The organism is Micromonospora sp. CPCC 205558 (assembly GCF_036902955.1).
In the GTDB taxonomy this organism is placed as follows: domain Bacteria; phylum Actinomycetota; class Actinomycetes; order Mycobacteriales; family Micromonosporaceae; genus Micromonospora.
This window is the reverse complement of sequence record NZ_JBAKHR010000017.1, coordinates 115,344-173,014: the sequence shown is the minus strand read 5'-3', so window position 1 is coordinate 173,014 and position 57,671 is coordinate 115,344. Positions and strand designations below refer to the sequence as shown.

General features: G+C 70.6%; 48 protein-coding genes (1 of these 48 only partly in view). 17 read left to right on the top strand and 31 right to left on the bottom strand.

Annotation, left to right across the window (positions count from 1 at the left end):
- Positions 1-867 carry the 5' portion of an ABC transporter ATP-binding protein gene (locus tag V6U86_RS20465; protein ID WP_334505468.1) on the bottom strand. The gene continues 900 nt to the left of window position 1, outside the view, so the window shows 867 of its 1,767 coding nt (coding positions 1-867); it begins with the start codon at positions 865-867; its stop codon lies off the left edge, out of view.
- Positions 868-997: 130 nt separating this feature from the next.
- Between V6U86_RS20465 and V6U86_RS20460 the strand changes: the two genes are divergently transcribed.
- The gene (locus V6U86_RS20460) at positions 998-2,698 is read left to right on the top strand and encodes a bifunctional 3'-5' exonuclease/DNA polymerase (protein WP_442934977.1); all 1,701 of its coding nucleotides are present in this window, start codon (positions 998-1,000) and stop codon (positions 2,696-2,698) included.
- 171 nt (positions 2,699-2,869) lie between these two features.
- A complete protein-coding gene (locus V6U86_RS20455; RefSeq protein ID WP_334505466.1) occupies positions 2,870-3,463 on the top strand; it encodes a nucleotidyltransferase family protein in 594 nt (197 codons plus the stop codon).
- Between the two features lie 20 nt (positions 3,464-3,483).
- On the opposite strand, the gene V6U86_RS20450 is transcribed toward V6U86_RS20455, so the two are convergent.
- The 15 genes from V6U86_RS20450 to V6U86_RS20380 all read right to left on the bottom strand — a co-directional run bounded on the left by V6U86_RS20450 (position 3,484) and on the right by V6U86_RS20380 (position 22,466).
- Complete coding sequence (locus V6U86_RS20450) at positions 3,484-4,131, bottom strand: DJ-1/PfpI family protein (RefSeq protein ID WP_334505453.1); 648 nt, start codon at positions 4,129-4,131, stop codon at positions 3,484-3,486.
- Positions 4,132-4,161: 30 nt separating this feature from the next.
- Positions 4,162-5,118, bottom strand: coding sequence for a GlxA family transcriptional regulator (locus V6U86_RS20445; RefSeq protein WP_334505452.1), 957 nt, complete (start codon positions 5,116-5,118; stop codon positions 4,162-4,164).
- Positions 5,119-5,193: 75 nt separating this feature from the next.
- Entirely contained in the window at positions 5,194-5,322 is a 129-nt protein-coding gene (locus V6U86_RS20440) for a hypothetical protein (RefSeq protein ID WP_334505451.1), read from the bottom strand.
- A gap of 70 nt (positions 5,323-5,392) precedes the next feature.
- On the bottom strand, positions 5,393-6,802 hold the full coding sequence (locus tag V6U86_RS20435) for a GH1 family beta-glucosidase (RefSeq protein ID WP_334505450.1): 1,410 nt from the start codon (positions 6,800-6,802) through the stop codon (positions 5,393-5,395).
- Positions 6,799-9,030, bottom strand: coding sequence for an alpha-xylosidase (yicI, locus tag V6U86_RS20430; protein WP_334505449.1), 2,232 nt, complete (start codon positions 9,028-9,030; stop codon positions 6,799-6,801). The genes V6U86_RS20435 and yicI overlap by 4 nt, the downstream gene beginning before the upstream one ends.
- Positions 9,027-9,914 (bottom strand): carbohydrate ABC transporter permease, encoded by an 888-nt coding sequence (locus V6U86_RS20425; RefSeq protein ID WP_334505448.1) that lies wholly within the window; start codon positions 9,912-9,914, stop codon positions 9,027-9,029. The genes yicI and V6U86_RS20425 overlap by 4 nt, the downstream gene beginning before the upstream one ends.
- Before the next feature lies 1 nt (position 9,915).
- Positions 9,916-10,884, bottom strand: a complete 969-nt coding sequence (locus V6U86_RS20420; RefSeq protein WP_334505447.1) for a carbohydrate ABC transporter permease — start codon at positions 10,882-10,884, stop codon at positions 9,916-9,918.
- 67 nt (positions 10,885-10,951) lie between these two features.
- Positions 10,952-12,256, bottom strand: coding sequence for an ABC transporter substrate-binding protein (locus V6U86_RS20415; protein ID WP_334505446.1), 1,305 nt, complete (start codon positions 12,254-12,256; stop codon positions 10,952-10,954).
- An 84-nt stretch (positions 12,257-12,340) separates the two neighbouring features.
- The gene (locus V6U86_RS20410) at positions 12,341-13,390 is read right to left on the bottom strand and encodes a LacI family DNA-binding transcriptional regulator (protein ID WP_334505465.1); all 1,050 of its coding nucleotides are present in this window, start codon (positions 13,388-13,390) and stop codon (positions 12,341-12,343) included.
- A gap of 320 nt (positions 13,391-13,710) precedes the next feature.
- Positions 13,711-14,619 (bottom strand): amidohydrolase family protein, encoded by a 909-nt coding sequence (locus V6U86_RS20405; protein ID WP_334505445.1) that lies wholly within the window; start codon positions 14,617-14,619, stop codon positions 13,711-13,713.
- Positions 14,616-15,425, bottom strand: coding sequence for a metal-dependent hydrolase (locus tag V6U86_RS20400; RefSeq protein ID WP_334505444.1), 810 nt, complete (start codon positions 15,423-15,425; stop codon positions 14,616-14,618). The genes V6U86_RS20405 and V6U86_RS20400 overlap by 4 nt, the downstream gene beginning before the upstream one ends.
- Before the next feature lie 102 nt (positions 15,426-15,527).
- Positions 15,528-17,159 (bottom strand): serine/threonine-protein kinase, encoded by a 1,632-nt coding sequence (locus V6U86_RS20395; RefSeq protein WP_334505443.1) that lies wholly within the window; start codon positions 17,157-17,159, stop codon positions 15,528-15,530.
- Between the two features lie 119 nt (positions 17,160-17,278).
- Entirely contained in the window at positions 17,279-18,967 is a 1,689-nt protein-coding gene (locus V6U86_RS20390; protein ID WP_334505442.1) for a serine/threonine-protein kinase, read from the bottom strand.
- Positions 18,968-19,050: 83 nt separating this feature from the next.
- On the bottom strand, positions 19,051-20,385 hold the full coding sequence (locus V6U86_RS20385) for a glycosyltransferase family 4 protein (RefSeq protein ID WP_334505441.1): 1,335 nt from the start codon (positions 20,383-20,385) through the stop codon (positions 19,051-19,053).
- A 137-nt stretch (positions 20,386-20,522) separates the two neighbouring features.
- Positions 20,523-22,466, bottom strand: coding sequence for an amylo-alpha-1,6-glucosidase (locus V6U86_RS20380; RefSeq protein ID WP_334505440.1), 1,944 nt, complete (start codon positions 22,464-22,466; stop codon positions 20,523-20,525).
- A gap of 42 nt (positions 22,467-22,508) precedes the next feature.
- Here V6U86_RS20380 and V6U86_RS20375 point away from each other — a divergent pair, with 42 nt between their 5' ends.
- Positions 22,509-25,217: an MGH1-like glycoside hydrolase domain-containing protein gene (locus V6U86_RS20375; protein ID WP_334505439.1), complete on the top strand. Its 2,709-nt coding sequence runs from the start codon at positions 22,509-22,511 to the stop codon at positions 25,215-25,217.
- A gap of 74 nt (positions 25,218-25,291) precedes the next feature.
- Here the strand turns inward: V6U86_RS20375 and V6U86_RS20370 are convergent, their stop codons facing one another.
- Complete coding sequence (locus V6U86_RS20370; RefSeq protein WP_334505438.1) at positions 25,292-26,182, bottom strand: hypothetical protein; 891 nt, start codon at positions 26,180-26,182, stop codon at positions 25,292-25,294.
- A 192-nt stretch (positions 26,183-26,374) separates the two neighbouring features.
- Between V6U86_RS20370 and V6U86_RS20365 the strand changes: the two genes are divergently transcribed.
- Positions 26,375-27,208 (top strand): TIGR02452 family protein, encoded by an 834-nt coding sequence (locus V6U86_RS20365; RefSeq protein ID WP_334505437.1) that lies wholly within the window; start codon positions 26,375-26,377, stop codon positions 27,206-27,208.
- 4 nt (positions 27,209-27,212) lie between these two features.
- Here the strand turns inward: V6U86_RS20365 and V6U86_RS20360 are convergent, their stop codons facing one another.
- From V6U86_RS20360 to V6U86_RS20335, 6 genes are all read right to left on the bottom strand, one after another.
- Positions 27,213-27,611: a hypothetical protein gene (locus V6U86_RS20360; RefSeq protein ID WP_334505436.1), complete on the bottom strand. Its 399-nt coding sequence runs from the start codon at positions 27,609-27,611 to the stop codon at positions 27,213-27,215.
- A gap of 93 nt (positions 27,612-27,704) precedes the next feature.
- Positions 27,705-33,893 (bottom strand): S8 family serine peptidase, encoded by a 6,189-nt coding sequence (locus V6U86_RS20355; protein ID WP_334505435.1) that lies wholly within the window; start codon positions 33,891-33,893, stop codon positions 27,705-27,707.
- Between the two features lie 14 nt (positions 33,894-33,907).
- The gene (locus V6U86_RS20350; RefSeq protein ID WP_334505434.1) at positions 33,908-34,075 is read right to left on the bottom strand and encodes a hypothetical protein; all 168 of its coding nucleotides are present in this window, start codon (positions 34,073-34,075) and stop codon (positions 33,908-33,910) included.
- Between the two features lie 80 nt (positions 34,076-34,155).
- Positions 34,156-37,110, bottom strand: a complete 2,955-nt coding sequence (locus tag V6U86_RS20345) for a helix-turn-helix transcriptional regulator (protein ID WP_334505433.1) — start codon at positions 37,108-37,110, stop codon at positions 34,156-34,158.
- 119 nt (positions 37,111-37,229) lie between these two features.
- Positions 37,230-37,478 carry a hypothetical protein gene (locus V6U86_RS20340; RefSeq protein ID WP_334505432.1) on the bottom strand — a complete coding sequence of 83 codons (249 nt, stop codon included), beginning with the start codon at positions 37,476-37,478 and terminating at the stop codon, positions 37,230-37,232.
- 193 nt (positions 37,479-37,671) lie between these two features.
- The gene (locus V6U86_RS20335) at positions 37,672-38,055 is read right to left on the bottom strand and encodes a DoxX family protein (RefSeq protein ID WP_334505431.1); all 384 of its coding nucleotides are present in this window, start codon (positions 38,053-38,055) and stop codon (positions 37,672-37,674) included.
- Positions 38,056-38,240: 185 nt separating this feature from the next.
- Between V6U86_RS20335 and V6U86_RS20330 the strand changes: the two genes are divergently transcribed.
- The gene (locus V6U86_RS20330) at positions 38,241-39,134 is read left to right on the top strand and encodes an RNA polymerase sigma-70 factor (protein WP_334505430.1); all 894 of its coding nucleotides are present in this window, start codon (positions 38,241-38,243) and stop codon (positions 39,132-39,134) included.
- A 39-nt stretch (positions 39,135-39,173) separates the two neighbouring features.
- On the opposite strand, the gene V6U86_RS20325 is transcribed toward V6U86_RS20330, so the two are convergent.
- The gene (locus V6U86_RS20325; RefSeq protein WP_334505429.1) at positions 39,174-40,376 is read right to left on the bottom strand and encodes a low temperature requirement protein A; all 1,203 of its coding nucleotides are present in this window, start codon (positions 40,374-40,376) and stop codon (positions 39,174-39,176) included.
- Positions 40,377-40,554: 178 nt separating this feature from the next.
- On the opposite strand from V6U86_RS20325, the gene V6U86_RS20320 reads away from it, so the two are divergent.
- The 3 genes from V6U86_RS20320 to V6U86_RS20310 all read left to right on the top strand — a co-directional run bounded on the left by V6U86_RS20320 (position 40,555) and on the right by V6U86_RS20310 (position 43,187).
- Positions 40,555-41,133 carry a TetR/AcrR family transcriptional regulator gene (locus V6U86_RS20320; protein ID WP_334505428.1) on the top strand — a complete coding sequence of 193 codons (579 nt, stop codon included), beginning with the start codon at positions 40,555-40,557 and terminating at the stop codon, positions 41,131-41,133.
- 151 nt (positions 41,134-41,284) lie between these two features.
- Positions 41,285-41,995: an HAD family hydrolase gene (locus V6U86_RS20315; protein ID WP_334505427.1), complete on the top strand. Its 711-nt coding sequence runs from the start codon at positions 41,285-41,287 to the stop codon at positions 41,993-41,995.
- A 406-nt stretch (positions 41,996-42,401) separates the two neighbouring features.
- Positions 42,402-43,187: a L,D-transpeptidase family protein gene (locus V6U86_RS20310; RefSeq protein WP_334505426.1), complete on the top strand. Its 786-nt coding sequence runs from the start codon at positions 42,402-42,404 to the stop codon at positions 43,185-43,187.
- A gap of 13 nt (positions 43,188-43,200) precedes the next feature.
- On the opposite strand, the gene V6U86_RS20305 is transcribed toward V6U86_RS20310, so the two are convergent.
- From V6U86_RS20305 to V6U86_RS20285, 5 genes are all read right to left on the bottom strand, one after another.
- Complete coding sequence (locus tag V6U86_RS20305) at positions 43,201-43,476, bottom strand: hypothetical protein (protein ID WP_030491206.1); 276 nt, start codon at positions 43,474-43,476, stop codon at positions 43,201-43,203.
- A 47-nt stretch (positions 43,477-43,523) separates the two neighbouring features.
- Entirely contained in the window at positions 43,524-43,955 is a 432-nt protein-coding gene (locus V6U86_RS20300) for a hypothetical protein (RefSeq protein WP_334505425.1), read from the bottom strand.
- A 185-nt stretch (positions 43,956-44,140) separates the two neighbouring features.
- Complete coding sequence (locus V6U86_RS20295; RefSeq protein ID WP_334505424.1) at positions 44,141-44,845, bottom strand: VOC family protein; 705 nt, start codon at positions 44,843-44,845, stop codon at positions 44,141-44,143.
- A gap of 323 nt (positions 44,846-45,168) precedes the next feature.
- Positions 45,169-45,357: a DUF397 domain-containing protein gene (locus V6U86_RS20290; RefSeq protein ID WP_334505423.1), complete on the bottom strand. Its 189-nt coding sequence runs from the start codon at positions 45,355-45,357 to the stop codon at positions 45,169-45,171.
- A complete protein-coding gene (locus V6U86_RS20285) occupies positions 45,345-46,145 on the bottom strand; it encodes a helix-turn-helix domain-containing protein (RefSeq protein ID WP_334505422.1) in 801 nt (266 codons plus the stop codon). The genes V6U86_RS20290 and V6U86_RS20285 overlap by 13 nt, the downstream gene beginning before the upstream one ends.
- A gap of 264 nt (positions 46,146-46,409) precedes the next feature.
- On the opposite strand from V6U86_RS20285, the gene V6U86_RS20280 reads away from it, so the two are divergent.
- Positions 46,410-46,667 (top strand): flavin reductase, encoded by a 258-nt coding sequence (locus V6U86_RS20280; RefSeq protein ID WP_334505464.1) that lies wholly within the window; start codon positions 46,410-46,412, stop codon positions 46,665-46,667.
- A gap of 133 nt (positions 46,668-46,800) precedes the next feature.
- Here the strand turns inward: V6U86_RS20280 and V6U86_RS20275 are convergent, their stop codons facing one another.
- On the bottom strand, positions 46,801-47,790 hold the full coding sequence (locus tag V6U86_RS20275) for a DUF1963 domain-containing protein (protein ID WP_334505421.1): 990 nt from the start codon (positions 47,788-47,790) through the stop codon (positions 46,801-46,803).
- Positions 47,791-48,047: 257 nt separating this feature from the next.
- Between V6U86_RS20275 and V6U86_RS20270 the strand changes: the two genes are divergently transcribed.
- From V6U86_RS20270 to malQ, 5 genes are all read left to right on the top strand, one after another.
- The gene (locus tag V6U86_RS20270; protein ID WP_334505420.1) at positions 48,048-49,334 is read left to right on the top strand and encodes an ABC transporter substrate-binding protein; all 1,287 of its coding nucleotides are present in this window, start codon (positions 48,048-48,050) and stop codon (positions 49,332-49,334) included.
- Between the two features lie 55 nt (positions 49,335-49,389).
- Positions 49,390-50,364 carry a carbohydrate ABC transporter permease gene (locus V6U86_RS20265; protein WP_442934976.1) on the top strand — a complete coding sequence of 325 codons (975 nt, stop codon included), beginning with the start codon at positions 49,390-49,392 and terminating at the stop codon, positions 50,362-50,364.
- A 1-nt stretch (position 50,365) separates the two neighbouring features.
- A complete protein-coding gene (locus tag V6U86_RS20260) occupies positions 50,366-51,202 on the top strand; it encodes a carbohydrate ABC transporter permease (protein ID WP_334505419.1) in 837 nt (278 codons plus the stop codon).
- A gap of 10 nt (positions 51,203-51,212) precedes the next feature.
- Positions 51,213-52,421: an ABC transporter ATP-binding protein gene (locus tag V6U86_RS20255; protein ID WP_334505418.1), complete on the top strand. Its 1,209-nt coding sequence runs from the start codon at positions 51,213-51,215 to the stop codon at positions 52,419-52,421.
- A 310-nt stretch (positions 52,422-52,731) separates the two neighbouring features.
- Entirely contained in the window at positions 52,732-54,753 is a 2,022-nt protein-coding gene (malQ, locus tag V6U86_RS20250; RefSeq protein WP_334505417.1) for a 4-alpha-glucanotransferase, read from the top strand.
- Here malQ and V6U86_RS20245 read toward each other — a convergent pair.
- Complete coding sequence (locus V6U86_RS20245) at positions 54,705-55,814, bottom strand: winged helix DNA-binding domain-containing protein (RefSeq protein ID WP_334505416.1); 1,110 nt, start codon at positions 55,812-55,814, stop codon at positions 54,705-54,707. The two genes, malQ and V6U86_RS20245, sit on opposite strands and share 49 nt — an antisense overlap.
- A gap of 137 nt (positions 55,815-55,951) precedes the next feature.
- On the opposite strand from V6U86_RS20245, the gene V6U86_RS20240 reads away from it, so the two are divergent.
- From V6U86_RS20240 to V6U86_RS20230, 3 genes are all read left to right on the top strand, one after another.
- Positions 55,952-56,344, top strand: coding sequence for a hypothetical protein (locus V6U86_RS20240; protein WP_334505415.1), 393 nt, complete (start codon positions 55,952-55,954; stop codon positions 56,342-56,344).
- A 66-nt stretch (positions 56,345-56,410) separates the two neighbouring features.
- On the top strand, positions 56,411-57,169 hold the full coding sequence (locus tag V6U86_RS20235; protein WP_334505414.1) for a HipA family kinase: 759 nt from the start codon (positions 56,411-56,413) through the stop codon (positions 57,167-57,169).
- Positions 57,166-57,534 (top strand): DUF3037 domain-containing protein, encoded by a 369-nt coding sequence (locus V6U86_RS20230; RefSeq protein ID WP_285797258.1) that lies wholly within the window; start codon positions 57,166-57,168, stop codon positions 57,532-57,534. The genes V6U86_RS20235 and V6U86_RS20230 overlap by 4 nt, the downstream gene beginning before the upstream one ends.
- The last annotated feature ends 137 nt before the right edge of the window (positions 57,535-57,671 follow it).

Below are 57,671 nucleotides of genomic sequence, written 5' to 3'. Positions count from 1 at the left end.
CAGCAGGAACCAGACCGGCACGATCAGGGTCGCCACGTAACCGTAGACGGCGACCAGTTCGCCGATCGTGACGTCCCCGGTCACCGCCATCCGGGCCGTCAGCCACACCACCGCCGCCAGGAACAACCCGGGGATGGCGATCGTGGCCGCCTCGATCCAGCTGTTGACCGCGCCGACCCGGTAGCCCTCGGCGCGCAGCTCCTGGGACCTGGCCGCGTACCGTCGGGCGAACAGGTCGCGGCCACCCACCCCGGCGAGCACGCGCAGCCCGGCCACGATGTCGCCGGATCGGGCGGTCAGCGCCCCCTGCTGCCCCCGGTAGACCGACTCGGCCCGCTCCAGTCGGCGCAGCAGCGGCCCGACGACCAGCCCGACCACCGGCACCCCCACCAGCACGCAGAGCGCGAGCAGCGGGGAGACCGACCAGAGCACCACGGCGATGACCCCGTACGCCATGACCGCGCCGACGCCCGGCCCGGTCAGCGTCAGCACCTGCGCCGCCCAGTCGATGTCGGAGCCGCCGACGGTGGACACCTCACCCGCGCCGACCCGGCGCGGCAGCACCGCACCGATCCGGGACAGGTGACGCAGCAGGACCTCCGCCGAGCGGGCCTTCGCGTCCTCCCGGATGAAGGTCATCGTGCGGTGCCGCATGATGCCGAGGTAGGACTCCACCACACCCGCGAGGACGATCACCACGACCCAGAAGGCCAGGGCGCGGGTGTCGCGTTCGCGTAGCCCGTCGTCGACCGCGCGGGAGATCAGGTAGGGCCGGGCCGAGAGCCCGACCATCCAGGCCGTGCCGATCAGGCTGCCGCGCAGCACCCGCCCGGGCTGACAGCGGACCAGCCACCACAGGTACCGCATCGGGCCTCGGGTGTCGGGAGTGCCAGGATCGGGATGCGGGATCTGGATAGGCACCCTGGTCACGCTACCGACCGGCCCGGACACCGCGCCGACCCGATCATGGTGAGGTGCGCCTCCGTTTCTGTCGGACGTGAGAGGCAGAATCACGTTCGTGCTGGTGGCGGTGGTGTCCGACGAGCGGGGTGGGGGAGTGCTGTGCCCGCTGGACGCCACCGGCCAGCCGTCCGGCCCGCCCGAGGTCGTCGCCGACCTGGTCGCCGCGGTGGCCGCCCGGGAGGCCGCCGAGCACCCGCGCTGGGTCTGGTCGACCGCCGCGGCGGTCTACCCGCCGCTGCTGCGCGCCGGCGTCCGGGTCGACCGGTGTCACGACGTGGAGTTGACCGAGGCGTTGCTACTCGGGCACGCGGGTCGCTGGGGTGAGCCGCGTTCGCTGGCCGCCGCCTGGGCCCGGCTGACCGGCGCGGCGGTGCCGCCCGACCCGCCGCCGCGCGCCGCCGCGCCACCCGGGCACGGGCAGGGCGCGCTCTTCGACACGCTGCCCGGTCCGCCGGGGCCGGGCATCGAGGCACTGACCCGGGTGTACGCCGACCAGCTCGCCCGGGTCGGCGCGACCGAGCACCCCGGCCGGTTCCGGTTGCTGGTGGCCGCCGAGTCGGCCGGCGCGCTGATCGCGGTGGAGATGGGCGTCGCCGGGCTGCCCTGGCGTGCCGACGTGCACAACGAGATCCTGCGCGAGCTGCTCGGTGAGGCGTCCCCGGTCGGTGGGCCACCGCGCCGGCTCGCCGAGTTGGCGGCCCGGATCGGCGACGCGCTGGGCGTACGTGGTCTGCACACCGACTCCCCGGCCGAGCTGCTGAAGGCGTTCGCCCGGGTCGGGGTGGAGTTGCCCAACACCCGGGCCTGGGTGTTGCGCGGGGTGGACCATCCGGCGGTGCCGCTGGTGTTGGAATACAAGGAGCTCTACCGGATCTGGACGGCGCACGGCTGGGCCTGGCTCGATCAGTGGGTGCGGGGCGGCCGGTTCCAACCGGAGTACGTGCCGGGTGGTGTGGTCTCCGGCCGGTGGGCCACCCGGGGTGGTGGCGCGTTGCAGATCCCCAAGGTGATCCGGCGGGCGGTGGTGGCCGATCCGGGGTGGCGGTTGGTGGTCGCCGACGCCGGCCAGTTGGAGCCCCGGGTGCTGGCGGCGGTCTCCGGCGACGCGCGGTTGGCGGCGGCGGGCGGTGCGGGCGACCTCTACGCGGCCCTTGCCCGGGACTCGTTCGCTGGCGACCGGGCCAAGGCCAAGGTGGCCCTGCTGGGCGCGATGTACGGGCAGACCGGCGGGGCCGCGGTGCCCGCCTTGGCGGTGCTGAAGCGCAGTTACCCGACGGCGTTCGGTTACGTCGAGGCGGCCGCGCGCACCGGTGAGACGGGTGGGCTGGTGCGGTCGTGGCTGGGGCGGACGTGCCCGCCCGGCTCGGCCGGGTTCGGTGACATCGACGACGAGCCCGCCGATCCGGAGGGGTCGGCCGATCCGCACAGCCCGCGGGCGCGTGCCGCGCGGTCCCGGGGGCGCTTCACCCGCAACTTCGTCATCCAGGCCACCGCCGCGGAGTGGGCCTCCACGTTGCTGGCCACGCTGCGCACGGAGTTGTCCGGCACCGACGCCGAGTTGGTCTTCTTCCAGCACGACGAGGTGGTCGTGCACGCGCCCGCCGATCAGGCGGACGCGGTCGCCGAGGCGGTCAACCGGTCCGGCGAGCGTGCCTCCGCGTTGCTCTTCGGTGCCACACCGGTCCGGTTCCCACTGGACCTGTCCATCGTCGACTGTTACGCCGACGCGGCCTGACCGACGGAGTGTCCGTGTCGGCGGATGCCGGTCGTGTAACGGTTGTGCTATTTCTCCTTTTCGCCCCGCCACCCTCGGCTGGACGTCCTCGTTGCAGTGTCCGTAGGAGGGGGCGGATCGGTCACGGTCCGTTCCGTGCTTGAGGGGGCGCAGCTGAACCGGATCGCAGGAATGATCATCGCCGCAGGCGGGGGACGACGAATCGGTGGTCCCGAGGCGCTGCTGCACCAGGGAGGCAAACCCCTGGTCAATCAGATGATCGACACGATGACCGAGGCGGGCTGCGAGCAGATCGTGGTCGTGTTGGGTGCCGCAGCGGACCAGGTCCAGGAGACCGCTGACCTGGGCAAGGCCACCGTTGTGATCAACAAGGCGTGGGGCACCGGGGTCGGCTCGTCCATCCGGGCCGGCCTGGCCGCCATGGACGACGAGGGCATCGAGGCGGTGGTGGTGGTCCCGGTCGACATGCCGGGTCTGACCGCCACGGCGGTCAACCGGGTGGCCGCGCTGCCGTACCCGGACGTGCTGGTCTGCGCCACCTACGACGGGTTGCGCGGCTATCCGATGCTGTTCGGTCGCCGGCACTGGCCCGGCATCGCCACCCTGGCCAGCGCCGACGTGGGCGCCCGGCCGTACCTGTTGGCGCACAAGGACCAGATCGTCGACATCGCCTGCGACTCGGTCGCCGACGGCAGCCGGATCGACACCCCCGAGCTGATGGAGCTCTACGGGCTCACCGTCCCGCCGCAGCGCGTCGGGGTCTAGCAGGGGCGCCGACCGGCAGGTCAACGTGCCACTCTGGCCGCGCTGTCGTACGCCGCCGCTCGGGCGATCACCTCGGGGGTGGCGCGGGAGGGGTGGCCACTGTCGAAGGGCGGCTGTGGGTCGTACTCCATCCAGAGCTGGACCGCCTCCGCGGTCGTCCGGTCGGTGAGGAGTTCGACGAGTCTCAGTCCCATGTCGATGCCGCTCGACACGCCGGCCGCGGTGATGATCCGTGCGTCCAGTTCTTCGACGACCCGCTGGGCCGTCGGCACGGCGCCGAAGCGGACCAGTTCCCGCGCCACCAGATAGTGGCTGGTGCTCCGTCGTCCCCGAATTAGTCCCGCTGCTCCCAGGAGAATCGAGCCGGAACAGACTGAGGTGGTGAAGGTCGTCGTCTCATGGATCCGCCTGATCCAGCCCGGTAAGGGCCCGGCGAGAGCCTGGACCGTCCCCGGTCCTCCCGGGACGACGAGCACGTCGGTCGCCACCACGTCGTCGAACGCGGACTCGGCCACGAGGGAGACCATTCCGCAATCGTCGCGCACGGGCCCGGGGCGTTCGGCGACCAGGAGCACGTCGATGCCCGGGGTGAGGGCCAGTGGCTGGTAGACGCCGATGACGTCCAGCGCGGTGTAACGCTCGTACAGCGGGATGACGACGTGGGTCACCGGAAGCTCCTACAGTCGATGTGGCTGCGGTCAGAGGGTCGAGAAGCGCGCGCGAAAAGCGCCAGGGGTGGTGTCGAGCCGTTCGCCGAAAACGCGGCGCATCGATTCGGCGGATCCGAATCCCGCCCTGGTCGCCACCGCGTCGAGGCCGAGGTCGGACTGCACCAGCAGGCGTTTGGCGGCCTCCAGGCGAAGCTCGGTGAGGTAGCGTCCGACGGTCAGTCCCGTCTCCCGGGCGAAGAGCCGCTGAAAGTGCCGGGGCGACATGGCGATCTGCGCGGCGAGGTCGTCGATCCGGTGTGTCGCGGCCGGGTCGGCGTCGAGGGCACGCTGAACGGCGGCCACCCGCTTCTCGGTGGCGCGTTCCAACCACACCGGGCCGGAGAACTGAGCCTGCTGGCCGGGCCGGTGCAGGAACATCACGAGCCAGCGGGCGATCTCCTGGGCGACCCGTGCTCCCTGGTCTGCCGTCACGACGGCCAGCGCCAGATCGATTCCCGACGTGACACCACCCGACGTCCAGACCGGGCCGTCGTGCACGTAGAGGGCGTCGTGGTCGACAGTGAGGTCGGAGAATCGCCGACCGAGGTCCCTGGACAGGGACCAGTGGGTGGCCACCCGGCGACCAGTGAGCAACCCGGCCCGCGCGCACAGGAACGCCCCGGAACAGATGGACAACAACCGCGTCGGGCGGCACTCCCGCAACCAGGCGAGGAGTTCGGCGTGCCCGTCCTCGGCCGTCGCCGCACGGCCGCCGGGCACGACGAGGGTACCGGTCCGGACCGGCTCTCCGAGCGCGGTGGCCATCATGACCACGCCGCTCTCGGAAACCACCTCGGCCTCCGCGCCCGCCAGCCGCAGGTCGTACGCGGGGCGCTCACCACGTGCCGCCCGGTACCGGTTCACCCCTGCCAGGACCTCCCACGGCCCGGTGACGTCGAGGGATTGCATGCCCGCGAAGGCGACGACGGTGACGCGCTCAACCATGCCCTGAGTCTGCCGGCGGAGCCACCGTGGCGCCATGACGCCGTACCCACGGAAAGTGACACGGCAGTGGACGTCTCAGTCGGGGTGGAAGAGGACGGGCCACGCCGCGTCGTCAGTCGCGAGCCGCGGCGCCGCGGCCAGCGCCGTGGGCGTCTGCCCAGCGAACTCCTTCACGTCGCGGTGCAGGTGATGCCTGTGAGTCATCAAGATGACTCACAGGCATCACGCTCGTCAGGACATGGCCGCAAGCTCGGTGCGGGCGTGGCGGGGGACTTCAGTCCTGCGCCGAGTCCAGCTTTCCGGTGGCGGCCAGGCGCTGGTACCAGTGGGCGCTGTCCTTCCAGGTGCGGACCTGGGTGTCGTAGTCGACCCGGATGATCCCGAAGCGACGGTCGTAGCCGTAGCCCCACTCGAAGTTGTCCAGCAACGACCAGACGAAGTAACCGCGAACGTCCGCGCCCTGCGCGCGGGCGTCGGCCATCGCGCCGATGTGCCGACGCAGGTAGTCGATGCGCCGGTCGTCGTGGATGCGGCCGTCGGCCGACACCACGTCGTCGAACGCCGCGCCGTTCTCGGTGATCATCATGGGCTGATTCGGGTATTCGCGCTGCAGGCGCAGCAGCAGCTCGGTCAGCGCCGGCGGGTCGATGTTCCAACCCATCGCCGTGTACGGGCCGGGCTGCGGCAGGAAGTCGACGTCGTCGGCCGCGACCCACGGCGTGGAGGTCGACGCGCCGTGCCCGTCGGCGTCGGAGCGGGCCGACACCCCGTCCCAGGCCCGGACCAGCGTGCTGGAGTAGTAGTTGACCCCGAGCACGTCCAGCGGCACCGCGATCAGCTTCTCGTCACCCTCGCGGACGAACGACCAGTCGGTGACGGAGGCGGTGTCGGCCAGCAGGTCGGCCGGGTACGCCCCGTCCAGCATCGGGCCGAGGAACGCCCGGTTCGCCAACGCGTCGATCCGCCGGACCGCGTCCTGGTCGGCGGCCGAGTCGGAGGCACCCCGGATGACGTGCAGGTTCAGCGTCACCGACAGCTCGGCGGACGGGGCCAGCTCCCGGACCACCCGGCCGGCGAGGCCGTGCGCGAGGTTGAGGTGGTGCACCGCGGCCAGCGCCGCCGCCGGCTCCGTCCGACCCGGCGCGTGCACCCCGGAGGCGTAGCCCAGGTACGCGGAGCACCACGGCTCGTTGAGCGTCGTCCAGGTGTGCACCCGGTCGCCCAGCGCACCGACGATGCCCGCCGCGTACTCCTGGAAGCGCAGCGCGGTCTCCCGTACCGCCCACCCGCCGGCGTCCTCCAACTCCTGCGGCAGGTCCCAGTGGTACATGGTGGCGACCGGGCGGACGCCCCGCTCCAGCAGCCCGTCAACCAACCGCGAGTAGAAGTCGATGCCCGCCTGGTTGAACCGGCCCGAGCCGCCCGGCTGCACCCGGGGCCAGGAGATGGAGAACCGGTACGCACCGAGCCCGAGGTCGGCGATGTGCCCGAGGTCGTCGGCCCACCGGTGGTAGTGGTCGGCCGCCACGTCACCGGTGTCACCGTTGAGGGTCCGACCCGGCGTGTGGCTGTAGGTGTCCCAGATGGACGGTCCTCGCCCGCCCTCGGTCGCCGCACCCTCGATCTGGTACGCCGCCGTCGCCGAGCCCCAGACGAAGCTCTCCGGGAAGTGGTGTTGCGTCATCGTTCCGTCCCCTGGATCTCGCAGATGTAGCCCGTCGAGGTGCCGGCGACCAGTTCGGCGCTGGCCGTCCCACCCTCGTAGCGCACGTCGAACTCGGCGCCCGGCCCGTTGCCGGGTGACGGTACCCGTACCCGGGTCCGCTGCCCCTCGGTCGGTGCGTACACCCGCAGCCGCACATCGTCGGCCCACTCGTAGTCCGGTCGGTCGTTGCGCGAGCCGAACGGGATGACCGCACCCGGTCGGGCCAGCACCGGCAGGCTGTCGAAGCCGTGCTTCTCGGTCACCCAGGCCGGGCCGGTGACCTGTGCGCCGGTGACCAGATGCGTCCAGGTGCCGGCGGGTACGTAGTACGTGACGTCGCCGTCGGCGCTGAGCACCGGTGCGACCAGCACGTCCGGGCCGAGCATGTACTGCCGGTCCAGGTGTGCCGTCGCCGGGTCGTCCGGGAACTCCAGGAACATCGGCCGCATCATCGGTGTGCCGTCGCGGTGTGCCTCCTCGGCGGCGGCCGCCAGGTACGGCATCAGGCCCAGCTTGAGGTGCGTGAAGTGCCGCAGCACGTCGACGGACTCCTCGTCGAACGCCCACGGCACCCGGTACGAGCCGGAGCCGTGCAGCCGGGAGTGTGAGGAGAGCATCCCGAAGGCGACCCACCGCTTGAACACCGCCGGGTCGGGTGTGCCCTCGAAACCGCCGATGTCGTGGCTCCAGTAGCCGAAGCCGGACGCCGCCAGGGACAACCCGCCGCGCAGCGACTCGGCCATCGCGACGAACGTCGACTCGCAGTCGCCGCCCCAGTGCACCGGGAACTGCTGCCCGCCGGTGGTGGCCGAGCGGGCGAACAGCACCGCCTCGCCCTTGCCGCGCTCGGTCTCCAGCAGCTCGAAGACCGCCTTGTTGTAGAGGTACGAGTAGTAGTTGTGCATCCGCTGCGGGTCCGAACCGTCGTGCCACACCACGTCGGTCGGGATGCGCTCGCCGAAGTCGGTCTTGAAGCAGTCGACGCCCATGTCCAGCAGCACCTTGAGCTTGCTGGTGAACCAGGCGACCGCGTCCGGGTTGGTGAAGTCGACAAGCGCCATGCCGGCCTGCCACTTGTCCCATTGCCAGACCGAGCCGTCCGGGTTGCGCACCAGGTAGCCGGCCTCGCGGCCCTCCTCGAAGAGGTAGGAGCGCTGCGCGATGTACGGGTTGATCCAGACGCACACCTTCAGGTCGCGCTCGTGCAGCCGGCGCAGCATCCCCTCCGGGTCGGGGAAGGTCGCCGGGTCCCAGACGAAGTCGACCCAGTGGAACTGACGCATCCAGAAACAGTCGAAGTGGAACACCGACAGCGGCAGTCCGCGCTCGGCCATCCCGTCGACGAACTCGGTCACGGTCTTCTCGTCGTACGAGGTGGTGAACGACGTGGACAGCCAGAGCCCGTACGACCACGCGGGGATGCGGGCCGGGCGGCCGGTGAGCGCGGTGTACCGGCGCAGCACGTCCTTCGGGTGGGGCCCGTCGATGACGTAGTAGGTCAACGACTGGCCCTCGACGCTGAACTGGGTCTGCGTGACGACCTCGGAGCCGACCTCGAACGACACGTGCTCCGGGTGGTCCACGAAGACCCCGTAGCCGGCGCTGCTCAGGTAGAACGGGACGTTCTTGTACGCCTGCTCGCTGGCGGTGCCCCCGTCGGCGTTCCAGATGTCGACGGTCTGGCCGTTCTTGACGAACGGGCCGAAGCGCTCGCCCAGCCCGTACACCGTCTCGCCGACGCCGAGGGCGAGCCGTTCGTGCACGTGCCGGCGGCCCTCGGCGTCGGTGACGACGCCGATGCTGCGTGCGGTGGACGCGGTGACCAGCCGGTCGCCGTGCAGGAAGTCGACCTGCCACCCGTCGATCAGCGCGACCCGCGCGGTCAGCTCGCCGGTGGTCAGCGTCGCGCTGAGCCCGGTGACGTCGACGGTGACCGGGTGCGTCTCGTCGGTGCTCAGCCCGAAGTGCGGCTCGCGGGGCAGCCCTCCGGTGTGGTGGGCGATGGTCACGCCGATGACGCCGGGGGCGGGGGAGAAGAACCGGACGGTGACCAGGGGGCGGTTGAGGGTGTCGCCGCGTCCGGTGATCTGACCGGTCGGTGCGAAGACGGTGAAGCCGCGCTCGTCCGGCTCGACCGACTCCACGGTGCCAGGGCGCAGGACGCTGACGCCGGGGCGCAGCTGCCAGTACCCGTCGGTGAACTTCACTTCTCGGCTCCTGCCGTGATGCCGCGCGCGAGAGTGCGCTGGAAGATGAGGAAGAAGAGGATGGCCGGCACCAGACTGATCAGCGCGCCGGCGTTGGTGGTCGGAGCGTCCATCAGCCGGTCGCCCTGCAACGACGCGAGCGCGACCGGAATGGTCTGCGTCTGGTTGTCGATCAGCATGACCAGCGGGATGAGGAACTCGTTCCAGGTCCAGATGAAGAAGAAGATGAGCAGCACCGCGAGGGTGGGCCGCAGGTTGGGGAAGACCACCCGCCACAGCACCGTCCACTTGCCGGCGCCGTCCAGCGCGGCGGCCTCCAGCAGCGAGCGCGGGAACGTGCTCATCACCGAGGCGAGCAGGTAGGTGCCGAACGCGCTCTGGATCACGGTGAAGATGATGATCACCGAGAGCTGGGTGTTGTAGAGGCCGACCTGCTTCGCCACGTAGTACAGCGGGTAGATCAGCGCCTCCTGCGGCAGCATGTTCGCCAGCAGGAAGAGACCGACGATCCACAGCCGGCCACGGACCCGGCCGATGCCCAGGGCGTACGCGTTGAGCAGTGAGACGGCGACGCCGAGCACGGCCACGGAGCCGGCGATGATCGCCGAGTTCCAGAACTTGAGCGGGAAGTTCACCTCGGTCCAGTACGTGCGCAGACCCTTGGTGTAGAACTCCGTCGGCCAGCTCAGCGGGCCGCCCGAAGAATAGTCGCCGGGCGACTTGAACGCGTTGAGCAGCATGAACGCGAACGGCACCAGCATGACCAGCGCGCCGACGATGACCAGGGCGAGCACCACCCAGCGGCTGACGCCGCGGTGGTGCCGGTCGCGTACGGGCCGGGCCGGTGTCACCGGTGCGGTGCTCGGTGTGAGCGTGACGGCCATGTCAGAACCCCCGGTCCCGGCGCTCGCTGCGGGCCTGCATCCAGATGAAGATCCCGGCCACCACCACGATGATCAGTGTCAGCACCATGGAGATCGCGGAGCCGTAGCCGACCTGCAGCTTCTTGAAGAACGTGTAGTAGGCGAAGTAGCTCGGCACGTTGGTGGCGTTGTCCGGGCCGCCGCGGGTCAGGGCGAAGATCGGCCCGAACACCTTCAACGCGGCGATGGTGCAGGTCAGGGCCACCACGAAGGTCTCCGGCCGAATCTGCGGAAGGGTGATCGCCCGGAACCGGTGCAGCCAGTTCGCGCCGTCGACCTCGGCGGCCTCGTACAGCTCGGGGTCGACCCGCTGCAACGCCGCCATGAAGACGACCACCGGGTAGCCGATCTGCACCCAGATCATCACGGCCATCACGGCCGGCAGGGCGGTGCCCGGGTCGCCGAGCCAGTCGTGGCGTAGCGCGCCGAGACCGACCGCGTCGAGGAGGCTGTTGAACGCGCCGTCGGGGCGGAGGATCCAGCCCCAGACGATGCCGGCCACCACGACGGGCAGCACCTGCGGGAGGTAGAACGCGGCCCGCAACGCGGCGGCGGTACGCGGCTTGAACCGGCGACCGATGACGTCGAAGAGCACCGCGGCGAGCAGCAGCCCGAGCAGGGTGGGCACGACCACCATCGCGACGATCATCCAGACGGTGTTGCGGAACGACGCCCAGAACACGTCGTCCTGCAGCAGGTGCTGGTAGTTGTCCAGGCCGACCCACCGGGGGTCGCCGACGCCGGACCACTTGGTCAACGACAGATAGAGGGTGCCGACCAGGGGCGCGCCGATGACGAGGAGAAAGAGCACCGCTCCGGGGAGCAGGTAGAGCCAGTAGGCCGCGTTGCGGCCGCGACGTGTGCGGCTGGGCGCGGGTGGGGCTGGGGTCGCGGCCGGCGGTGTGGCGGCGACCGTCTCGGAGACTGCCATGGAAGATCCTTCCCGGCGGGGCGGGCGGGCGCGCCGGTTGTTCCGGTCACGCCCGCCGCTCGCCGTGTCACTTGCCGGTGATCTCCTTGACGCCATCGGCGTACGGCTTGGCGATCGTGTCGAGGACCTGGTCGGGCGACTTCGAGCCGTTGATCAGGCCCTGGAAGCCGGAGACCAGCACGTCGTAGTAGCCGGGGACCGGCCAGTCCGGGTAGAAGGCGAGCCCGTCCTGCCCGCTGACCGTGTTGAAGTCCTCGATCAGCTTGCGGTCCTTCGGGTCGGTGATCTTCGACGCGTCGGCGGCGACCGGAACACCACCGTTGTTGCCGATCAGGTCCTGGACCTCCGGACGCAGGGTGATGTCGATGAAGTCGTACGCCAGGCTCTTGGCCTTGCTGTTCTCCGGGACGACCCAGAGGTTGCCGGAGGAGCCGGCCTGCAGGGTGTTGCCGGGGAAGAGGAAGGTGTCCCAGTTGGCCTTCATCTCGGTCTTGAACCGGCCGTACCACCAGCTACCCGAGACGATCATCGGAACCTTGCCGCCGATGAAGGCGGTGCCCATGTCCTCGGCCTTGAGGCTGGCCGAGTTCTTGGCGACGTAGCCCTTCTGGACCCACTGGGCGAAGGTGTCCGCGCCGTACTTGAGCGGGTCGGCCTTGAAGTCGACCGGGTTCTTGTAGAGCTGGTAGTTGTCGACGAACTGCCGGTCTGCCTTGGAGAGGGCGAGCTGGTAGAAGAGCTGCCCGGCGGGGTACTCGGCACCGGCCATGCCCAGCGGGGTGATGCCCTTGCCGACGAAGGTGTCCATCGCGGCGGTCATCTCGGCCATGCTGGTCGGGACCTTGACGCCGTTCTGCTGGAACAGGTCCTTGTTGTAGTAGACCGTGACGTACTCGCCGTAGTTCGGTACACCGAACCAGTTGCCGGAGCCCATCACGCCCTTGTCGCTGTACCGGGCGGTGGTCTGCAGGCTGGGGCTGAGCTTGTCGGCCCAGCCGCGCTTGTCGGCCTCGCCGCTCAGGTCGGCCAGCAGGCCCTGGGAGGAGAGCAGCCCGGCGGTCGCGTTGCCCTTGTTGTACTCCATGATGTCCGGGCCCTCGGACGAGTTGATGATCATGCCAGCGTTCTGCTGGATCTGCTCGAACGCCTTGCGTTCGAAGCGCACCTCGACGCCCGGGTGCTCAGACTTGAAGATCTCAATCGCCTTGTTCCAGCCGACGCCCATGGCGCTGGTCTCGCTCTCGTAGTGCCAGAGCTTCAGAACCTTGGCGTCGCTGCTGTCCCCGTTGTCACCACCGCCGCAGGCGGCCACGGTGGTCGTCGCGGTCGCCGCCAGGGCGATCGCGGCGACGATCCGGTGGAATCGCTGCATTACTATCCTCCTCGTTGAGTACTAGCCGGTACCTCACGGGGCCCGTCGTCGCGTTGCAGCGCGATGGCGGGCCGTTTTCGCTGGTCAGACGCCGTCGTTCGACGTTGGACCAGATGTAGCCAGTGCCGGCCGCCGTGGTGCGGCGGTCGACCCCCGGACCTCCAACGTGCACGGCAGCAGTTGCTGGTGACGAAGGTCGGCGGGGCCATCCAGGTGGCTCGTCAGCGCTTCGATCGCGATGCGGCCGAGCGCCGAGCCGGGTGATGTCATCGCGGTCAGCGCCGGGGTGGCCAGCTCGGCGACCTGCGGCGAGGTGACCATCGAGACGACGGAGACGTCGTCGGGCACCGACAACCCGCGGCCGGTCAACTCGCCGAGGATGCCGAAGATCGCCGTCTCGTTCATGGCCAGCACCGCGGTCAGCTCCGGGGCCTGCGCGAACGCGGCGGCCAGGGCGGCTCGACCACCGGCGGCGCTGTCCTCGGCCGCGATCATCACCGGCTCCAGGCCGTGCCCGGTCATCGCCGCGGTGAAGGCGTCCCGGGTCCGCAGCGCCGGCCCGTAACCGCTGGCCAGTGTGGCGGCCGAGTGGTTGACGTAGACGATCTGCCGGTGCCCGAGGCCGACCAGGTGCGCAACGGCATCCCGGACGGTCTGGTCGAAGTCGATGTCGACGTAGGAGAGCGTGGTGGTGTCGCCGGTGCGGCCGATCAGCACCAGCGGCACCCCCGCCTCCTGGAGCACGGTGACCCGCTCGTCGGCCAGCTGAACCTCCATCAGCACGACCCCGTCGAGCATCCGCTGGCTGGCCAGCCGACGCAGGTCGTCGAGGTTGCCCCCGCCGACCGGGGAGAGCACCAGGTGGTAGCCGGCGACGCTGGCCGCGGCGGCGGCACCGGTGACGAAGGCGGTTTCGGTGGCGCCGAGGCCGCGTTCGTCCATCGGCATCAGCAGGCCGAGGATCCGGCTGCGGCGACTGGCCAGCCCTCGGGCCATCGCGTTGGGCTGGTAGTCGAGCTGTGCCATCGCGGCGAGCACCTTGTTGCGGGTGGCCTGCGAGATCGGCCGGGTGCCGGTGAGCACGTACGAGACGGTGCTGACCGAGACTTGTGCGAGGCGGGCGACGTCGTGCATGGTGGCCACCGCGTACCTCCTTTGGCCTGGGGTGGAACCGCTTCCCGGGACTTCGTCGAAGCGCTTCGACGAAGCGGTTCGACAGGACGCTAGGCCACCTGTTACGGCGACGTCAATAGCAGATGTCGAAAAGAAATTCAGCGGGTGCGCGGCCCCTCTCGAACGCCCTGCGCGTGCAGGTTCGGGGGGCGCTCTTCAAGATCGCGCTGGATCCCGGATGTAGTCCCCTGGGTCCGAGGCGGAGGCCACTACAACAAGGATCGAGCACGATCTTGGGGTGAGGGGGCGGTGAGAGCGGCGGCGGCCGGCCGGGGCCGGGCTCAGGGCAGGTCGAAGAGGGCGGCGGCGCTGTTCCAGCAGACCGCGCGCAGCCAGTCGTCACCCAGGTCCAGTCGGGCCAGCCCGGCCACCTGGTCGGCGTACGGGTACGGGATGTTCGGGAAGTCGCTGCCCAGCAGCACCTTGCCGGCCAGCCCCAGCTCCCGCAACCGCGGCAACTCGTCGGTGGGGAATGGGACGAACTGGTCGAAGAAGGGCGTGAATGCCATCGTGGTGTCCAGCCGGACCCGCTCGTAGGTCTCGGCCAGGTCCAGGAACGCCGGGTAGTCCGGTGCGCCCAGGTGTGCCACCACGGCGGTCAGCCGAGGGTGCCGGGCGAGCAGGGCCGCGAACGGGTCCGGGCCGGTGTGGGCGGTGCCCACCGGGGCGTGCCCGGCGTGCACCACCACCGGCACGCCCGCGTCCGACAGCATCCCCCACACCTGGTCCAGCGCCGGATCGGTCGGCGCGAAACCGCCGACCTGGAGGTGCAGCTTGAACAGCCGGGCGCCCTCCGCGAGGGCCGCCGCAACGTACCCGGGGGCATCCGGCTCGGGGTAGAACGTGGCCGAGGCCAGGCAGCCCGGGGTGTCGCGGGCGAAATCCAGCGTCCAGCGGTTGAGCTCCGCCGCCATGCCCGGCCGGTGCGCGTACGCCAACGCGCTGAACGCCCGCACCCCGAGCCGGCGCAGGTGCGCGACCCGGTCGGCGTCGCTCGACCGGTAGCGGATCGGCCACTCGGTGCCGACCAGCGGCCCGGCGGCGTCGAAGTAGGCCCACACCCGGCGGAGCAGTCGCGGCGGCAGGAAGTGCACGTGCACGTCGGCGAGACCCGGCAGCCCCAGCGCACGGCAGAAATCCGGTACGCGCTCGTCCGCGACCGGCGGGACCACCGCCGCCGGATCGGTCATATGTCGATGTCGAACCGGCTCAGCACCGAGGGCGCGATCAGGCCGAGGGTGGCGAGCGCCGAGACGGCGGTCAGTGCGATGCGCATTCCGACCACTTCGGCCTTGCTGCCGACGCGCAGGGCGATCTTGTTTGGCAGGCCGATCATCATCCACATGCGCCGTTTGATCGGGATCGGCCAGAGGATCGGCACGCCGGCTCGGGTGATCATGTCGCCGAGGATGTGCACGAAACAGCCCACGCCCAGGGCGGTGCCGATCAGCGGATAGCCGCGCCCGCCCGGCAGGTTGGCGTAGGTGAACCAGGCCGCCCCGGCCGACGCGAGCGTGATGATCACCCAGCCGGCCCGCTCGGCCCACTTGTCGAACAGCCCGCGCAGCGCCAGGCCGAACATGAAGAACAGGATGGTGATGACCGCCCACTTGCCGTACGCGGCGCAGAGCGCGGTGGTGCCCCAGCCGATCAGGAAGGTGAACGGCAGCGTGTGGGTCAGCGTCCGGTGCCCGTTGTTGCGGCGTGGATCCTTGCTGAGCTTCGTGGCGTAGTAGACGCCGAGGGAGATCTTCTCCATCACCTCGGCGGCGAAGAGCGAGAAGACTCCGAAGGTGCGGGCCACGGTGGCCCCGCCCTGGTTCTTGGTCACCTTGCCCGACATGTCGAGGTCGGGAAAGAGCGCCCCACCGGCGCACACCGCGGTGCCCACCGCCAACGCGAGCGGCGACTGGTGGTAATCGGCGAACTGCTCCAGTGCCCAGGAGCCAGTCAGCCACACCGCCGCGCCAGACAGCGCGTGTTGCGGTCCCATCATCTCGGCTCACCCTCCCCAAGGATCTTGAGCGCCAAAACTACGCCACTGTAGTCAGCGTCGGCGCCGCAGGGGCATCACCCGGGCGGTCCACATTGGACCGAGTTACAGGGTGGGGGTGAAGCTCTGCCGGATCATCGGCAAGTATGCCGCGTTGACCTGCCAGTCGAACTCTTCTGTCAACCACGAGACGGTGTAGGAGCGCTCGGCCGAGGTGTTGATCAGCAGTCGGAAACTGTGCACCGGAACGCCGAGGGCGTTCTGCCAGCCGCACTCCCACACCGCGCCGCCCTCGAAGATGTCCATCGCGGAGATGTCCACCTTGCGATAGCCCGGCAGCGCCGCACTCGCGGTCAGCCGAACCTCCTCGGCCTTCCAGTACGCCACCGGATCCGCGCGGGCCGGACCCGCCTCGACGCTGAGCACCCGGGACGCGCTGGATCTCCGGAAACAGGTGACCGGACCCTCGGTCCAGCGCGCCCACCCCACCGGCGCGGCGATCCGAAACCCGGTCGGGTCGTCGTACCAGGTCCACCCGTCGGGCAGCCGGTATCTCGCGTCGGCTGGCGGTGACACCGACACCACCGGGGCCGCCGACGGTGGCGGGGACGACGCGCAGGCGAACGCCGCCGGCCGGGCGCTCGGCGCGCCCCCACCCGAGCCGGACGGTGGCGTCCGTTCATCGTGTCGGTTGATGAGGGCCAGCGTGACGCCTCCCGCGACGAGCAGAGCGGTGGCCGCGCCAGCCAGGGCGATCAGGCGCTGTCGCCGGACGGGCCGACGCGCTGGGCGCGAGCTCGGCGTCGGTGTCGGCGGCTCGCTCGGCGGGAGCACCGGTGCGACCGGGTGGGATGTGACGGCCCGGCCGGCGCTGCGGACCGCCGCCACCGCCGAGGACCGGTCCGGCCCGGCCGGCTCGTCGTGGCTCGCCGCGGCACCGCGCAGCAGCGGCTCCGCCTCGACGGCGGTCAGCCGCCGCCAGGGGTCACGCTGCAACAGGCCGGTGAGGACGGGACGCAACGGACCGGCTCGACGCATCGGGTCCGGTGCTTCGGTGGCCAGCGCGCTGAGCGTCGCCATCGCGCTCGACCTCGCGTACGGTGACTGCCCCTCGACCGTCGCGTAGAGCGTCGCGCCCAGCGACCACATGTCGGTGCGCGCGTTGGACACGCCATCGCGGGCCCGCTCGGGGGCGACGAACTGCGGTGAGCCGAGCACCGTGCCGGGCCCGGTCATCGTGCCGTCGCCGCCGTCGAAGGTGGCCAGCCCGAAGTCGGTGAGCACCACCCGCCCGTCGTCGGCCACGAGCACGTTGTGCGGCTTCACGTCGCGGTGCAGCACTCCGGCGGCGTGCGCGGCCCGCAGCGCGGCGAGCACCGCCAACCCGATCCGGGCGGTCCGCCGTGGGCTCAGCGGCCCTTCGGCGCTGATGATCTGCTGCACCGACCGGGAGGGCACGTACTCCATCACGATCCATGGGCTGTCCCGGTCGTGCACCACGTCGTAGAGACGGACCACGTTGGGATGGTTGAGCCGGGCGGCGGTGCGTGCCTCACGCAGGGTGCGTAGCCGCAACTCCGCGCGCTCGGTCTCGGCCAGCCAGGACGGCGGCACGACCTCCTTCAGCGCCACGTCGCGATGCAGCATCTCGTCGCGAGCAAGCCACACCCGGCCCATTCCGCCGGTGCCGACCAGGTCGAGCAGCCGGTACCGACCCGCGATCAGCAACTGATGCACGGTCGCTCCCCCTCGGTCACCCCGGGATCCACGATAGCCACCAATGTCGGCTTTCTCATCCACTGAGCGGCCTCGATCCAGAACGGACGGTGGTCCGGATCATGACCATACGGTGCAGGTCAGCGGGGTGGTCGGAAACTCTTTCGCACCAGTTCCCAGTCGGCCGCGGCCGCGGCCCAGTCCTCGTCATAGGTGATCCAACCCAGCGTCAGGCGGTTGGCGCCGAGGGTCTGTTGGCGGGCGCGTAGCCACCGTCCGTGCGGTGTCTGCCAGCGGCACTCCCACTCGGCTCCACCGTCGCCGGTAGCGAGCCGGATCTCGTCGTACCCGGGCAGGGCTCCCGCCGCGGCTGCCGCGTCGCGGGCGGTCCGCAGCCGCTGCAGAGGGTCGACGGCACCGCCCTCGGCGACGCTGAAGGCCCGGCCGGTCGCCGGGTCCTGGAAGCACGCCGCCGTGCCGTCGCGGGAGGTCCACCACGTCGCCGGTACCGACACCCGGAAGCCGGTGGTGTCGGCGTGCCAGACCCAGCCGGGCGGCGCTTGGAACTCTTCGCCCGGCTGCGGCGTGCCGGGCCGCACGGGCGCACCGATGATGTCCGGGCGGACGCAGGCGAACGGGGGCGGGGGAATGCCCCGTCCCCTCGGCAGTGGGCCGGGGCCGAGCGGCCCACCGTTGGGCGGACGGTCCGGCGGCGGGGAGGACCAGCCGGTGGTGTCGCCGGGCTTGCCGCGGTCGACGATCAGCGCGGTGCCGACGCCGGCCACCACGGCTACCAGCAGCGCCACGGCGACCACCGCCACCCGCCGCGCGGTGCGCCCGGCGGCCGACGGGTCCGGGGCCGGCGTGGGGGAGGTGCCGCCGGGTGCGGCCGGGGCGTCCGGATCGGGCAGCGGAATGGTGGGGTCGGGGTCGTCGGGGTCGTCGGCCGGGGTGGCCTGGTCGACCAGCCCCGGCGCCGGCGGTTCGGCCGAGGGCCCGTCGGTGGCCGACGGCGGGTCGGCCGGGCCGGTCGCGGCCGTGCTGAGCAACCGACGGGCCGTGTCGTGATCGAGGCGGTCGCGTGGGTCGCGGCGCAGCAGCCCGTCCAGCACCGGCGCGAGCGCCCCGGCGTGCGGGGCAGGGTCCGGCGGGCTGGCGGCCAGCGCGCTGAGGGTGGCCATCGCGGTGCTGCGGGCGTACGGGGACTGCCCCTCCACAGCGGCGTGCAGGGTCGCCCCGAGCGACCACAGATCGGCGGCCACCGTGGACACCCCCTCGGCGGCCCGCTCCGGTGCCACGTACTGCGGGGAACCGAGGACCATGCCGGGGCGGGTCATCGTGCCGTCGCCGCCGTCGAAGGTGGCCAGCCCGAAGTCGGTGAGCATCACCCGCCCGTCGTGCGCCATGAGCACGTTCTGCGGTTTGATGTCGCGGTGCAGCACCCCGGCGGTGTGCGCGGCCTGCAGCGCGTCGAGCACGGCCAGGCCGATCCGGGCCGCGCGGGACGGTTCCAGGGACCCTTCGGCGTCCACGACGTCCTGCAGGGTGCGGGACGGGACGTACTCCATGACGATCCATGGGCTGCCGTCGACCGCGACGACGTCGTAGAGCCGGACCACGGCGGGGTGGTTGAGTCGGGCCGCGGCGCGCGCCTCCCGCATGGTGCGCGAGCGCACCCGGGCCTGTTCATGATCGTCCAGCCAACCCGGTGGAACGATCTCCTTGACCGCTACCTCGCGGTGCAGCATCTCGTCGCGGGCACGCCAGACCCGGCCCATGCCCCCGCGACCCACCATGTCGAGCAGCCGGTACCGACTGGCGATCAGCACCTCTGCACGCTCCTCCTCAGCCGCTGTCCGGGCTACACCCTAACCAGCAGATCGGAAGTCACCTATAGGTCATCTGACGTACGTCAGCACGCGGCGGGGTCGGCCCGGGCCAGCAGATTCCCCTCCGGGATGGCGATCCGGGTCCGTCCGCCGGCCAGTCGGGCAGCCGCGCGGCGGGCCTGCACGGGGCCGTGTTCGCGTCGAGCGGTGGCGTAGCTGGCGGCGGTGCGTGCCGCGATGGTGGCCCAGCCGTACCGCTCGCCGACCATGGTGCGGGCCCGGCGGGCCAGCCGCCGGGCGAAGATCTCGTCGCCGAGCAGTTGGCCGACCGCGCCGGCGAGCGCGTCCGGGTCGCTGTGCGGAAACGTCACCCCGGTCACGCCGGGCTCGACGATCTCGGCGAGGCCGCCGGTGCGGGCCACCGCGAGGGGCGCTCCGGCGGCTGCCGCTTCCAGCGCCACCATGCCGAACGGCTCGTAGAGGCTGGGGACCACTGTCGCGTCGGTGGCACCGAGCATCGCCGGCAGTTGGGTGGAGTCGAGGAACCCGGTGAACCGGACGGTCGAGCTGAGCGCCAGCCGCCGGGCCTCCGCCTCCAACTCGGTGCGGTACGGGCCGTCGCCAGCGATCACCACGCGCAGCCCCGGGTGCCGTTCGCGGAGCCGGGGTACGGCGTGCACCAGGTGCTGGACGCCCTTCTCGTAGACCAGCCGTCCGGCGTACCCGACCAACGGGCCGTCGCCGGCGAAGCGTGCCCGGGCGGACGCGACCGCACGGGGGCGGGCCCGCCAGGCCCGGTCGTCGACCCCGTTGGGCACCACGTCGACCTGGCTGGCCGGTACGTCGAAGAGCGTGGTCACCTGCTCGCGCATGTACCCGGAACAGGTGATCACCCGAATGGAGGAACCGCTGAGCCAGTGCTCGACGCCGTGGATGGTGCGGTTCATCTCCTCGGGCAGCCAGCCCTGGTGCCGCCCGGCCTCGGTGGCGTGCATGGTGGTGACCAGCGGGAGGTCCAGGTGTTCGGCGAGGGTGACGGCCGTGTGGGCGACGAGCCAGTCGTGGGCGTGGATGACGTCGTAGCTGCCGGATTCGGTGGCGCGTAGGGCGGTGCGGGTGAGGGTGTGGTTGAAGGCCATGGTCCAGGCCAGGAGGGAGCCGGTGGCGAGGGGGAAGGTGACCGGGTCTTCGGGGGCGCGCAGGATGCGGACGCCCTCGGCGTACTCCTCCAGGGGTGCGCCCTCGCTGTGGCGGGTGATGACGGTGACCTCGTGGCCGGCGGCGGCCAGTGCCACCGACAACGCGTGCACGTGTCGGCCGAGTCCGCCGACGAGCACCGGCGGGTACTCCCAGGAGAGCATCAGCACCCGCAACTGTCGGGCGGGGTTGATGTCGATCACGTGGGCATCGAGTGACATGCGGCCCCCTTTGAGTTGTCCCCGGGCGCGCGCCGATCGACACCGGAATCGATGTCGCCGTCGCGTCTGGATCGGGGCCAATCCTGCCGGGATCGCGATAACCAGCGGCGACACCACCATTGCGGTCGTGTAAAGCGCTACTGGCTCTTTCGCCGCACCCGCAGCAGCTCGGCCACCGACCATGCCTGGAACGGGCAGCCGGTAGCGGTGTGCGGCGCGAGGCCATCGGCCGTTTCGCTCACCGAGCCTATCCCATATTCCATCAAATGGGCTTCAATACCAACGAATGCGTCATCGACGGACATCTTCCCTCGGCGCGCGGCGTCCACGTACGGGCCGAGCAACCACGGCCACACCGTGCCCTGGTGGTAGCCCCCGTCCCGGTCGGCCGGACCACCCCGGTGCCGGCCCACGAACTCCGCCGAATCCGGGGCGAGACTGCGAGGCCCGAGCGGGGTGAGCAGCCCGTCCGCGATCCGGCGCAGCGTCGCCTCGTCCGACTCCATCGGCGCGTACGGCAGCGACCAGGCCAGCAGCTGGTTGGGGCGCAACGCGTCGTCGTCGTGCAGGGCCGCCCCACCCAGCGGGTACGCCGGCGCGGGCCCGTCCAGCACGTCGTGCAACCAGCCGGTCGGCGCCGGGAACCGCTCCCGGAACGAGGTGGTCGCCTGCCCGTGGCGTCGCCACAACTCGTCGGCGTTCTGCCCGGCCAGCTCGGTCAGCTCCGCGAGCCCGGCCAGCCCGTTGATCCACAACGCGTTGACCTCGACCGGCTTGCCGGTACGCGGGGTGACCGGCACCCCGTACACCCGGGCATCCATCCAGGTCAGCGCCGTGCCGGCGGCGCCCTGGGTGAGCAGCCCGTCGGTCGGGTCGACGCGGATCCCGTACCGGGTGCCGGCCACATGAGCGTCGACCACCGTGCGCAGGGCGGGCAGCAACTCGTCGCCGAGGTCGGTGTCGCCGGTGACGGTGACGTGCCGGCTCACCGCGTGCAGGAACCACAGCGTGCCGTCGACGGTGTTGTACTCCACCCGACCGGTGTCGGCGGTGTTGGCGAGCATCCCCTCGGAGAGCGTCCCCGCGTACGACCGCAGCAGAGCCCTTCCCAGCTCGGCGCGACCGGTGCAGAGGAACAGCCCCTCGTACGAGATCATCGTGTCCCGCGACCAGGCCCCGAACCACGGATAGCCGGCCACCACGTCCACCGCCGCGTGGTTGGTGCGCACCACGAACGCGTCGGCGGCCAGCGCCAGGGTGGCCTCGATGTCGTCGGCCGGCTTCGCGGTCGCCACCACCTGCCGGTTGCGTTGTCGGGCGGTCGCCACGATCTCCTCCGCCGCCGGTGGCTCCAGGTCGAGTGGGGCGGTCCACGCCCGCACCGACACCGTGTCGCCGGGGCGTTCCAGCTCGCCGGAGAAGCGGCCCGCGTACCAGAGATCCTCGTCCGGGTGCAGCCCCCGGTTGGCCTCCTCGCGGTGGTGCACGCCCAGCCACCACTGCCCCTCGGGCGCCCAGCCCGGCCCGGCGAGCCGGTACGCGCCCTCGACCACCGCGCCGTCGGCCACCGCTTCGACCTGCGGGATCGGGCCGTCGGCCCGCCGTTCACCGTGCGCGTCCCGCCAGGTGCAGGCCGCGGACAGCTCCAGCCGGACGGGCCCACCGGCGACCAGCCGGTGCACCACCGCGACGCAGGAGCGGCCGGGCAGCATGGCCAACTCCCGTTCGATCACCACCGCGCCGATCCGCCACCGCCACCGGGGCAGCCCGTCGACCAGGTCGAAGCGCTCCAACAGCTCGAAGCCGCGCGGGTCCACGTCGCCGGAGGCCCACTCGTGCGCGCCGAGGCGCACCCGCGCGCCGGATGGCAGGGTGACCGCCGGATCGAGACTGACCAGTCCCACCTGGCGGGACGCCGGCGTTTCGCCGGGAACCACCAACAGACCGTGGTAGCGACGGGTCCGCAGCCCGGCGACAGTGCCCATCGCATAGCCGCCGAGGCCGTCGGGGACCAGCCACTCCCGGCTCGCGGCGCTGGTCAGATCGCCGCAGATCTGCGGGCCGAAGCAAATGTCGATCAACTTTCCTCCACCGACGGCGGGGTGTAACACGCCACGACGAGAATGGCCGCTGTGGTCAAGTACCGCGGCGACGTCAAGGATGTGCACGTGATCACTGACCGATCGTCCTCCGACGCCTCGCCACCCGACGCTGAGCGGCTCCGGCTCGCCCAGGCCGACTCGGGGGAGCAGGACTGGCGCGCATGGGGTCCCTATCTGTCCGAACGGGCGTGGGGGACGGTACGGGAGGACTACAGCGAGCACGGTACGGCCTGGGACTACTTCCCGCACGACCATGCGCGGTCCAGAGCCTACCGGTGGAACGAAGACGGGATGGCCGGCGTCTGCGACGAACGACAGACCTTCGCGTTCGCCCTCGCCCTCTGGAACGGCAAGGACCCGATCCTCAAGGAGCGGATGTTCGGCCTCGGCGGCGACGGCGGCAACCACGGCGAGGACGTCAAGGAGTACTGGTGGTACGAGGACTCCACGCCCACCCACTCCTGGATGCGGTGGCGCTACCACTACCCGCAGGCCGCCTTCCCGTACGACGAACTCGTCGCGGTGAACGCGTTGCGCGGCCGGGACGACACCGAGTACGAGTTGGTGGACACCGGGATCTTCGACGACGACCGGTACTGGGCGGTGACCGTCGACTACGCCAAGGCGTCCCCGACCGACCTGTGCATGGTGGTGACCGTCGCCAACCGGGGCGACGAGGCGGCGACCCTGCACGTCCTGCCCACCCTGTGGTTCCGTAACACCTGGGCCTGGGGCCTGCCCGGCGGCGACCGGATCCCCCGGCTGACCGGCCAGGGCACCCGGCTCGTCGGCGAGCACCGGGTGCTCGGCCAACTGCTGCTGGAGGGCGACGGCGGCCCGGTGCCGCTGCTCTGCGACAACGACACCAACGCCGAACGGCTCTGGGGCCTGCCCGGCCGCTCCCCGTACCCGAAGGACGGCATCAACGACCACGTCGTCAACGGCGCGGCCACCGTCAACCCGGCCCGGGAGGGCACCAAGGGCGCGCTGCACTACGTGCTCGACGTGCCGGCCGGCGAGCAGCGCCAGATCAGGTTGCGACTCACCCGTACCGCGTCGCCGCCGGCCGCCGCGCCACCGCCCCCGGCCGACCTCAGCGAGGGCTTCGAGGCCGTGGTGTGGGCGCGACGGGCCGAAGCGAACCGGTTCTTCGCCGGGCTGATCCCGCCGGCCGCCAGCCCCGACGAGGCGCTGGTCGCCCGGCAGGCCATCGCCGGGCTGATGTGGGGCAAGCAGTTCTACCACTTCGACGTCAAGCGCTGGCTCGAAGGCGATCCGGGTTCGACGCCGCCGCCGGCCGGGCGTCGACACGGGCGCAACAGCGCCTGGTGGCACATGACCAGCTTCGACGTCATCTCCATGCCCGACCCCTGGGAATACCCCTGGTACGCGGCCTGGGACCTGGCCTTCCACTGCGTGAGCATCGCCCGGGTCGACCCGAGTTTCGCCAAGGACCAACTGCTGCTGCTCCTGCGCGAGTGGTACCTGCACCCCAACGGCCAGATCCCCGCGTACGAGTGGGCGTTCGGTGACGTGAACCCGCCGGTGCACGCGTGGGCGGCGCTGAAGGTGTTCGAGATCGACGGCGGTCGGGACTACGAGTTCCTGGCCCGGGTGATGCACAAACTGCTGCTCAACTTCACCTGGTGGGTCAACCGCAAGGACACCGGCGGCAACAACGTCTTCGAGGGCGGCTTCCTCGGGCTCGACAACGTCGGGCCGTTCGACCGCTCGGCGGCGCTGCCGGTCGCCGGTGTGCTGGAGCAGTCCGACGGCACCGGCTGGATGGGCATGTACGCGCTCAACCTGCTGGACATGGCGATCGTGCTCGCCGAGCATGACCGGACCTGGGTGGACACCGCCACCAAGTTCTTCGAGCACTTCGCCTACATCGCCGCCGCCGCGTACGAGCAGGGGCTGTGGGACGACGAGGACGCCTTCTTCTACGACGTGCTGCGCCTCGCCGACGGCACGAAGGTGCCGCTGAAGGTCCGCTCGGTCGTCGGGCTGCTGCCGTTGGCCGCCACCACCCGGCTCACCGCCAGGACCCTGCACCACCTACCGGAGCTGGGCGCCCGGCTGCGCTGGTTCCTCACCAACCGCCCGGAGTACGCCCAGGTGATCGGCACCCGCCGGCTAGGCCCCGACGGCCGGCAGCAGCGGCTGCTGTCCATGGTCGGCCCGGAGCAGGTGGTCCGCCTGCTCGCCCGGATGCTCGACCCCGACGAGTTCCTCTCCGACTTCGGCCTCCGTACGCTGTCCCGCGCACACCTGGACAAGCCGTTCTCGGTCACCCTCGGCGGGCAGGAGTTCTCCGTCGGCTACGAGCCGGCCGAGTCGACCAGCGGACTGTTCGGGGGCAACTCGAACTGGCGCGGTCCGATCTGGATGCCGACGAACTTCCTGCTGATCAGCGCGCTGCGTGACTACGCGGCGTTCTTCGGCGACGACCTCCAGGTGGAGTACCCGACCCGCTCCGGCGTGAAGCGCACCCTCGACGAGATCGCCGACGACCTCTCGGCCCGGCTGATCGCGCTCTTCACCCAGGACGACTGGGGTCGACGCCCGATCTACGGCGCCGCGCAGCTGTTTCAGACCCACCCGGACTGGCGGGACCTGATCGCCTTCCCCGAGTACTTCCACGGTGACAACGGGGCCGGCCTGGGCGCGTGGCACCAGACCGGCTGGACGGCCCTGGTCGCCGACCTGATCCTCACCCTGCGTCGCTGACCTCTTCGGGTCGACGCGTCGGGGGTCGCCAGGCGACACGCCCAGCGCCCCCCGGCCACGTGGTCAGCTCGAACCTATTCGATGAGCACCTTCACGGTGTCGGCGAGCCCGTCGTTGCGGTTGATGCCGACGAAGAATTCGCTCCCCACATGGGTGACGTCTTCGATCTCGTCGACCAGGTTGTTGCCCGGAATGCCGATGTCGCTCTCCACATCGCCCCCGGACCAGTTGTACTGGTACACCCAGTTCCATCCCGTCGAGGGCGTCGAGGTGTTGATCGACCTGGTGTTCCAGATGTAGTTCTCAGAGCAGTCGATGCCCTGGTCGGAACGATTGTCGTGGCTGGTCAGGTTGCTCTTCACCAGCGTCCAGCCACTCGTGAGCGCGCCGGCGCCGGGATGGGTCCACAGGCTGCCCAACCGCCGGGCGGCGTACTTGCCGGCTCCGCCGGCAGCCGTCGCGCTGTAGCAGAGGCCGCTGATGTTGCCGATCGGCAGACGCACTTCACTGGTGGTGCCGATGGATCCGTTGGCGTTCAGGCGAATGATTGTCACCTTGTCGCTCAGGAACGCGGACTGGCTCCCCTGGGTGGCAATCAGGGCCGGGCCCTGGCCCAGATAGTTCGCGTTGTAGGCGAGGTCGTTACCGTGGCCGAGCGTGGGTATCGAGGTTGGCGCCCCGGCGCAGACCCAGCTGGTGCCGTCCCAGGTCGAGCCGTCGCGCGTCCACCTGGACAGGACCGGTTCCGCGCCGGCCGCCTTCGTGAAGACGATGTAGAGCGCACCGCCCGGCCCTGCCACCATGCCCTGCATGACGGTACGGCCCGCCTTGCACGCACTGCTGTTCGGGATGTTCAGCCGTTCCGCCCCGCTCCTGTTGGTAGCGGCGGAGGCAGCCGCCGCCGGGGCGATGGCGATTCCCATCGCTAGCGCGAGCACGGACGCGACGCTCGACAGTTTCTTCACCTGGGTGTCTCTCCTTCAGGGGTCAAGGCGAGCGCATGGTATCAGCCGATGTCGACCTGTCTATGTGACGTCGACGCGATACGGCAGGGCGACGACGCCTACCGGGGTCGCTAATTGGTTGCCCGGTCGGGACGGGACTGCCTAGCTTGTCACCGTGCAGATCATTGGTCCTGGTGCATGCGGGCACGTCGGGTGAGTGGCCGTCTTCGCGAGATTGCTCGACAGACGGTCGCGATCGCCGAGTCGGGAAGCTATCGCAACGGCGCCGGGGATGAGGTTGTCATCGGTGGGTCCGTCCGTGCCGCGGTCGGCGGCACTCGTCATCACCTGCCGGACGAGGTGCTCCCGGTGCGAAACCCGGGGCCCGGCGCCGGCAAGGTCGAGGTGACGGTCGAGTCGACGTTGCAGGCGGCCGGTCGGCTTGGACCGGGTGCGGCGTGCCTGGTGTTCGCGTCGGCGAAGAACCCGGGTGGCGGGTTCCTGGGTGGGGCCAAGGCGCAGGAGGAGAGCATCGCTCGTTCGTCGGCGCTGTACCCGTGTCTCCTCGCCGCGCCGGAGTTCTACGCGTTCCATCGCGGACAGCCGGATCTGCGATACAGCGACCGGGTCATCTACTCCCCGGGCGTGCCGGTGTTCCGCGACGACAGGGGCAACCTGCTCGATCAGCCGTACTCGACGGCCTTCCTGACCGCTGCGGCGCCGAACCTGGGCGCGATCCTCCGCAACCAGCCCGAGCACGCGGCGGACGTGCCGGCGGTGCTGGCCCGGCGTGCCCGGCGGGTGCTGGAGGTCGCCGCCGCGCACGGGCATCGGACGATCGTGTTGGGTGCGTGGGGGTGCGGGGTCTTCCGCAACGATCCCGCCACGGTGGCGGGCGCTTTCGCCGACGCACTACAGGTGGTCGACCGATTCGACCACGTGGTGTTCGCCATCCACGACGGCCTGCCCGGCACACCCGTCTATCGCACGTTCGCGAAACGTTTCCCAGGAGCTGCCGCGAGGTCGGCGGGAGACCACGGCTGGTAGGCAGTCAAGCTGCGCGGGATCTAAGCGCGACGAACCAGGCGTCGTCGATGCGACGCAGCCAGATGACGTCGGAGTACGGCGACCCGTCCAACCGTCCTGAGATTGTGGCGCGAACCTCGGCATCGGACGCTGTCGTGTCGAACCGGCGGTCCGACACGACGAGACGACCGCCACCGAGTTCGGTGAGTCGCCGGCTGATCTCAGCCGACGAGTCGGTGCCCGGATCCGCGAGGTCGGCGAGCTTTCCACGATCGCGGTCGTGAAGTGCGGTGACGTAGTCGGCCACGGCGGCCTCGGGCGAGGCGGCGCCACCGGGAGCCGCGAACCGAAGAAATAGGACCGTCACGATCACCGCACATGCGGCGAAGATGCCACCGACAAGGACCCATCTTTGCCGCCTCATGTCCCGTGAGTATACGTCGGTAGTCGTGGTCGGAGCCTCCGCGATCCTTTCCACGGAGGCTCCGACCACTGCTGGTGATGCGGTTCGGCTAGCTCACAGGCGCGGGTCCTGTTGGACCTTCAGGGCGTTGAGGATCGGGTCGCCCTCGCCCTTCTCGCGGAGCAGCTCGATCTTCAGGTCGCCACCGGTGTGCTCGACGGTGACGCTGTTGAGGTCCGCGGTCAGCGCACCCACCTTCGCCTGCACGTCGTGGTCGTGGAGCACGGGCTTGCCGTCGACCAGGACATCGAAGGCACGCTTGCCGGCCTTGACCTTCTCGATCTCCGCGAAGTCGAGGCCGATCCGGTACTTCCCGGCGGGGGCGTTCTTGAACACGTAGCTGAACGTCTCGCCGGTCCGCTGGGTGCGGAACAGCGCGTCGTCCTCGGTGCCGGCGATGTCGGCCTTGGTGTTGCGCGCCTTGCCGCCGACGTAGCCCCACGACAGCTTGCCGAGCCCCTGGTCGGGCGACCAGACGAAGCCGTCGGCACCGACGTATCCGGATCCGCCCACGTCGACGCCCTGCCAGTAGGACGAGGTCGCCAGGCGGACCGACTTGAGCTGGGCATCGCCCTTGCCGGCGTTCGATGCGACGAGTACGTCCCCGACGAGCACGCCGGGCGCGATGCCGGTGTTGTCGGCCGTCACCGTGACCGTGGTGGACGTGCCGGCCGCGAGCGTGACCGGGCCGGCTGCGGCCGCGCCCGTGAGGGTCAGCCACGGAAGGTCGCCGGCCTCGTGCCCGCCGTCGCTGGTGCGCTTCTGCTCGCTGAGCCGTACCTCGAGCGGAGCGGAACCGGTGTTGGTGACGGTCACGTCGGCCGCCGCCTTCTGGTCCTTGTCGAGGAGCCAGTCGAAGACGCCTGCGGTGACGGTGGCGATGCCCGTGGTCAACGCCGTGTCGACCACCTCGGCCTGGTCCTTCTTGGCGATGGTCACGGGGTGGTTGGCGGTGACGTAGTTCGGCGCCGACACCTCCACGGTGTTCTCGCCGACCAGCGCCTGAGCCTTCCACCGGCCCTTCACATCGGTGGTGATGACCCGCTCACCGGCCGGCCCCTTGAGCGTGACGATCGCGCCCTCGATCGGCTTGCCGTCGTTCTTGTCGGTGACCGTGCCCTCGATCGTGCCCGCGGCGGGGAGCGTGTACTCCAGCCCCAGACCGGCCTTCAGGACGGGCTGGTTGAAGGAGTGCTGGCCCGCGGGGTTGCGCGTCAGGCTCTCCACACCGACCGTCGCCGATGACCCCTTGGTGAGGGGGTTGTCGCCGCCGACGCCGTCGCCGTACCCGATCTGGATCCGTCCGTCCGCGATCAGGGTGACCGAGAAGCTCACGCGAGCCGTCCGGTCGTTGTAGAAGGCGACGTTGCGCCACTCGATGACTTCCGCCGTCAACCCGTCCACCTCGGTCCTGCCGAAGTAGATGCCGGCCTCGTCGTCGACGACGAGGTCGTCCCAGAACGGGTAGATCGCGTCGAACGCGTAGGGCGACGGCAGCTCCGTGTTGCCCCCCACGGCGCTGGCCTGGTCGAAGATCAGCTGGCCGTTCGTCGTCACGCACACGCCGTCCCAGGCCGTGTCGTAGAACGGGAACAGGAAGCTGGAGTCGAACCACAGCACGCCGCAGAGGTCATCGCCGTGCCACCCGGATTCCTCCGCGCCCTGGCGGTAGAGCCCCTCGGTCACCTTCACCGTGTACGAGCGACCGGCGGGGGCCACCGGCACGGGGCCCGGCTCCGGCTGCTCGGGCTGGGGCTCCGGCTCCGCCGTGTCCGCACGCGGGTCGAGCGTCACCCGCAGGGCGGCGATGGACGGAGCCTTGAGGCCCTTCGAACCCCGCAGCTCCACGGTCAGCGGACCACCCTCGTGCTTCACGACGGCGCTGCGCCAGTCGGCGGCGTTCGGCCCCACGGCCGCGGCCGGGTCGTACGCGTACTCCGTCAGCGTTCCGTCCACGAGGACGTCGAACACCCGCTTGCCCTTGGCTGCCTTGTCGATCTCGGCGAACCCGAAATCGATCGCGTAGGTGCCCTTGGGCGCGTCGGGGAACTGGTAGAACAGCTGCTTGTCCGACGTGGTGCGCTGTGACTGGAACAGGGCGTCGTCGGTCGTGCCGGCGATGTCGGCCTTGGTGGAGGCGACCTTCGTCTTCCCCTCGTAGCCCCACGCCTTCTTGCTGGCGGCCTGGTCGGCGGCCCAGGTGTAGCCGGAGCCGTCGGTGAACTTCGCGCCGCCGGCGTTGACGCCGACCTGGTACTTCGTGGTCGTGAGCGTCACCGGGACGTAGGTCTTCGACTGGCGTCCGGAGTCCGACCGCACCACGATGTTCGCGCCGAGGACGCCCGGCTTGGCGTCCTTCGCGGAGATCGACACCTTGACGGTCGTCGACTGACCCGGGGCGAGGGTGCCGCCGGTCGAGGAGAGCGACAGCCACGGCAGGTCGGTGATCTGGTCGTCCTCGACGTCGACGAGCACGACGTCGTCGGCGACCTGGTCCGCCGCCCACAGCGCGCCGGTCGAGTCGGTTTCGAGGCCGCCGCCCTGGGTCGCCTTCTGGCCCGGGAACCACCACGCGTTGACCAGTGAGCAGTCGTCCGGGTCGACCTGCAGCAGGCGGCTGGGCCGGTTCGTGGTGAGGTCGGTGTACCAGATGGTGTCGGACGACTGGTTGTAGGCCAGGCCCATCACCTCGGGCAGCGGCGGGGCGCAGAAGGACAGCAGCGCACCGGCGTTGTCGTGCGACGTCCCGGCGACGGTGCCGATCATGCCGTTCGCCCGGCCGCCGACGTAGAACACGTCCTGGGTCGGGTTGTAGGCCAGACCGGTCAGCTGCAGCGTGGACCAGTCACCCTTGATCTGGCGGGTCTCCTTCCCGGTCTGGCGGTCGAAGCAGTGGATGTAGCTGGCCGGGCTGTCCTCCATCTGGCACATGTCACCGGTCTTGGTGTCGAGCGCCATGTCGAACGCCCGGTACGTGGGGTTCCACGACGCGTCGAAGACCTTGCCGGTCGGCTTGCCCGTCACCGTGTAGGCGGTGTTGGTCCGCGCGTTGTAGTCGTGGACCCAGACGTCGCCGTCGTACCCGATGCCGGTGGGCTCCTTCTCCGCGATCGTGCCGGGGATGGGGATCCGGGTGATGACGTCGCCGCCGGAGGTCGGGCCGACCTTGGCGGCCGCCTGTGCCTCCGCCTTGGCCGCGGTCGCCGCCTTGCCGTCGGCGTTCGACGGCTTCATGCCGCTGGCGCCGGCCTTCCACGCGGCGAGGTCGATGGTGCTGGCCCCAGCCTTTCCGGTGCGCGCGGTGGCACCGGCGGCGTCAAGCTCGGGGTGACGCGCGGCCTCACCCAGGGTGTACGCCAGTGGCGCGGAACCGGTGTTGGTCAGCGTCAGCGAACCCGCACCGTTCTGGTCGGTACCCAACAGCGCCTCAAGGCCGTCGGCCTTCAGCCCGGCGACGCCCGTGGTCAGACTCACGTCGATCTTGGCGCTCGCGTAGAGCTTGTCGAGGGAGAAGGGGTACGCCGCGGTCGAGTAGTTCTCCGCGTCGACAGTCATGGTGTAGTCGCCGACCGGAAGCTGGCGATGTACGAGGCCCGTCCCGTTGGTCGTGACGGTCTCGACGAGCCCGGACTTGTTCGAGAAGGAGACCTTGGCCCCGGCCACCGGCAGCCCGTCGTTCTTGTCGACGACTGTCGCGTCGAGGTAGCCCCAGTCGGGAAGGTCGTAGGTGACGATCATCCCGTCGTGCAGCACCGGGACACTGTCGGAGAACCGGATGCCGTCGACGCCGGCCCAGCCCTGGATGCCGGTGATGGTCTTGGCGCCGGCGGTCACCGGGTCGTCGGTGCCGATGCCGTCGCCGTATCCGAAGATGATCTTGCCTGAGCGGGTCAGCGTGGCCGAGAAGTTGACCGGCTCCGTGTACTCCGACCGGATCGGGTAGGCCCAGATCTTGGCGTTGCGGAACTCGACGACGAACGCGTCCTCGCCGTCGACCTTGGTGGCCGCCGTGAAGACGCCGCCGCCGGAGGCGAACTCGACGGGGGTCTGGACGTAGAACGGGAAGATACCCGCGCCGCCGCTGCCGGGTCCGGTGCCCTCGTCCGGGGTGATCACGCCGCGCAGGCTGATGCCGAGGGTGTCGTGGCTGCCGTTGTAGAGCGCGATCGGGAACGGCAGGTTCACCGTCGCCCACACGCCGCTGGTGAACGCGACCGGGTCGGTGCCGCGCAGGTACTCGCCGTCGGAGACGGCGCAGCTGTAGCCGCCCTTGTCGATGACAAGCCCGACCGGGATCTCGCGCGACTCGTTCTGCGCGCCGACGGTCAGCGGGACCGTCGTGGGCGAGAAGCAGGCGTTGGGCTTGACGTTCAGCTTGTAGCCGCCCTCGGGGACAGCGGTGATCGTGAACGCGCCGTTGGCGTCCGTGCGTACCGGCTTCAGCGGCGTGTTCATGACCGAGACGTCGGCGTTCGGGACGGGTTTCTTCTTGTCGTCGACGACCCTGCCGCTGATGTCGTGCTTCGCGGCGGCCGTGAGCGGCAGCTTGACGGAGGTGTCCTGGCCCAGGGAGATCGTGACGTTGGCGGTCGCGGTCAGGTAGCCGAACACCTTGGTGCTGAGCTGGTAGTCGCCGACCGGGAGGTTCGTGGTGAACCGGCCGTCCTTGTCGGTGCCGATCGACCGGCTGAACGGACCGCTGATGGTCACCTCGGCAGCGGGGACCGGGGCGCCGTCGGCGGTGACGACACCGGTGAGGGTGCCGCCCGTGCGGGGCGCCAGCTCAAGCAGGCGGACGAGGTCGAGACGGCCCTCGCCGTACTTGTTGTTGATCTCGGCGGTGCCGCCGCACTCGGTGTCGTCGACGTCGACGGCCGACTCGCCGAGCAGCCGGCGGGTCTCCTCGACCTGCCCGATGAGGGTCGGGTCGTAGCTCCACAGCGCCGCGACGGCGCCGGCGACGTGGGGGGACGCCATCGAGGTGCCGGACATCTCGGTGTAGTTGTTGTTCGGGTAGGACGACAGGACCCCGACGCCCGGAGCGGAGATCTCCGGCTTGATCCGGCCGCCCTCGCCCTCGCCCTTGCGGGAGAACAACGCGAGCGTGCCGTCCGACGCGTAGGCGCCGACGGAGTAGGCGCTCTCGGCGGAGCCGGGCGAGGAGACGGTGTCGCAGGCCGCGTACGGCGTGGTGTTGCCCGACGACCAGACGCTGAAGATGCCCGCGGCGCTCCAGGCCTCGTCGATGGCCTGGAAGAAGCCGTCGAAGCTGTGCTCGACGGTCTGGCCCCACGAGTTGTTGACGACGTGGGGGCGCTTGGACGGGTCAGGGTTGTTTCCCTGGACGTCGGTCGGGGCGAGCAGCCACCAGCCGGACCGGAGCAGCGACTCGACGCCGCTGCTGTCGCAGCAGCCGTTCGTCGCGATCCACTGCGCGTCCGGGGCGACGCCGACGTGGTTGGTGCCGTCGTCGCCGACCATGGTGCCCATGGTGTGCGTGCCGTGTCCGTTGTCGTCGCACGGTGCGCCAGCGCACGTGCCCCGGGTGGTCATCCAGTTGTAGTTGTGGTCGACCGAGCCATCGGGCTGCGTGCCGCGGTACTGGTGCACCAGGGCCGGGTGATCGAACTGGACGCCCGAGTCGAGGTTGGACACGGTGATGCCGGCGCCGGTAGCGCCCATGGCCCAGGCCTCGGGGGCGTGGATGGCGTCCAGACCCCAGGTGGTGGTGCCGTCCTCGGCGGCGGCCTTCGGGGCGGCGGGGCGGGCAGCCTGGTCGGCGGGGACCTTCTCGTCGACCGGATCGACCAGCGCGACCTGCGGCGTCGCGTGGATCTCGGCGACCTGCACCTTCGAGGCCACGTTGAGGGCGAGCTTCTCGGTGCCACCCTTGACGAGCACCGTGTTGGCGATCGGGTAGGAGGTGTACTTGACACCTGCCCGGTCGAGTTCGGTGGAGACGGATGCCAGGGAGTCCTTCGCCGCCGCGGTCAGCGCCTCGTAGACGAACTGACCGCGAGCGTTCCAGTCGGCGATCTTCTTCGCCGGCCCGAGGTCGGGCCTGGTGCCGAAGGTGATCCAGAAGTCGGAGGCCGGCTCCGAGCGGAAGCGGTCCTTCAGGTTCGATGCGATCTTCTTGGCGGCCGCGCCGGAATCCGGCTCGGCGGCGGACGCCGGTGGTGGCTGGATCATGCTCAGGCCGACCGCTACGGCAAGCGTTGCCGCGAGGGCTTTGAGTCTCATGGGGGTCCTTTGTCCTACAGGGGTTGGTAGGGGTCGTGGCTCTCGTGGTCGTCGCGCACGTCACGGGTCTCGCGGACGTCGCGGGGGTCGCGGGCACCACTGACGCGCGGCTCGCGCGGCAGCTCGGGTGGTGGCTGGTGGTCGATGGCGGGGTCGTCTCCCGCGGTAGGTCGCTCAGGCATGAACTGCCCTACGTCGATGGATCATGAAGTCATGCTCTGGGGGCTGAGCGTCCTTCGCTATCCAGCGGATACGTCAATTTTCACGACGCGTCGTCGAGGGAGTCCTCTTCGGCGAACACTCCGGCCTCCACCGCCTTGACCGCGAGCGCGGTCCGGGAGGTCACCTTCAACTTGCGCATCGCCGCCCGCAGTTGCTGATCCACGGTGGCCGGTGACTTGGCCAGGATCCGGCTGATCTCGCGGTTCGTCTTGCCGGCGACAACCAGTTGGACCACGTCGAGTTCGCGCGGTGAGAGTTGGTCACCGTACCCCCGTCGGCCGCCGCGCCACAGTCGCGGAACCTCGGCTCCGTGTTCGCGCAGCCGTTGTGCGACACGGTCCGCATCGCCGCGGGCGCCGAGCCTGAACAGTTGCTCGTACTGTGCGGCCAGCAGCTCCCGGCCCTGTTCGAGGTGGCCTTGCGCGATGAGCGCCTCGGCCTGACGCTCCCGGGCGAGCATGACGTCGTGCGGGCGCGGCAAAGCACTCCAGGCCCGCGCTGCCCGGTCGTAAGCCGTCGCCGCCCGGGCGTGGTCTCCGGCAGCGGCGGCCAGCAGGGCGCGGCAGACGGTGAGGGCGGCGCGAGGCGCAGGCGCCGTACGACCACGCAGCCCTCTGGCGAACTGGTCGCTCAGGCGGGTGGCGGCAGTGAGATCGCCCAAGGCGAGGTGCGCCTCGACCCGGGCGGGGACGAGGTCCGTCGCCCAGACCCAGATGCCTTTCCTCCGGACGGTGTCCATCGGCTCGTTCGTGATCTGCAGGGCCCGGCCGCTGTTGCCGTCCGTCAGCCACAGTCTGGCCAGCGCGGCGGCGGCCTCCATCGTGTCGTCGGCCGCGCCGAGACGGGCGGACTCCTCAAGGACCAGCCGGAACTGCTCCTCCGCGGCGCGGCGTCGTCCGGCTGCGGCTGCCAGCCGGGCCGCGAGCCGAATGCTGCCAAGGTAGTGAGCCGGTCGGTCGCGGTCGGCATCGGCCAGTGCCGCGCCCCGCTCCGCCAGACCCTCCCACTGGCCGGTGAACCACGCCAGGTTGGCCTGTTCGAGTCGGACGTTGTGGAGCAACCGGGAGGCTTGCTCGGCCTCGGCAAGGCGCATGGCCACGGCGAGGTGTTCTTCCGCGTCGGCGTACCGACCCCAGATCAGCGCGCCGGTCCCGACATTCGCGTGGATGCGGGCCACGTCGAGACGCGCCGCCGAGGTCTCGCCGTCGGTGGGCAGGTCAGCGACGACGTCCCAGGCCTCCTCTTCGCCGAGCATCAGCAGGGCGGCGGCTCGGTTGCCGGCCAGGTTCAGCCGTTCCGCGGGAGAATCGGATTCGGCGGTGAGCTCGGCGGCGCGATCCAGCCAACGCCGATGGGTCGACGCCGGCCACGGCCCCGCGTACGCCCAGCCCAGATAGGTCATCGCCCGAGCCGCCTCGACCGGGTCATGGTCGAGGTTGGCCACCGCCTGCTCCAGCTCGCTCAGGGCGGCCTGCGCCTCACCTCCGGTGATCAGGAGCCGACCCAGGGGGTTGCGGATCTCGGCCTGCTGGCGGGCGGAGAGACCGGGGGTCTCCAGCACCGAACGCAGGGTACGGATCACGCGGTGGTAGACCTCGTCGACCGGTTCACGACGGCCCAGTGCGGCAACCCCGGCGATGCGCGCGACCCGGGCGCGGTCCGCCGGCGGCAACACGGCCCACGACAGCAGGTCGACCAGCAGGTCGACCGCCCTGGTGTGGTCACCCGATGCGATGGCCAGCTCGGCGCCCTGCTCGGCGTACCGGGCCCAGGACTGCGTCTCGCCCGCCTCCCGGAAGTGGTGGGCGAGGCGTGCGACAGGCGGCGGTTGGATGTCCTCCAACGCCCGGCCGGCCAGCAGGTGGAAGTGTCTTCGGTCGGTCAACGGGATCGCTTCGTAGACAGCCGTGGCGGCCAGCACATGCCGGAATCGCCACTGGCCGCGGTCGTCGCCGTCCAGGATGCCGGCGTCGGCGGCCTCCGCGATGGCGCCTCGACAGGCAGGTGGGGACAGACCGGCGGTCAGCGCGACCGTAGCCACCGACGACCGCTGAGCCAACGTGGCCGCGGCTCGCAGCACCTGCTGCGCCGTCGGCGACAGACGGCCCACCCGCTCCCGGGTGGAGTCGCGCACCGTCGGTGGCACCTGGAGCTCGCGCAGCTTCAGCCGAACCCACTGTCCGTCGCGGAAGACGAGGTCGCCACGGTCGCACATGAGGCGAACCGACTCCTCCAGCGCCAGGGGAACGCCACCGGTCCGCTCGTGCATGAACGTCGTGAACTCCCGCGATATCGGGTTGCCGTCCAGCATCGAGGACACCAGAGCTGCCGTGTCGTCGGGTCGCATCGGCGCCAGGGCGATCCTCAGCTGGGTCACGCCAGCAGGCAACCGGGATGTCAGCCGCAGCAACAGCGATCCGACGTCCACCTCCTCCGGCCGATAGGAGATGACGAGGCTCGGCCCGTCCGACTGCTGTCGGGAGGTGACGAACAGCAGGAACTCCAGGGTCACCTCGTCGGCCCAGTGAGCGTCCTCGAGCACGAGAACGTCGACACGCTGGGCCCGGAGCAGCTCGTCCAGGGCGCGGAACAGGCGATGCCGCGCCGCCTTCGCATCGCCCAGGGGTTGCAGTGCGGGCGGCAGGTCCGTGGACCATTCAGGAAACAGGGGCCGTAACGCACCGGCGAGTTCGGTGAGCCGCAGCCGCGACACCGGGCGGTCGATCCCACGGAACGCGTCGACGATCGGCCCCAACGTCAGTGACTCGCGCAGCGGTGGGCAGACCGAGACCAAGGCGGTGCGCTGGTCCGGTGCGGCCAGCCACTCTCGCAGCAGCCGGCTCTTTCCGATCCCCGCCTCGCCCTCCACCAGCACGATCGCCGGTGGCCGGGCCAGGGCGCCTCGAAGCGCCGTCATCTCCCGATCACGACCCACGAAGTGCGGCGTAGAGACCGTCGGTGAAGTCCCGTCGTCCTCGGGCGAGGGGTCGAGCATGCGTGATGATCTCGCTTTTCGATGCTCGGGCACAAGTGCCACCCCGGCCGTGGTCGTGCCGGGGCTGGTCGGCGCGAGCCTGAACGCCCCACCAGCAACCGTCGGCCCCGCCGTGGCGCTCAGCGGTAGCCGACGTGAACGGTCAGCTCGCCCTCCACGGGTCGAGCCCCCACGGAGACAGACCGAGGGTCCAACAGGGTCGGCGGGAGGCTCTGCTCCTCGGAGAGACCCATCTCGTGTGCCAGGTCCTGCGGGGACTGCCCGGCCGCGGGCACGATGGTGATCGTTCGCCAGCATCCGCCGGAGGCGCACTCCATGCTCTTTTCGGTGACCGTCGCTCCGGCGGGCACCTCCGGCATCCGTGACATCGGTGGCAACGCTCCCTCGGTGCCGAACACCTGCAACCACAGGAACCACAGAACCCACAGGCACGACAGCAAGCCCAGCGTGACGGCCCCGGCCACGAGAACGTGTTTCGTACGTCTTCGCGTCGTGGTCCGGGACGTCATCACGCGAGGATAGAGGGACACGGTCGATCAGCTCGGCGGCAGCGGCCTCCGGTCAGCCGAGGAAGGACTCGGGTCCGAGCCGACCCCAGGCCACGAAGGCCGCCACCGCGAGGTAGGCCAGATTCACCCCGACGAACTTCGCCTCGTCGTGGCGCAGGTGGGTGATCATCGCTCCGATCATCAGCAGGACCCAGCAGATGGCGGTCACCGGCACCAGCACCGGTGCGATGTCGAGCACGGCGGGCAGGATGAGGCCGGCCGAGGCCAGGAGCTCAAGGACCCCGAGAGTCTTGACGAAGCCGACGCTGGCAGTGCCGGTCCACCCTCCGCCGGTGATTGCGGCCAGCTTCTCCTTGGGTACGAATGCCTTGGTGATGCCGCCGGTCAGGGCGACCGCGGCCAGCAGTCCGGCCGCGATCCACAGAGCCAGGTTCATGAGGTTCCTTCCGTATCGGTGTTGCTCACGAGACACCGCCGGCCCGCCCGCTGTGACAGGTCGCCCGGTGTGACGCGGTGCATGGGCAGCTGCTGTCACAGTTGGCGCGCGACCGGTGTCTGGTGGGCGACGCGGTGGAGAGCGACCAGACTGGAGGGACGCGGATGGACGCGGGAGGCGCAACCATGGGTGCGGACGATCGTGGGGGCCACGCCGTCGAGGCCTTCGTCACGCACCGGAACCTGCTCTTCACCGTCGCCTACGAGCTGCTCGGCTCGGCCGCCGACGCGGAGGACGTACTCCAGGAGACCTGGCTGCGGTGGGCGGACGCGGATCTCGCGGCGGTGCGGGACCAGCGCGCCTACCTGGTCCGGATCACCACCCGACTGTCGCTCAACCGGCTGCGGGCGGTGGGCCGGCGCCGAGAGTCGTACGTCGGCTCCTGGCTACCGGAACCGCTGCTGACCGCGCCCGACGTCGCCGATGACGTCGAACTCGCCGAGAGCGTCTCGATGGCGATGCTGCTGGTGCTGGAGACGCTCGCACCGACCGAGCGGGCGGTGTTCGTCCTCCGCGAGGTGTTTGACCTCACCTACGACGAGATCGCCCAGGCCGTCGACAAGAGCACAGCCACCGTCCGTCAGATCGCCCACCGGGCGCGAGCGCACGTCGCCGCGCGTCGGCCTCGTGGAATGGTGTCGCCGGACGAGAGCCGACGGGTGCTCACGGCGTTCCAGGTGGCCCTGGAGACCGGCAACGTGCAGGGCCTGCTCGACGTGCTCGCGCCGGATGCTGTGCTCCTCGGCGATGGTGGCGGGATCAAACAGGCGGTGTTGCGGCCTGTCATCGGTGCCGACAAGGTGGCTCGCCTGCTGTGCAGCACGCACCTCCGGGTCGCGACCATGGCGCTGCACCCCGCCGAGGTCAACGGTCACCCGGCGCTGATTCTGCGACTCGACGGCGCACTCGACACCGTCGTCGCGCTGCGAATCGACGACGGTCTCATCAGCGGGGTCTACGCCGTGCGCAACCCGGAGAAGTTGTCGCACGTGCGGCGCGCGACCGCCCTGCGCCGCTGAAACCGTCCCGATCGTGTCCGCACTGACCGAACGCCTGAGTCAGAACGGGGGAGACGGTGTCTCCGGTGGGTGCCGGCGGGCGCGTCGGGTGTCTGCGCCAGCCACGCCGAGCAGCACCAGGGCGGCGGCTGCGCCCGCGGTGAGCGGGTCGACGTGCAGCGTCACCGGCACCAGCAGGGCGAGGGCCAGCAGGCCGCCGACCCGGGACCGGGAGACCCGGGCGAAGACCTGGTACTCGAGCGCCGTTCGTCCGATGAGGAAGAGCGCCGGGCCGCCGAGGATGGCGGTGAGCCAGGACGCCGGGAGGTGCGCGAGCGGTTCAAAAATGAACAGCTCGAAGCCGACGCCGGTCAGCACGATCCCCGCGATCATGACCATGTGGGCGAACGCCATCTCGGTCGCGAGCCGGGCCGCGTTGCGGGAACGGTCGATCGCCGTGCCCAGCAGCCCTCCCGCCACGTGGAAGTAGATCCGCCAGAGCAGGATGGTGGTCGCCAGCGCCAGGACGAACCCAGCGGTCTGGTCGGTGTCGAAATCGCTGCCGCTGAAGCTGAGCCCGATGACGAAGATCGCCTCGCCGAGAGCGATGAGGAGGAACTGCTGGTACCGCTCGGCCAGATGCTCGGCCGCGATCATCTGAACGCCGAGCCGCTGCGCGCCGAGCCGGGGGGTCGGCCAGCCGAGGAACAGCCCGGTGTAGTCGATCAGCACCGCGAGGGTCCAGAGTGCCCCGCGGACCGTGCCGTCGTTGACCAGCCCGCCGACGACCCAGAGCGGTGCGCTCAAGGCGAACCAGAACAGGATCCGGATGGACTGGTGTGGGTCCGGCCGGCCGTGCCCGGCGAGGTGGAAATACACCACCCGGCCGATCTGGAGAGTCACCAGGGTGATGGCGAAGAGAGAGGCCCGGGCGCCGAAGCCGTGGGGCACGGCGACGGCCATCGTCATGGCCCCGACCAACGTCATGATGATGACGGTCTGGACGATCGGGGCGTCCGGGTCGAGCCAACTGGTGGACCAGACCGTCACCGACCAGACCGCCCACAGCGCCAGGAACAGCAGCAGAGCCTGACCGAGGCCCGCGAACACGCCGGGGCGGCCGTCGGTGAAGTCGACGATCAACCGCGCGGAGATCCGGGTGAGGGCGAAGACGAAGACCAGGTCGAGGAAGAGTTCCAGGAAGGTCGCCCGTTGCCGGGTGGCGTCGTCGCGAAGCAGCCGTACGCCGCTCGTGTTCCTCATCGGCTCGCCACGCGCCGGTGCCCCCGAACGACCACATGCCCTCCCGTCACGGTGATCTCCTCGCCTAACGAGCCAGGGGGCTGCGGTGGCACGTGGACAGGGGTGGCCGGCCAACCACAACAGTCACCAATCCGTCACCCGGCAGCTGCGGCAGGTGACCGCCCTTACGCTCGGGTGCGTGCCCGGACCTGCCGAGAAGGCCGCTGAACAGGACCGGCGTGACCTCATCGTCACGGCCGCCCGAGAGTTGGCCGAGACGGAGGGCTGGTCGGGTGTGACCACCCGACGGCTCGCCGAACGGACCGAGATCGACATGGGTGACATCTATCGGCACTTCGCCGATCTGGAGGCGCTGATCGCCGCCGTCGCGGTGTGCGCCTTCGCCGATCTGGCCGCCGATCTCGCCGAGGCGCACGCGGAGACCGTCGGCAGCCCCGAGGGGGTCTGGCCGGCCGTCGCGACCGCGTACCTCGACTTCGCGTACACGAATCCCGAGGTCTATGACGCGATGCTCGCGCTGACCCCCGACCTGGCCCTCGGTGCGGATGGTGTGCCGGCCGCGCCGCGGGCGGTCTTCGCCGAGCTGCGCGCGGCCCTGACCCCACTGGCCGAGGGCCGGGACCCGGACACCCTCGCCGAGGTGGGTTGGAGCCTGCTGCACGGCGTGGTGATGCTCACCCGCGGTGGCCGGCTCCGGCCCGAGGGGCAGGAGGACCGCGAGGCGTTGATCGCCCAACGGTTGCTGCGGTGGCCGTGACCACGCCGCGAGTCGGTCGGTCGGTCGGTCGGCTGGGCCCTTGTCGACGAACCGGAACCTGAGTGAGCGGAAAAATGGTGGGCTTTGCCGTCTGTCTGCCGCCTACCCTGTGCCTCCGCCTGTCCGGCGGTGGGTGTGGGGAGGGGATGGCATGACGATCGACACGGAGGCCCGGCGGCACGCGCAGGTGCTGATCTTCGACGCGGACGACACGTTGTGGGAGAACAACGTCGTCTTCGAGCGGGTGATCGACGACTTCCTGGGTTGGCTGGACCACCCCACACTGGACCGGGCCGAGCTGCGGGCCGTCCTCGACGACATCGAGCGGGCCAACGCGGTGGCGCACGGATATGGCAGCAAGGTCTTCCTGCGCAGCCTGGCGGAGTGCCTGGAGCGGCTGCGCGAGCGGCCGGCCACCGACTCCGAACGCCAGGAGATCGACCGACTGGCGGTGGCCCTCGTCGAGCACCAGGTGGAGCTGATGCCCGGGGTGGCCGACGCGCTCGACGAACTGGCCGGCCGGCACCAGCTGCTGCTGCTGACCAAGGGCGACCAGGAGGAGCAGCGGCGCAAGCTGGACGCCTGCGGCCTGCTGCACCACTTCGGGGCCGCGCACATCGTCGCCGAGAAGAACGTCGACACGTACCGGTGGCTCATCCGGGAGCACGGCTTCGCGCCGGCCGACGCGTGGATGATCGGCAACTCCCCGAAGTCCGACATCCTGCCCGCGCGGGCGGCCGGGCTGAACGCGGTGTTCATTCCGAACGCGAACACCTGGGTGCTGGAGGACGACGAGCTGGACCCCACCGACGGCGGGGTGCTGCGGCTCGCCGCGTTCCGTGACCTGCTGCGGCACTTCTGAGCATCGGAAGCCGAACAGCGTCGGCGATCATGGTCGTGTTACGCCGACCTGCCCGAATTTCAGCGTGGGATGAGTCCTGCCACCGGTCGTCCGACGCGGCTTGTCCGGCCGGTCGGCGCCCACCTAGCCTGGTCCGGCGCTCACGGCCTTTCGGGGTGTGCCGGGGGCGCGTCGGCGTTCGGCGGGTGAGCACCGTGGAGCTGAGTGCGGAGTGGCCGGCTCACCCCGTTCTGGTGCGTGGCGTCGTGCCACGCCCGCGCGCGGGTGCCGGAGCTGTCCGCTTCCTCGCCGGAGGCCGAGGGTCAGGGCTGGGTAGTTGCGGACCCGGTCCTGACCCGGCCGGCGAATTCCTCGACCGTGGCGAGTGGGGCAGGCCAGACGGCCGTTCGGCTGTCAGGATGGCGGCATGAAGCGCAGATCTCTCCTCCTCGGCGCGGCGGCAGGTCTGGCCGCCCCGGCGGTGCTCACCCCGGCCGGGCCCGCGCTCGCCGCGAGCGGGCCGCTGCGGCCGGCCTGGGGAACGGTCCCGACGCAGCGACAGTGGCCGGGGCGGCAGCGCCAGAACCGGGCCAGCGCGTTGACCACACTGCCACCGGAGACGAAGCAGGTGATCATCGTCGGCGCCAGCAGCTACACCACCACGTACGCCACCCTGGAGGCGTACGTGCGGGCCCGCAACGGGTGGCAGCCGGCCTCGGCGTCGTTGCCCGCCCGAATCGGCTCGAAGGGCTTCAGCGACAACCACGTGGAGGGTGTGCCGACCACGCCGACCGGCGTCTACTCGATCGGCCCCACCATGTACGGCATCGCCGCGAACCCGGGCGTGCGATTCCCCTACCACCGGCTGGTCAGCGGTGACTGGTGGAACGAAAATCCGTCGTCCTCGCGCTACAACACGTTCCAACACAGCGCGACCAACCCGGGCGGGGCCAGCGAGGCACTGTGGAAGGAGGTCCCCGCGTACACGCACTTCGCGGTGATCACCTACAACATGCCGCCGAACGTGCCGAAGCCGGTGCCGAACGCGGGCAGCGGGATCTTTCTGCACCAGTTCAGCACCAGCGCCGGCAACGCCACAGCTGGTTGCGTCTCCCTCGCACGCGGTCACCTGGTCGACGTGCTCAACTGGCTGAACCCGGCGCTGTCACCGCGCATCGTGCTCAGCCCGTACGCCCAGCTCGGCCGGTACTGAGAAACGCGAGGGCTCAGCCGGCCTCACGCCGGACGATCGCCACCGCCACCCGGCAGAACTCGTCCATGTCCGGGTTGAACCCGGCAGCGATGTCGGGGTGCAACCCGGAGCGGGTCTCCTCCAAGAGCCGCTGGCAGACCTGTTCGACCGGTTCGCCGGCGTAGTCGGCGCGAACCCGGTCGGTGGCCGCCTGAAGCGCCGAGGTCAGCTGCTCTTCCAGCGGGCCGCGCAGCTTCTGCTGCACAGGGTCGAGCCCGCGAGGGTCGAGCGTGACATGTGGCTCCGACATCGGTGCTCCCTTCGTCGGCGTCCGCGGTACCCCACCGCGGACGTCGGTCAAACCCCGTTAGGCGCGGCGGCGACCCGCACCTGGTATGAGAAGTCCTCCGCCGGCTCCTCGTGGTACGACAACCGGCGGATCTGCCGGTCGTCGTCGAAGAGGGCGACGTCCACCAGGACGCCGAGGTGGGCGAGGCCGATGCTCGACACCCGCTTCTTGTCCTGCAACACCGCACAGACGCCGCCGAGCAGGGTGCTGGCGTCGGACGTACGGTGCCCGGGCGGGCAGCGCAACACCAGGTCCACCTCGATCGGCCCGGGCAACGGCGTCCAGCCGGTGCGCTGGGCCGCCGCGAGGGCGGCCTGGAGCAGGGTGCGGACCCTCGTCGCCTGCCGATGCCCGGCGGCGAAGATGGACAACGCTTCGGTCTTGACCGGTGGCAGGCCGCTCACCTCGAACGTCAGGGCGAGAGCGCGGGTGTCCTGCACGACGGCACCTCCTCGTTGGGACGATCCTGCCGAACCGGGGGAGCGGCGGTGGGAGGTTCCCGCGATTACCAACCGATCGGGCAGGCAGGGGTCGGCCGGAAGCGTGTCGACGGCGACGGCGAACGCGCCGGCTACGGCGCTAGGAAAACGCTAGCCGACGATGCCCGCCCTCGGTAGTCGGTCGTTCACCCGGTGGGCTCTGGTGCGAAGGCGCAGAACTCGTTGCCCTCCGGGTCGGCCAGCACCCACCACCAGTGCGCCTCGTCGAGCGGCTCGCGCAGCAGCGTCGCGCCCGCCGCGATCAGCGCCATCGGCTCCGGGTCGGTCAGGTCGACGTCCCAGTGCAGGCGGTTCTTGACCGTCTTCGGCTCGCGTACCCCGTCGAAGAGCCAACGGTCCCAGGGCAGGCCGGCGGCCCCGAGCACCGCCGTGTCGGTCGGTCCGTGCTCGACGGTGCCGCCGAGCACGCCGGCCCACCAGGTCGCCTGGGCGGTCGGGTCGAGCGCGTCCACCACCAGTTGGAACGGACCCGGGCGGCTGTTGGCGTCGCCCGCGAGCGCGCAGAACTCGTTGCCCTCCGGGTCGGCCAGCACCCACCGGCCGGCGTCGTCGTCCGGCTCGCGGACCAGTCGAGCGCCCTGCGCGAGCAGCGCCGCCGGGCCCGGGTCGGCCAACCGCAGATCCAGGTGTACGCGGGTCCGGCCGACTCGCGGCTCCGGCACCTTGTTCACCCAGATCGACTCGGCTGGTGAGCGGGCGGAGCGGGGATCGACCCGGGTGTCGCCGTCACCGGCGTCGGCCACGTCGGCGTCGAGCATCCGCGCCCAGAAGCCACCGAGGGCGAGCGGGTCGGCGGCATCGAGGCAGAGGTCCTTGAAACGTGCGATCACCGTCCCAGCATGCCTGGTCGAGGGGTGTCCGTGGGGCAGCACGGCGTGGCGGTGTCGGGGCGGCGTGGCGGTGTCGGGGTGGCGTGGCGGCGTGCCGCTGTCGCGGCCCTTGGCGTCGCGCACCAGCACCACACCCTGCTTCAAGGTAGATCTTGGACAGTTTCCGTCACGTCCTGACGGAAACTGTCCAAGATCTCCAGTCGTCTTGCCTACTACCCGCGGCCGGTCGGCCGACCGGGGGCGCGGCGCGGCGCGGGGTTGGGCCGGTCCGGGCATTTCGCTTCGGAGAAGCCCTCGGCGCCGGGTGTTCTCCGAGTTCGCGGTCAGTGCTGCTTGGCGAACCCGACGAACGCCTTCCAGGCCGCCGGGGCGATGTGCAGGGTGCCGCCGTCGCGGTCCTTGGTGTCGCGCACCAGCACCACGGTCGGCAGGTTGTCGGCGACCTCGACGCAGGCTCCGCCGTTGCCGCCGGACCGGGTCGACTTGCGCCACTGGGGGGTCAGTGTGCCCATGACTTCGCCACTTCCTTGATCAGCTCGGTTGACTGCCGGCGGGGGAGCGCCTCGTTCCGCACGATCTCCCACGTCTTCGCCAGCTTAGCGACGTCGGCCGAGGCATCGACGATCTGCGCGGTGAGCTGGTTGTCGGCATAGGTCACGCGCTCGCCGTCCGGCAACTCCGCGATGATGAACTGGCCGCCCATTCCCAGGTACATCCCAGCATCCGTCGGGACGATGTGCACCTGGATATGCTCCGCAGCCGCCAACTGGGCCAGGTGCTCGCACTGCTCGACCATGAGGCCCGGCTGGTCGAGCACCGGCCGGCGCAGCACTGCCTCGTCCAGCACGGCGATGAGCTGCGGCGGGCGCGGGCGGTGCAGGATCGCCTGCCGCTCCAACCGGGAGGCGACGATCCGGTCGACGTCCTCGGCGTCGAACCGGCCGCCGGCCAGCGTCGCGCGGGCGTACCGCTCGGTCTGGAGCAGGCCCGGCACGTACGCCAACTCGAACCAGCGCAACGTGGTCGCCTCCCGCTCGAACTCGATCCACTCGCGCAGCCAGGCCGGCTCGGCGTCAAGCCGGGCCAACCCGTCCAGCATGCGAAGGAAGCGCCCGCCGGTCTGGTGGTGGGTGTCGACCGCCCTCATGTACTCCTTCGTGGGCGGTCGCCCGCCGGTCTCCACCGAGCTGACGTGTGAGCCCGAATAGCCGATGCCCCGGCCGAAGTCTTCCTGACTGAGCCCTGTTTCCGCCCGGAGCAGGCGCAACTCCTCCAGCACATAGTCGGTGACGGTCCCCATCGATTCCCCAACCTTCGCTCAGTGTGGCTCGGCGTGTCCCTCATGGGTGCTCACCTGGACCGCTGAGCTGCACGGATGACGCGAGCACGTATCGACGGTAGTCGCCTCATCACCACACTGTCACCAGTGGCGGGTCCGCTGGTGGCCGGAGTGGCGGCGGCGGGCTCTGCACCCGGGGTCGCTCCCGTCTCCCCCTTGCGGGAGCGGCCCCTTCACCCACCCTCAGGAGGACGATGTGCTGAGCCCCTTGGAGCGGTGGCGGTGATGGTCGTGGTCCGGCCGCCCGTCCCGCACGTCGCCATGCGCCCGCTCTGGCGGTGCCGCAACTGTGGCCGGGAGTGGCCCTGCCAGCCGGCCAAACTCGCCCTGCTGACCGAGTACCGGGCCGACCGGGCCGCGCTGTTGATCTACCTCGGCACCCTGATGTACGAGGCGACGAACCAGCTCACCCAACTCCACCCGGATCATCCCCCGGCCCGGATGACCGAGCGCTTCCTCTCCTGGGCGAGAGCCCGCGGCTGACGCTCCCCGCAATTCTGCGTCCAGCGGAGTGGTGTACGACTGACCTCGTGCGGCCCAGGCAGGGCGGCCCGCACGAACTTTGCGGGAGCAGGTGGCAACGCAGGTCGTGGCTCTGGCCGGCGCTGCCGGCGGTCTACGGGATCAACTCAGCCGCGGAAAGCGCCTCGTCCAGCCGACCAGCGGCCAGGTCATCGTGACGGATCACGAAACTCCCGTCACTCCGGTAGTAGTGCTCGTTGTCTACGGGGAAGCGGGCGAGCGACACCCACTCACTCCTCAGCCGGTGCGTCTCCCTCTCCACATGGGAATACCATTTCGCGACCGGGACGACGATCTCGCCGGTCTTCTCGCGCCACGCGAGAGTCTGCTCCGCAAAACTCTTGAGCACCTCCTCGTCGGCGTACCCGCCGAGGTAAGCGCTGGCGTACCCGCTGTCAGGCGGCCAGAGGCCCTCGGCCAGAGCACGGAGTTCGTCCAGGTGCGGCAGGTCACGCTCGAGGTCACGGGCCAACTGCTGCTGGAAGGACGACAGGTCGTCCTCGTCTTCGTCCTCCTCGTCCTCGTCGTCCGCCCCGAACCAGTCGGGGAACTCCGCGCGCAGCGTGGCGACGACGTCGTACTGCTTGTCGACGGACGCGTGGTCGGTGGATCCTGCCGCCACCTCGGTATCGGTGCCGACCGGCACATACACGACTCGCCCGTACCTCTGCTCCCCGGTGGCAGCGGCCTGCTCGTGGTTTAGGAAGAACACCAGCGAGCCGTCTGCCGGCAGGCCGAAGCCATCGACTCTTGGCAGCGCCGCGCAGTCGACCGAGAAGATGAACGGCAACGGACTGACCCCGTCGGACGGCCAGTCCATGCCCACCGGCAGCCGGGGCGACCCACCGAACTGCCCGACCGGAACACCGCCGGATCCTCCGCTCAACCGGATCGACAAACGGAGGTGCTGGATGAACCGGCTGACCTCGTCGTCCGGGATGCCCAATGCGAGCGCTGCACGACGAAGCTGCCCCTGATGATCCATAGCGCAACATGGTGCCACGAGGCCAGCCCGACGACCGGGTGCCCCATGGCCGCGCACGCTGTCATCGGCATCGCTGCCGCCGTGGTTGGGTGCGCACATCTCGGCTAGATCCGGAAGCTCGGCACCCAGCTGATCGTCACCGGCGGCGCTACACAGCGTAACCGCAGACGCGCCGGCAGATCACCGGGCGGAGTTCCGTTGTGACAGCCAGGTTTCGCGACTTCGCAGGTGGGGCAGTGTAGCCGCACAGAGCATCTGGGCCGGAGTTTCCGCAGCTCACCGGCCCGGAATCGGCTCGCCGTGCGCCGGGGCGCGGATGCCCTCCCCGGTCATTCGCCGAGGAGAGGGGGAGGGCGATGACGGACCCCGAAACGGCTCGACACCGACGCCGGCCGGTTGTTCGGCTGGGCGCGGCGGCTGCCGCGCTGGCACTTGTCGCGCCGCTTGCCGCGTGCGGCGCGGACGACGCCGGCGGCCCACCGACGATCAACCTGTACTACCCGCCTGAGCAGAACCTGCAGAAGGTCGTCGACGACTGCAACGCGCAGGCCCAGGGGCGGTACGAGATCGCCTACCGGGTACTGCCCCGGCAGGCCGACGACCAGCGGGTGCAGATGGTGCGCCGGCTGGCCGCCGAGGACACCGGCATGGACGTGCTCGGCCTGGACGTGACCTGGACCCAGGAGTTCGCCAGCGCCGACTGGATCCGGGAGTGGACCGGCCAGGACAGGGCCGAGGTCGAGCAGGGCACCCTCGCCGGGCCGTTGGACACCGCCCGGTACGAGGACAAGCTGTACGCGGCGCCGAAGAACACCAACGTCCAGTTGCTCTGGTACCGCAAAGATCTGGTGCCGCAGCCGCCGACCACCTGGGACCAGATGATCAGCGCGGCCCAGCAGCTCAAGGACCAGGGCAAGCCGTACCAGGTGCTCACCATGGGTGCGCAGTACGAGGGTCTGGTCGTCCTCTACAACACCCTGGCCGAGAGCGCCGGCGGAAAGATCCTCAACGACGACGGTACGAAGGCCGTGATGGACGAGGGCACGGTCCGGGCGTTGGAGCAGCTGAAGAAGTTCGCCACGTCGGGTGTGACCTCGCCGTCGTTCAGCAACGCCACCGAGGACCCGGTCCGGCTGGAGTTCCAGTCCGGCGCCGGCGCGTTCCAGGTGAACTGGCCGTTCGTCTATCCGGCTCTCCAGGAGGCGAACCCGGACCTGGCCAAGCAGGTCGGCTGGGCTCGGATCCCGGGCATCGACGAGGGCACCCCCAGCAAGGTCACGATCGGTGGGGTCAACCTGGCGGTCAGCTCCTACTCCAAGCACCCGGAGCAGTCCTTCGAGGCGGCCCGGTGCATCCGCAGCGCCGAGCACCAGAAGTTCTCCGCCATCAACGACGGCGTGCCGCCGACCATCGAGGCGGTCTTCGACGATCCGGAGATGACCGAGGCGTACCCGATGAAGGACACCATCCTGGAGGAGCTGAAGGACCCGGCGACGCGGCCACTGACCCCCGCCTACCAGAGCATCTCCACAGTCATGTCGGCGATCCTGTCGCCGCCGTCCGGGATCCGTCCGCAGCAGACCGCCGACGAGCTGCGCGGCGCGATCTCCGACGCCCTCCAGTCGAAGGGGGTTCTTCCATGAGCGCGAGGAGTGAGTCGGTGTTGCGAGCCTCGCAGTCGCGAGAAGAGGTGGCACCGTGACCCGGCCCGCCAGCATCGAAACGCCGGAGCAGACCGACGGCCAGCGCGCGACCGTGCCCACCCAGCGCGGCGGCCGTGGCAGGCCCCCGCTGAGTGAGAACAAGAGGGCCGAACGCGGGCTCGGCCTGCTGCTCTGCGCCCCTGCGGCGCTGGTCATGATCGCGGTGACCGCGTACCCGATCATCTACTCGTTCTGGCTGTCGTTGCAGCGCTACGACCTGCGCTTTCCCGACCAGCGCGAGTTCGTCGGGTTGGAGAACTACGTCACCGTGCTCACCAACGAGTTCTGGTGGACCGCGTTCGGGGTGACCACGCTGATCACGGTGGTCACCGTCGCCGTCGAGTTGGTGCTCGGCATGGGCCTGGCGATCATCATGCACCGCACCCTGGTCGGCAGGGGCCTGGTCCGGACTTCGGCGCTTATCCCGTACGGGATCGTCACCGTGGTGGCAGCGTTCTCCTGGCGGTACGCCTGGACGCCCGGCACCGGCTACCTGGCCGACCTGTTCAGCGACGGTGCGCCGCTCACCGAACGGGCCAGTTCCCTGGCGATCATCATGCTGGCCGAGATCTGGAAGACCACGCCGTTCATGGCGCTGCTGCTGATGGCCGGGCTGGCCCTGGTGCCGGACGACCTGCTCAAGGCCGCCTCCACCGACGGCGCGACGGCCTGGCAGAAGTTCACCAAGGTGATGCTGCCGGTGATGAAGCCGGCGATCCTGGTCGCGCTGCTGTTCCGCACGCTCGACGCGTTCCGCGTTTTCGACAACATCTTCGTGTTGACCGCCGGAGGCAACGAGACCTCGTCGGTGTCGATGCTCGCCTACAACAACCTGCTGCGGGGTCTCAACCTCGGCATCGGCTCGACCATGTCGGTGCTGATCTTCATCGCCGTGGCGATCATCGCGTTCGTCTTCGTGAAGCTGTTCGGCACCGCTGCCCCCGGTAGCGACGACGGGGAGAGGCGCTGACATGGCTGTCGAAACCACCACCCGGGCGAAGCTGCGCTGGGGTCTGCTGGACATCCTCGTGGTCGTCTTCGCGCTGGTCCCGGTGCTCTGGATCGCCTCGCTGTCGTTCAAGACGCCGGCCACCCTCACCGACGGGAACTTCATCCCGCGGGAGTGGACGCTGGACAACTACCGGACCATCTTCGACACCGACCAGTTCGTCCGAGCGCTGATCAACTCCATCGGCATCGCACTGATCGCCACGCTGATCGCGGTGGTGCTCGGCGCGATGGCCGCGTACGCCATCAGTCGGCTGGACTTCCCCGGTAAGAAGCTGCTGGTCGGCATCTCCCTGCTGATCGCGATGTTTCCGCAGGTGTCACTGGTGTCGCCGCTGTTCGAGATCGAACGGCAGCTCGGGATCTTCGACACCTGGCGAGGGCTGGTCCTGCCGTACGTCACCTTCGCGCTGCCGCTGGCGATCTACACGCTGTCGGCGTTCTTCAAGCAGATCCCGTGGGATCTGGAGAAGGCCGCGAAGATGGACGGCGCGACGCAGGCGCAGGCGTTCCGGCGGGTGATCGCCCCGCTGGCCGCGCCCGGGATGTTCACCACGGCGATCCTGGTCTTCATCTTCTGCTGGAACGACTTCCTGTTCGCCATCTCGCTGACCTCCACGGAGAAGTCCCGCACGGTGCCGGCGGCGCTGTCGTTCTTCACCGGCGCGTCACAGTTCGAGGACCCCACCGGGGCGATCTGTGCCGCCGCCGTGGTGATCACCGTTCCGGTCATCCTGTTCGTTCTCTTCTTTCAGCGCCGCATCGTCTCCGGCCTGACCTCCGGCGCAGTCAAGGGATAGGTGGGTAGTCATGGCTGACATCGTGCTCGACAAGGTGAGCAAGAGTTTCCCGGACGGGACCGTCGCCGTGCAGGACGTCGACCTGGAGATCGCCGACGGCGAGTTTGTGATCCTGGTCGGCCCCTCCGGCTGCGGAAAGTCCACCACCCTCAACATGATCGCCGGGCTGGAGGACATCAGCTCCGGCGAGCTGCGCATCGGCGGCCAGCGGGTCAACGACAAGGCGCCCCGGGACCGGGACATCGCCATGGTGTTCCAGTCGTACGCGCTGTACCCGAACATGACGGTGCGGGAGAACATGGCGTTCCCGCTGCGCCTGGCGAAGCTCGACAAGGAAACCATCGACCGCAAGGTCGACGAGGCGGCGAAGGTGCTGGAGCTGACCTCGCTGCTGGACCGCAAGCCGGCCAATCTCTCCGGTGGGCAGCGTCAGCGGGTGGCGATGGGCCGGGCGATCGTCCGCCAGCCGAAGGCGTTCCTGATGGACGAGCCGCTGTCCAACCTCGACGCCAAGCTGCGGGTGCAGATGCGCACGGTGGTGTCGCGCCTGCAGAAGCAGCTCGGCACCACCACCGTCTACGTCACCCACGACCAGACCGAGGCGATGACCCTCGGCGACCGCGTGGTGATCATGCGCGGGGGTGCGGTGCAGCAGGTCGGGCCGCCACAGGAGCTGTACGACCACCCGCGCAACCTCTTCGTGGCCGGCTTCATCGGTTCGCCGTCGATGAACTTCCTGCACGCCGCGGTGCAGGACGGCGAGCTGCACACCGCCCTGGGCCAGGTGCCGCTCGGTGACCGGGTCCGTCGGGAGTTGGAGAGCGCCGACGCGCCCCGCGAGCTGATCCTCGGCATCCGGCCCGAGCACTTCGAGGACGCCGAACTGGTGGACGACGACACCCGTCGGCGGGGCATGGAGTTCGAGGCGCCGGTGGACATTGTCGAGTCGATGGGCTCGGACAAGTACGTCTACTTCACCGTCGAGGGTGAGAAGGCCAGCGCCGCCGAGTTGGAGGAGTTGGCCGCGGACGCGGGTGCCGGCGACTTCGCCGGTGCCGGCGGCAACCTGGTGACCCGGCTGTCCGCCGAGTCCCCGGTCGCCGAAGGGCAGACGCGGCGCGTCTGGTTCAACCTGGAGAAGATTCACCTGTTCGACCCGGCGACCGGCCGCAACCTGACCCTGCACGAGGGCCGAGCCGCCGGCGCCCTCGCCGACTAACACCCCCCTCGCGCGCCCCCGCGCGCCCCCCTCGCGCGCCCCCGCGCGCCCCCCGCGCGCGCCCCCGCGCGCCGATCTTGCACTTTCGGTTGTCGATACAGGTGGAATGCCCCTTACGTCGGGACAGAAAGTGCAAGATCGGCGGGGCGGGGCGGGGCGGGGCGGGGCGGGGCGGGGTTCGGCGGGGTGGGGCGGGGCGGGGTTCGGCGGGGTGGGGTGGGGTGGGCGTGGGAGGGGGTTGGTGGGGGTTCTGCGGGGTGGGGTGGGCGTGGGAGGGTGGTCGTAGGTCGCGTTGGGGAGCGGGGGGGGCATGGACCGACGATTGGCCGCGCTGGCCAACGCGCACGGTGTTTCCACCTGGTACGAGGATTGGCGGCACCGCCGCGTCGAGGTCGCACCCGAGACCGTGGTGGGTGTGCTGGGGCTGCTCGGCGTGGACGCCACCAGCCCGGCGGCAATCGCCGACGCGCTCGCGGCAGCCCGTGCGGTCGACCGCAGCGCACTGCCGGAGACGGTGGTGCTCACCCAAGGCCGCAGCCGGGCGCTGCCCGGCCCAGGGGTGGTGACCCTGGAGGACGGTGGTCGCCGCCCTGTCGACGGTGAGCTGCCGGCGGACCTGCCGCTGGGGTGGCACCGGCTGGCCTGCGCCGACCGGGAGGTGACACTGGTGGTGGTGCCGCGCCGGCTGCCGGTGCCGCCGCGGACCTGGGGGTGGATGCTCCAGCTCTACGCGCTCACCTCGGAGCACTCCTGGGGCATGGGCGATCTCGGTGACCTCGCCGAGTTCACCGAGTGGGCCGGTGCGACCGGGGCGGGGCTGGTGCTGCTCAACCCGCTGCACGCGGTCGGGCCGGCGCACCCGGTGGCCACCTCACCGTATTCGCCGGCCAGTCGACGCTTCGTCAATCCGCTCTACCTGCGGGTCAGTGGCACCGCCGCGTACCGTGCGGCGGACCCGGCAACCCGTGCGGTGGTCGACGCGCTGCGTCCCGACCGGGGTCCCCTGATCGACTACGACGAGGTGTGGGCCGCCAAGCGGCACGCCCTGGAGTTGCTGCACCCGTACGCCCAGCCGGTGGACCTCGCCGCGGACCCGGCGCTGACCAGCTTCGCCACCTGGTGCGCGCTCGCCGAGCGGCACGGCAACGACTGGCGTGCCTGGCCAACGCAGCTGCACCACCCCGACGCCCCGGCGGTCGCCGAGCAGCGTCGGCAGCTCGCCGACCGGGTCGCCTTCCACGCCTGGTTGCAACACCTCTGCGACGAGCAGCTCGACGCCGTCACGGCGGCGGCCCGCTCGGCGGGGATGCCGGTCGGCGTCGTGCACGACCTGGCCGTCGGCATCGACCCGGGCGGCGCGGACGGCTGGCAGCTCGCCGACGTGTTGGCCCGGGGCGTGCGGGTCGGCGCTCCGCCGGACGACTTCAACCAACTCGGCCAGGACTGGGGTCTCGCCGCGTGGCGTCCGGACCGACTCGCCGCCACCGGCTACGCCGCCTACCGGGACATGCTGCGCCGCGCCCTGCGGCACGCGGGTGGCCTGCGGGTCGACCACGTCGCCGGTCTGTGGCGACTGTGGTGGGTGCCGCCGGGCGGCGGCGCGGCCGAGGGCACCTACGTGCGTTACGACGCCGAGGCGATGCTCGGCATCCTCGCGCTGGAGGCGCACCGGGCCGGCGCGGTGGTGGTCGGTGAGGACCTCGGCACGGTCCAACCGGCGGTGACCCGAGGGTTGCGTGGGCGCAACATGCTCGGCTCGACCGTGCTGTGGTTCGCGCGCGACGACAAGGGTGACTTCGTGCCACCGGCCCGGTGGCCGCGCAACGCCCTCGCCACGATCTCCACCCACGACCTGCCCACCGCGCCGGGCTTCCTGAGCGGTGAGCACGTGCGGGTGCGCGACGAGTTGAAACTGCTCGGCACCGACGTGGCGGAGGAGCGGGCCCGCGCCGCCGCCGATCGGGACCGGCTGTTCACCATGCTGCGCGCCGAGAACCTACTGCCCCCGACACCCGATGACGACGAGGCGGTGGCGGCGATGCACGCCGCGCTCGCGGCCAGCCCGACCCGGCTGCTCGGCGTCTCCCTCTACGACGTGCTGGGCGAGGTGCGCCAACCCAACATGCCGGGCACGGTGGACGAGTATCCGAACTGGCGGCTGCCGCTGCCGGCCAGCGTGGCGCAGATCCGCGCGGACCCCCGGGTGACCCGGATCGTCGACCTGCTCAGCGCCGCCCGCCCACGACCGACCGGCCCGGCAGCGTTTACGGGTGACGCCGTCGGTCAGGCCAACCAGTCGAAGCGGGCCGGCAGCCCGAGGAAGTCGGCGTAACGCCCGAGCGCCTGCTCCACCCGGGCCCGCGCGGCGACGTCGAGCGGCGTGAGCGGCTGGATCGTCACGGCGACCGCGGTGCGGGCGACCTTGCGCTTCCACACGCCCACCACCCGACCGGCGCGGACCACGGTGGCTTGGAAGACACCGTTGTTGCCCGGCACCACCGCCGCCTGGTGGGCGGGGTCGAGCATCAACGTGCGGTCGCGGAAGCCGAGCAGGTACTCGTCGAAGCCGGGCAACGCCAGCACGTCGTCCGGCGTGCTGCGCGGCGCGTCGGGCAGGGCCGCGTCGACGTACATCGGCGTGCCGTCCACGCGTACCGTGCTCAGCGCGTCGTCGGCGGCGGCCAGGCCGCGCCGGGCGTCGGTGAGGGTGAGCCCGCTCCACCCGGCGAACTCGCGGTCGGTGACCGGGCCGTGCCCGCGAACGTAACGGTGGGCGAGCACGGCCAGCGCCTCGTCCCGCTCCAGCCGACGGTGCTCGGGTGCCCACTCGTCGAGCAGGGCGAAGGTCTGGTCGGTGCCGACGTTCGGCGCCACGCAGATCACGCCACGGACGCTCGCATACCACAGCAGGTGGTAACCACGCTGCCCGTCGGTGCCCAGACCGGCTGCCCGCAGGGTGGCCAGGCACTGCGCGCGGGTGAGCCGACCGCCGCCGGCCAACGCGGCGCCGAGGACGTCCACCGCCCGGTCCGCGTCGGTCTCGGTGAGCCCGAGCTGCGCCCGCCTGGTCGCCGCGCCGGCCAGCGATCGTACGCCGGTCAGCTCCAACATCCAGCGGGCGTCGGCGGACGGGACGAGGTGCACGGTGCCCCGCATCGGCCAGGTACGCAGCGCCTCACGCCGCTCCAACGCCGCCTGCACGTCGGCGACGCCGCACCCGGGCAGCCGGGCGCCCAGTGACCACAACCCGCTGGCCAGGTCCTGTGCCTGCATCGCGCCGAACCACTCGACCACCTCCGCGACGGTGCCGGGTCGGATGCTCGGATGCGGACGCAGCAGCAGACTGGTCATCCGCAGCGCCAGCGCCTCGGCCGCGCTGAGGTCGACAGGCATCGGGTGTCCTTTCCATGGCCGGGCAGCCAGCGTAGGGCCGACCACCGACACTCCTGCTGGTGGGAGGCGTAACCGGGCCCCGCGGGGGAAAGCGGCTCGCCGGAAGTGCGCGCCCCGCGCGTACGGAAGGGAGTCTCATGACTGCCGCAAGCGAGCCGGCCCGGGGTGCCGGCGTAACCGCCGGGTCCCGCAGCCATCGGGGAGGCGCCCGCGCGAAGACGAGCGCCGCCGCGACCTTCGCCCTGGTCTTCGGGGTGGCCGGTCTGTTCAGCGTGTTGACGGCGATCCTCGCCTGGCTGGGGTTGGTGCTCGGCATCATCGGCATCATCCTCGGCATCGTCGGCCTCAAGATGGCGCGTCGACCCGGGGTCACCGGGCGTGGCGTGTCGATCGGTGGCCTGGTCCTCAGCATCCTGGCTGTGCTGATCGGTCTCGGTCTGGCCGCGGGGATCACCACGTTCGTCAACAACGAGGGCGCGGTGGACCGCCTCCAGACCCAGGTCGACAAGCTGCGCGACAAGCTCGACTGAGCTGGTGCGAGCCGGTCTGGGCCGGCCCGCCACCCGTGCCGGGCCGGCCCCAGTAGGGTGGGCGGCGTGCTCCGCCAGGTCACCGCGATCCGCTACGTCACCCCGCTACGCGAGGGTGGGTCGCTGCCTGGCGTGGTGGAGGCCGACGACCTGGGCACCTACGTGGCGAAGTTTCGCGGCGCCGGGCAGGGGCCCAAGGCGCTGATCGCCGAGGTGATCTGCGGTGAGCTGGCCCGCCGACTGGGGTTGCGGGTGCCGCCGTTGGTGGTCCTCGACATCGATCCGGTCATCGGGCGGGCCGAGCCCGACCAGGAGGTGCAGGAGCTGCTGCGCAGCAGCGGTGGCGCCAACCTCGGGATGGACTTCCTGCCCGGGGCGCTGGGCTTCGACCCGGTGGCGCACCCCGTCGACCCGGAGCTGGCCTCCCGGGTGCTCTGGTTCGACGCGTACGTGGAGAACGTCGACCGGAGTTGGCGCAACCCGAACCTGCTCGTCTGGCACCGGGAGCTGTGGCTGATCGACCACGGCGCCTCGCTGTACTTCCACCACAACTGGCCGCGCGCCGAAGCCGCTGTGCACCGGGCCTACCGCGCGGAGGATCACGTGCTGGCACCGTATGCGTCGCGGCTGGCCGAGGCCGACGCCGAGTTGGCCCCGCAGGTCACCCCGGAGCTGCTCACCGACGTGCTGGCCCTGGTGCCGGGGGAGTGGCTGACCGCAGCCGACTTCGAGACGGCCGACTCGGCTCGCGACGCGTACCTGCAACACCTGACCCGCCGCGTCGCCCGCACGGCCGACTGGCTGCCACCGGGGAGCGGGGCATGAGGCAACCCTTCGAGTACGCGCTGATCCGGCTCGTACCCCGCATCGAGCGCGGGGAGCAGATCAACGTCGGGGTGCTGCTCTACTGCCAGCAGCGCGACTACCTGGCCGCGCGGACGCACCTGGACGCCGACCGGGTCCGCGCGCTGGCACCCGACGTCGACCTGCCGGCGGTGGCCGCGGTGCTCGACTCCTGGGACCGGACGTGCTCCGGTGACGGGCCGGCGACCCGGATGCGGCTCGGTGAGCGGTTCCACTGGCTGGCCGCGCCGCGCAGCACGATGATCCAGACGGGGCCGGTGCACACCGGTCTCACCGCCGACCCGGCGGCGGAACTGGACCGGCTGATGGCGACCCTGGTCCACTGAGCGCGGGCGGGGCGAGTCGATCCCCTGATCGCGCTACGCCAGCTCCGTTGCGGGCGGAGCGCGATCCCCCGTTCAGGTGCCCGGTGCGGGGCGGCGGCGCGATCCCGCCGGCACCGATCTCCTCAGGATCGTCGCCC

Bases quoted from the DNA above. Each gene is read 5' to 3' on its own strand.
- V6U86_RS20455 (WP_334505466.1), top strand. From the start codon at position 2,870: ATGATCATCGCCGCAGGCGGGGGACGACGAATCGGTGGTCCCGAGGCG.
- V6U86_RS20445 (WP_334505452.1), bottom strand. From the start codon at position 5,118: ATGGTTGAGCGCGTCACCGTCGTCGCCTTCGCGGGCATGCAATCCCTC.
- V6U86_RS20440 (WP_334505451.1), bottom strand. From the start codon at position 5,322: ATGACTCACAGGCATCACCTGCACCGCGACGTGAAGGAGTTCGCTGGG.
- V6U86_RS20435 (WP_334505450.1), bottom strand. From the start codon at position 6,802: ATGACGCAACACCACTTCCCGGAGAGCTTCGTCTGGGGCTCGGCGACG.
- V6U86_RS20425 (WP_334505448.1), bottom strand. From the start codon at position 9,914: ATGGCCGTCACGCTCACACCGAGCACCGCACCGGTGACACCGGCCCGG.
- V6U86_RS20420 (WP_334505447.1), bottom strand. From the start codon at position 10,884: ATGGCAGTCTCCGAGACGGTCGCCGCCACACCGCCGGCCGCGACCCCA.
- V6U86_RS20415 (WP_334505446.1), bottom strand. From the start codon at position 12,256: ATGCAGCGATTCCACCGGATCGTCGCCGCGATCGCCCTGGCGGCGACC.
- V6U86_RS20410 (WP_334505465.1), bottom strand. From the start codon at position 13,390: ATGCACGACGTCGCCCGCCTCGCACAAGTCTCGGTCAGCACCGTCTCG.
- V6U86_RS20405 (WP_334505445.1), bottom strand. From the start codon at position 14,619: ATGACCGATCCGGCGGCGGTGGTCCCGCCGGTCGCGGACGAGCGCGTA.
- V6U86_RS20400 (WP_334505444.1), bottom strand. From the start codon at position 15,425: ATGATGGGACCGCAACACGCGCTGTCTGGCGCGGCGGTGTGGCTGACT.
- V6U86_RS20385 (WP_334505441.1), bottom strand. From the start codon at position 20,385: ATGTCACTCGATGCCCACGTGATCGACATCAACCCCGCCCGACAGTTG.
- V6U86_RS20375 (WP_334505439.1), top strand. From the start codon at position 22,509: ATGGCCGCTGTGGTCAAGTACCGCGGCGACGTCAAGGATGTGCACGTG.
- V6U86_RS20360 (WP_334505436.1), bottom strand. From the start codon at position 27,611: ATGAGGCGGCAAAGATGGGTCCTTGTCGGTGGCATCTTCGCCGCATGT.
- V6U86_RS20355 (WP_334505435.1), bottom strand. From the start codon at position 33,893: ATGAGACTCAAAGCCCTCGCGGCAACGCTTGCCGTAGCGGTCGGCCTG.
- V6U86_RS20350 (WP_334505434.1), bottom strand. From the start codon at position 34,075: ATGCCTGAGCGACCTACCGCGGGAGACGACCCCGCCATCGACCACCAG.
- V6U86_RS20345 (WP_334505433.1), bottom strand. From the start codon at position 37,110: ATGCTCGACCCCTCGCCCGAGGACGACGGGACTTCACCGACGGTCTCT.
- V6U86_RS20340 (WP_334505432.1), bottom strand. From the start codon at position 37,478: ATGTCACGGATGCCGGAGGTGCCCGCCGGAGCGACGGTCACCGAAAAG.
- V6U86_RS20335 (WP_334505431.1), bottom strand. From the start codon at position 38,055: ATGAACCTGGCTCTGTGGATCGCGGCCGGACTGCTGGCCGCGGTCGCC.
- V6U86_RS20330 (WP_334505430.1), top strand. From the start codon at position 38,241: ATGGGTGCGGACGATCGTGGGGGCCACGCCGTCGAGGCCTTCGTCACG.
- V6U86_RS20325 (WP_334505429.1), bottom strand. From the start codon at position 40,376: ATGAGGAACACGAGCGGCGTACGGCTGCTTCGCGACGACGCCACCCGG.
- V6U86_RS20315 (WP_334505427.1), top strand. From the start codon at position 41,285: ATGACGATCGACACGGAGGCCCGGCGGCACGCGCAGGTGCTGATCTTC.
- V6U86_RS20310 (WP_334505426.1), top strand. From the start codon at position 42,402: ATGAAGCGCAGATCTCTCCTCCTCGGCGCGGCGGCAGGTCTGGCCGCC.
- V6U86_RS20305 (WP_030491206.1), bottom strand. From the start codon at position 43,476: ATGTCGGAGCCACATGTCACGCTCGACCCTCGCGGGCTCGACCCTGTG.
- V6U86_RS20290 (WP_334505423.1), bottom strand. From the start codon at position 45,357: ATGGGCACACTGACCCCCCAGTGGCGCAAGTCGACCCGGTCCGGCGGC.
- V6U86_RS20285 (WP_334505422.1), bottom strand. From the start codon at position 46,145: ATGGGGACCGTCACCGACTATGTGCTGGAGGAGTTGCGCCTGCTCCGG.
- V6U86_RS20280 (WP_334505464.1), top strand. From the start codon at position 46,410: ATGGTCGTGGTCCGGCCGCCCGTCCCGCACGTCGCCATGCGCCCGCTC.
- V6U86_RS20275 (WP_334505421.1), bottom strand. From the start codon at position 47,790: ATGTGCGCACCCAACCACGGCGGCAGCGATGCCGATGACAGCGTGCGC.
- V6U86_RS20270 (WP_334505420.1), top strand. From the start codon at position 48,048: ATGACGGACCCCGAAACGGCTCGACACCGACGCCGGCCGGTTGTTCGG.
- V6U86_RS20260 (WP_334505419.1), top strand. From the start codon at position 50,366: ATGGCTGTCGAAACCACCACCCGGGCGAAGCTGCGCTGGGGTCTGCTG.
- V6U86_RS20255 (WP_334505418.1), top strand. From the start codon at position 51,213: ATGGCTGACATCGTGCTCGACAAGGTGAGCAAGAGTTTCCCGGACGGG.
- malQ (WP_334505417.1), top strand. From the start codon at position 52,732: ATGGACCGACGATTGGCCGCGCTGGCCAACGCGCACGGTGTTTCCACC.
- V6U86_RS20245 (WP_334505416.1), bottom strand. From the start codon at position 55,814: ATGCCTGTCGACCTCAGCGCGGCCGAGGCGCTGGCGCTGCGGATGACC.
- V6U86_RS20240 (WP_334505415.1), top strand. From the start codon at position 55,952: ATGACTGCCGCAAGCGAGCCGGCCCGGGGTGCCGGCGTAACCGCCGGG.
- V6U86_RS20230 (WP_285797258.1), top strand. From the start codon at position 57,166: ATGAGGCAACCCTTCGAGTACGCGCTGATCCGGCTCGTACCCCGCATC.